The organism is Bifidobacterium favimelis, from assembly GCF_037963085.1.
GTDB lineage: Bacteria > Actinomycetota > Actinomycetes > Actinomycetales > Bifidobacteriaceae > Bombiscardovia > Bombiscardovia favimelis.
Map to the genome: position 1 here is coordinate 395,382 of NZ_JBANDZ010000001.1, position 57,671 is coordinate 453,052.

General features: G+C 65.2%; 52 protein-coding genes and 4 tRNA genes (1 of these 56 only partly in view). 47 read left to right on the forward strand and 9 right to left on the reverse strand.

The window, feature by feature from the left end:
- From V6584_RS01450 to V6584_RS01530, 17 genes are all read left to right on the forward strand, one after another.
- On the forward strand, positions 1-2,249 hold a 2,249-nt coding region (locus tag V6584_RS01450), incomplete at its 5' end, for a DUF2207 family protein (RefSeq protein WP_340486128.1).
- A 167-nt stretch (positions 2,250-2,416) separates the two neighbouring features.
- Positions 2,417-3,286, forward strand: a complete 870-nt coding sequence (locus V6584_RS01455) for an aldo/keto reductase (protein ID WP_340468671.1) — start codon at positions 2,417-2,419, stop codon at positions 3,284-3,286.
- Positions 3,283-4,236, forward strand: coding sequence for a purine nucleoside phosphorylase YfiH/LACC1 family protein (locus V6584_RS01460; protein WP_340468672.1), 954 nt, complete (start codon positions 3,283-3,285; stop codon positions 4,234-4,236). Before V6584_RS01455 ends, V6584_RS01460 begins: the two co-directional genes overlap by 4 nt.
- A gap of 166 nt (positions 4,237-4,402) precedes the next feature.
- Positions 4,403-5,194, forward strand: a complete 792-nt coding sequence (locus V6584_RS01465; RefSeq protein WP_340468673.1) for an IspD/TarI family cytidylyltransferase — start codon at positions 4,403-4,405, stop codon at positions 5,192-5,194.
- Between the two features lie 25 nt (positions 5,195-5,219).
- Positions 5,220-5,906 carry a pyroglutamyl-peptidase I gene (locus V6584_RS01470; protein ID WP_340468674.1) on the forward strand — a complete coding sequence of 229 codons (687 nt, stop codon included), beginning with the start codon at positions 5,220-5,222 and terminating at the stop codon, positions 5,904-5,906.
- Between the two features lie 285 nt (positions 5,907-6,191).
- Positions 6,192-8,099 (forward strand): DivIVA domain-containing protein, encoded by a 1,908-nt coding sequence (locus V6584_RS01475; RefSeq protein WP_340468675.1) that lies wholly within the window; start codon positions 6,192-6,194, stop codon positions 8,097-8,099.
- A 240-nt stretch (positions 8,100-8,339) separates the two neighbouring features.
- Positions 8,340-9,704: a C1 family peptidase gene (locus V6584_RS01480; protein WP_340468676.1), complete on the forward strand. Its 1,365-nt coding sequence runs from the start codon at positions 8,340-8,342 to the stop codon at positions 9,702-9,704.
- 147 nt (positions 9,705-9,851) lie between these two features.
- The gene (locus tag V6584_RS01485; RefSeq protein ID WP_340468677.1) at positions 9,852-11,099 is read left to right on the forward strand and encodes a 3-deoxy-7-phosphoheptulonate synthase; all 1,248 of its coding nucleotides are present in this window, start codon (positions 9,852-9,854) and stop codon (positions 11,097-11,099) included.
- Between the two features lie 125 nt (positions 11,100-11,224).
- Positions 11,225-11,974 (forward strand): 5'-methylthioadenosine/S-adenosylhomocysteine nucleosidase, encoded by a 750-nt coding sequence (gene mtnN / locus V6584_RS01490; protein ID WP_340468678.1) that lies wholly within the window; start codon positions 11,225-11,227, stop codon positions 11,972-11,974.
- Between the two features lie 76 nt (positions 11,975-12,050).
- Positions 12,051-14,993 (forward strand): alpha-L-rhamnosidase-related protein, encoded by a 2,943-nt coding sequence (locus tag V6584_RS01495; RefSeq protein WP_340468679.1) that lies wholly within the window; start codon positions 12,051-12,053, stop codon positions 14,991-14,993.
- Between the two features lie 190 nt (positions 14,994-15,183).
- On the forward strand, positions 15,184-15,705 hold the full coding sequence (gene rplJ, locus V6584_RS01500) for a 50S ribosomal protein L10 (protein ID WP_340468680.1): 522 nt from the start codon (positions 15,184-15,186) through the stop codon (positions 15,703-15,705).
- A gap of 96 nt (positions 15,706-15,801) precedes the next feature.
- On the forward strand, positions 15,802-16,179 hold the full coding sequence (gene rplL / locus V6584_RS01505; RefSeq protein WP_340468681.1) for a 50S ribosomal protein L7/L12: 378 nt from the start codon (positions 15,802-15,804) through the stop codon (positions 16,177-16,179).
- A gap of 287 nt (positions 16,180-16,466) precedes the next feature.
- Positions 16,467-18,008: a glycoside hydrolase family 30 protein gene (locus V6584_RS01510; protein WP_340468682.1), complete on the forward strand. Its 1,542-nt coding sequence runs from the start codon at positions 16,467-16,469 to the stop codon at positions 18,006-18,008.
- Positions 18,009-18,175: 167 nt separating this feature from the next.
- Complete coding sequence (locus V6584_RS01515; RefSeq protein WP_340468683.1) at positions 18,176-19,699, forward strand: glycoside hydrolase family 30 protein; 1,524 nt, start codon at positions 18,176-18,178, stop codon at positions 19,697-19,699.
- Positions 19,700-19,844: 145 nt separating this feature from the next.
- Positions 19,845-21,689 carry a variant leucine-rich repeat-containing protein gene (locus tag V6584_RS01520; RefSeq protein WP_340468684.1) on the forward strand — a complete coding sequence of 615 codons (1,845 nt, stop codon included), beginning with the start codon at positions 19,845-19,847 and terminating at the stop codon, positions 21,687-21,689.
- Positions 21,690-21,698: 9 nt separating this feature from the next.
- Positions 21,699-25,436, forward strand: a complete 3,738-nt coding sequence (locus V6584_RS01525; protein ID WP_340486130.1) for a helicase — start codon at positions 21,699-21,701, stop codon at positions 25,434-25,436.
- Positions 25,433-25,672 carry a hypothetical protein gene (locus tag V6584_RS01530; RefSeq protein ID WP_340468686.1) on the forward strand — a complete coding sequence of 80 codons (240 nt, stop codon included), beginning with the start codon at positions 25,433-25,435 and terminating at the stop codon, positions 25,670-25,672. Before V6584_RS01525 ends, V6584_RS01530 begins: the two co-directional genes overlap by 4 nt.
- Positions 25,673-25,830: 158 nt before the next feature.
- Here the strand turns inward: V6584_RS01530 and mscL are convergent, their stop codons facing one another.
- The 4 genes from mscL to V6584_RS01550 all read right to left on the reverse strand — a co-directional run bounded on the left by mscL (position 25,831) and on the right by V6584_RS01550 (position 28,602).
- The gene (gene mscL, locus V6584_RS01535) at positions 25,831-26,373 is read right to left on the reverse strand and encodes a large conductance mechanosensitive channel protein MscL (RefSeq protein ID WP_340468687.1); all 543 of its coding nucleotides are present in this window, start codon (positions 26,371-26,373) and stop codon (positions 25,831-25,833) included.
- A 145-nt stretch (positions 26,374-26,518) separates the two neighbouring features.
- Positions 26,519-27,280 carry an SAF domain-containing protein gene (locus tag V6584_RS01540; protein ID WP_340486131.1) on the reverse strand — a complete coding sequence of 254 codons (762 nt, stop codon included), beginning with the start codon at positions 27,278-27,280 and terminating at the stop codon, positions 26,519-26,521.
- A gap of 335 nt (positions 27,281-27,615) precedes the next feature.
- Positions 27,616-27,834 (reverse strand): FmdB family zinc ribbon protein, encoded by a 219-nt coding sequence (locus tag V6584_RS01545; protein WP_340468689.1) that lies wholly within the window; start codon positions 27,832-27,834, stop codon positions 27,616-27,618.
- Between the two features lie 114 nt (positions 27,835-27,948).
- Positions 27,949-28,602: a 5-formyltetrahydrofolate cyclo-ligase gene (locus V6584_RS01550; protein WP_340468690.1), complete on the reverse strand. Its 654-nt coding sequence runs from the start codon at positions 28,600-28,602 to the stop codon at positions 27,949-27,951.
- A 212-nt stretch (positions 28,603-28,814) separates the two neighbouring features.
- On the opposite strand from V6584_RS01550, the gene V6584_RS01555 reads away from it, so the two are divergent.
- From V6584_RS01555 to rpmG, 13 genes are all read left to right on the forward strand, one after another.
- On the forward strand, positions 28,815-29,477 hold the full coding sequence (locus V6584_RS01555; RefSeq protein ID WP_340468691.1) for a GNAT family N-acetyltransferase: 663 nt from the start codon (positions 28,815-28,817) through the stop codon (positions 29,475-29,477).
- Between the two features lie 183 nt (positions 29,478-29,660).
- Complete coding sequence (locus V6584_RS01560) at positions 29,661-30,971, forward strand: hypothetical protein (protein ID WP_340468692.1); 1,311 nt, start codon at positions 29,661-29,663, stop codon at positions 30,969-30,971.
- A 231-nt stretch (positions 30,972-31,202) separates the two neighbouring features.
- Positions 31,203-31,496, forward strand: coding sequence for a co-chaperone GroES (groES, locus tag V6584_RS01565; protein WP_340468693.1), 294 nt, complete (start codon positions 31,203-31,205; stop codon positions 31,494-31,496).
- Positions 31,497-31,666: 170 nt separating this feature from the next.
- Positions 31,667-32,737 carry a histidinol-phosphate transaminase gene (locus V6584_RS01570; protein WP_340468694.1) on the forward strand — a complete coding sequence of 357 codons (1,071 nt, stop codon included), beginning with the start codon at positions 31,667-31,669 and terminating at the stop codon, positions 32,735-32,737.
- A 171-nt stretch (positions 32,738-32,908) separates the two neighbouring features.
- Positions 32,909-33,484: a class Ib ribonucleoside-diphosphate reductase assembly flavoprotein NrdI gene (gene nrdI / locus V6584_RS01575; protein ID WP_404802581.1), complete on the forward strand. Its 576-nt coding sequence runs from the start codon at positions 32,909-32,911 to the stop codon at positions 33,482-33,484.
- 64 nt (positions 33,485-33,548) lie between these two features.
- Positions 33,549-34,544 (forward strand): class 1b ribonucleoside-diphosphate reductase subunit beta, encoded by a 996-nt coding sequence (gene nrdF / locus V6584_RS01580; protein ID WP_404802616.1) that lies wholly within the window; start codon positions 33,549-33,551, stop codon positions 34,542-34,544.
- 156 nt (positions 34,545-34,700) lie between these two features.
- Positions 34,701-35,243 (forward strand): class Ib ribonucleoside-diphosphate reductase assembly flavoprotein NrdI, encoded by a 543-nt coding sequence (gene nrdI, locus V6584_RS01585; RefSeq protein ID WP_340468695.1) that lies wholly within the window; start codon positions 34,701-34,703, stop codon positions 35,241-35,243.
- A 93-nt stretch (positions 35,244-35,336) separates the two neighbouring features.
- On the forward strand, positions 35,337-37,532 hold the full coding sequence (gene nrdE / locus V6584_RS01590; RefSeq protein WP_340468696.1) for a class 1b ribonucleoside-diphosphate reductase subunit alpha: 2,196 nt from the start codon (positions 35,337-35,339) through the stop codon (positions 37,530-37,532).
- 255 nt (positions 37,533-37,787) lie between these two features.
- Complete coding sequence (nrdF, locus tag V6584_RS01595) at positions 37,788-38,783, forward strand: class 1b ribonucleoside-diphosphate reductase subunit beta (protein ID WP_340468697.1); 996 nt, start codon at positions 37,788-37,790, stop codon at positions 38,781-38,783.
- A gap of 149 nt (positions 38,784-38,932) precedes the next feature.
- Positions 38,933-39,014, forward strand: a tRNA-Tyr gene (locus tag V6584_RS01600).
- Position 39,015: 1 nt separating this feature from the next.
- Positions 39,016-39,087, forward strand: a tRNA-Thr gene (locus V6584_RS01605).
- Positions 39,088-39,091: 4 nt separating this feature from the next.
- A tRNA-Met gene (locus tag V6584_RS01610) sits at positions 39,092-39,165 on the forward strand.
- A 45-nt stretch (positions 39,166-39,210) separates the two neighbouring features.
- A complete protein-coding gene (gene rpmG / locus V6584_RS01615; protein WP_340468698.1) occupies positions 39,211-39,378 on the forward strand; it encodes a 50S ribosomal protein L33 in 168 nt (55 codons plus the stop codon).
- Between the two features lie 134 nt (positions 39,379-39,512).
- Here the strand turns inward: rpmG and V6584_RS01620 are convergent, their stop codons facing one another.
- On the reverse strand, positions 39,513-40,883 hold the full coding sequence (locus tag V6584_RS01620; RefSeq protein WP_340468699.1) for an O-acetylhomoserine aminocarboxypropyltransferase/cysteine synthase family protein: 1,371 nt from the start codon (positions 40,881-40,883) through the stop codon (positions 39,513-39,515).
- Positions 40,884-41,042: 159 nt separating this feature from the next.
- On the opposite strand from V6584_RS01620, the gene V6584_RS01625 reads away from it, so the two are divergent.
- The 3 genes from V6584_RS01625 to fdxA all read left to right on the forward strand — a co-directional run bounded on the left by V6584_RS01625 (position 41,043) and on the right by fdxA (position 44,317).
- Positions 41,043-42,338: an FAD-binding protein gene (locus V6584_RS01625; protein WP_340469694.1), complete on the forward strand. Its 1,296-nt coding sequence runs from the start codon at positions 41,043-41,045 to the stop codon at positions 42,336-42,338.
- 81 nt (positions 42,339-42,419) lie between these two features.
- Positions 42,420-43,949, forward strand: a complete 1,530-nt coding sequence (locus V6584_RS01630; RefSeq protein ID WP_340468700.1) for an APC family permease — start codon at positions 42,420-42,422, stop codon at positions 43,947-43,949.
- Positions 43,950-43,999: 50 nt separating this feature from the next.
- Positions 44,000-44,317: a ferredoxin gene (fdxA, locus tag V6584_RS01635; RefSeq protein ID WP_340468701.1), complete on the forward strand. Its 318-nt coding sequence runs from the start codon at positions 44,000-44,002 to the stop codon at positions 44,315-44,317.
- 44 nt (positions 44,318-44,361) lie between these two features.
- Here the strand turns inward: fdxA and dinB are convergent, their stop codons facing one another.
- The gene (dinB, locus tag V6584_RS01640) at positions 44,362-45,633 is read right to left on the reverse strand and encodes a DNA polymerase IV (protein WP_340468702.1); all 1,272 of its coding nucleotides are present in this window, start codon (positions 45,631-45,633) and stop codon (positions 44,362-44,364) included.
- 267 nt (positions 45,634-45,900) lie between these two features.
- Here dinB and V6584_RS01645 point away from each other — a divergent pair.
- Positions 45,901-45,987, forward strand: a tRNA-Ser gene (locus tag V6584_RS01645).
- A gap of 95 nt (positions 45,988-46,082) precedes the next feature.
- Here V6584_RS01645 and V6584_RS01650 read toward each other — a convergent pair.
- The 3 genes from V6584_RS01650 to V6584_RS01660 all read right to left on the reverse strand — a co-directional run bounded on the left by V6584_RS01650 (position 46,083) and on the right by V6584_RS01660 (position 47,529).
- Positions 46,083-46,208, reverse strand: coding sequence for a hypothetical protein (locus tag V6584_RS01650; RefSeq protein WP_340468703.1), 126 nt, complete (start codon positions 46,206-46,208; stop codon positions 46,083-46,085).
- A gap of 66 nt (positions 46,209-46,274) precedes the next feature.
- Positions 46,275-46,577 (reverse strand): UDP-N-acetylglucosamine 2-epimerase, encoded by a 303-nt coding sequence (locus tag V6584_RS01655; protein WP_340469695.1) that lies wholly within the window; start codon positions 46,575-46,577, stop codon positions 46,275-46,277.
- Positions 46,578-46,896: 319 nt separating this feature from the next.
- The gene (locus V6584_RS01660) at positions 46,897-47,529 is read right to left on the reverse strand and encodes an IMPACT family protein (RefSeq protein ID WP_340468704.1); all 633 of its coding nucleotides are present in this window, start codon (positions 47,527-47,529) and stop codon (positions 46,897-46,899) included.
- Between the two features lie 155 nt (positions 47,530-47,684).
- Between V6584_RS01660 and V6584_RS01665 the strand changes: the two genes are divergently transcribed.
- The 13 genes from V6584_RS01665 to rplP form a co-directional block, all read left to right on the forward strand.
- On the forward strand, positions 47,685-48,389 hold the full coding sequence (locus V6584_RS01665; RefSeq protein ID WP_340468705.1) for an AbrB family transcriptional regulator: 705 nt from the start codon (positions 47,685-47,687) through the stop codon (positions 48,387-48,389).
- 283 nt (positions 48,390-48,672) lie between these two features.
- Positions 48,673-49,122, forward strand: a complete 450-nt coding sequence (gene rplM / locus V6584_RS01670) for a 50S ribosomal protein L13 (RefSeq protein WP_340468706.1) — start codon at positions 48,673-48,675, stop codon at positions 49,120-49,122.
- Positions 49,123-49,143: 21 nt separating this feature from the next.
- Positions 49,144-49,635, forward strand: coding sequence for a 30S ribosomal protein S9 (rpsI, locus tag V6584_RS01675; RefSeq protein WP_340468707.1), 492 nt, complete (start codon positions 49,144-49,146; stop codon positions 49,633-49,635).
- 417 nt (positions 49,636-50,052) lie between these two features.
- Positions 50,053-52,902, forward strand: coding sequence for a bifunctional acetaldehyde-CoA/alcohol dehydrogenase (gene adhE / locus V6584_RS01680; protein ID WP_340468708.1), 2,850 nt, complete (start codon positions 50,053-50,055; stop codon positions 52,900-52,902).
- 266 nt (positions 52,903-53,168) lie between these two features.
- Positions 53,169-53,477 (forward strand): 30S ribosomal protein S10, encoded by a 309-nt coding sequence (gene rpsJ, locus V6584_RS01685; protein WP_006295278.1) that lies wholly within the window; start codon positions 53,169-53,171, stop codon positions 53,475-53,477.
- A gap of 16 nt (positions 53,478-53,493) precedes the next feature.
- Positions 53,494-54,147 carry a 50S ribosomal protein L3 gene (gene rplC, locus V6584_RS01690; protein WP_340468709.1) on the forward strand — a complete coding sequence of 218 codons (654 nt, stop codon included), beginning with the start codon at positions 53,494-53,496 and terminating at the stop codon, positions 54,145-54,147.
- 4 nt (positions 54,148-54,151) lie between these two features.
- Positions 54,152-54,826 carry a 50S ribosomal protein L4 gene (gene rplD, locus V6584_RS01695; protein ID WP_340468710.1) on the forward strand — a complete coding sequence of 225 codons (675 nt, stop codon included), beginning with the start codon at positions 54,152-54,154 and terminating at the stop codon, positions 54,824-54,826.
- A 5-nt stretch (positions 54,827-54,831) separates the two neighbouring features.
- Positions 54,832-55,134 carry a 50S ribosomal protein L23 gene (rplW, locus tag V6584_RS01700; protein ID WP_340468711.1) on the forward strand — a complete coding sequence of 101 codons (303 nt, stop codon included), beginning with the start codon at positions 54,832-54,834 and terminating at the stop codon, positions 55,132-55,134.
- Between the two features lie 35 nt (positions 55,135-55,169).
- Positions 55,170-56,000, forward strand: coding sequence for a 50S ribosomal protein L2 (gene rplB, locus V6584_RS01705; protein ID WP_340468712.1), 831 nt, complete (start codon positions 55,170-55,172; stop codon positions 55,998-56,000).
- A 15-nt stretch (positions 56,001-56,015) separates the two neighbouring features.
- The gene (gene rpsS / locus V6584_RS01710; RefSeq protein ID WP_033490666.1) at positions 56,016-56,294 is read left to right on the forward strand and encodes a 30S ribosomal protein S19; all 279 of its coding nucleotides are present in this window, start codon (positions 56,016-56,018) and stop codon (positions 56,292-56,294) included.
- Between the two features lie 21 nt (positions 56,295-56,315).
- Complete coding sequence (gene rplV, locus V6584_RS01715) at positions 56,316-56,675, forward strand: 50S ribosomal protein L22 (protein WP_340468713.1); 360 nt, start codon at positions 56,316-56,318, stop codon at positions 56,673-56,675.
- On the forward strand, positions 56,675-57,526 hold the full coding sequence (gene rpsC, locus V6584_RS01720; RefSeq protein ID WP_340468714.1) for a 30S ribosomal protein S3: 852 nt from the start codon (positions 56,675-56,677) through the stop codon (positions 57,524-57,526). The genes rplV and rpsC overlap by 1 nt, the downstream gene beginning before the upstream one ends.
- Before the next feature lie 3 nt (positions 57,527-57,529).
- Positions 57,530-57,671, forward strand: partial view of a 50S ribosomal protein L16 gene (gene rplP / locus V6584_RS01725; RefSeq protein WP_340468715.1) — the start only. Its footprint extends 278 nt past the window's final position; the window shows 142 of its 420 coding nt (coding positions 1-142); the start codon lies at positions 57,530-57,532; its stop codon lies beyond the right edge, outside the window.

Here is a 57,671-nt window from a genome sequence, read left to right on the forward strand (position 1 = left end):
CGGGCGGGAAAGACCTCAACGATGCCGGTCAGGACGGGGCCGGCGGCAAGGGGAGTTGGAATTCCAAGCGTTTCCTCAAAAGCCTGCTTGTCGCCATCCTCTTCACCGCCGTGGTGGCCGTGGGCGCCCTGGTAATGTCTCGGGGGGAGAAGCCCGACCTCTCGTACAACACCCTCGACTATGACGTCACCGTCCAGGCCAACGGGGACATGAGAATCAAACAGCGCATCGACGTCAGGCTCCTTGCGCGCGAGAACCAGGATGGGGACGAGAAGCCCTGGCGGCAGCTCTTCCAGCGGTACACGCTCAACGAGGACAAACTGACAGGCATCAGCGACATCTCCGTGAAGGACGTGACCGCCGGCAGGGAGTACGGAGAAACCGGCCCGATCACGCCTTCGGATGTCAGCGACACCCCCAACTGGGACGGGCAGTGGGCCAATAAATGGTATCTGGCCCGTGTGAACGGCATCGACCTCCTGCCATACCATTACGAGCAGGGCAAGTCCGGTTGCGAGAAATTCGACTCGAACTGCCAGGTGGAGCTGGGTTGGAACATCCCCGAAGTCAAAGCCGATGAACACAGGGTATTCGAGGTCTCCATGACCTTCCATGGGGTGGTCACCGCCCACGCGGACGTCGCCTCCTTCCAGTGGGAGCCCTTCGGCCGAAGCAATGAGACCTCGATCGGACGAGTGAACGGAACCGTCCACCTGCCACAGGGGGTAACCGAGTCCAACTCCAAGGCCTGGCTCCACTTTTCAGGCACCTCCCAGACCTCGCGTGACAAGGACGGAACCCTGCACTTCACGGCTTTCGAGGTCGTGCCTTACCAGCATCTTGACGTGGTTTCCACCTTCGATGTGGACATGACCCACGATGTGGTCAGACGGGATCCCAATCCGGCGGGCAATGCCATCGCCACCTCGGAGGACTACCAGGAGGCCACCGCCCGCAAGGAGGCACAGGAGCACAGCCGGTCCCGGCTGGTCTACGCCACAACGGTCATTCTGATAGGGATCATCATCTCACTTGTGCTCATCCGTCTGGCCTTCTCCTCATACAAGGCCTCCCAATACCAGGGCGGGACCATCTACCGGCGTGATCCACCGGACCTCTCGCCTGCGGCGGCCGGAGCGATCAACGATGTGATCAGCGATGCCAGCAGCGGACGTTCCGGGCAGATGGCCGCCACCATGCTCTCTCTCGCCTCCAAGGGGGCCATATCGATATATCCCGGTCCCGTCAGTGATTATCAGGGGGACGGGGTCGTGGCCCAAACAGGCGGACTGGTCGCCAAGCTGGGCTCCATGATAGGCAAGAAGCAGGATGACAAGACGTCCACCGTCGCCATCAACCCGGTCTGCAGTCAGGCCCGCCCCTCCCTCAACCTCTCGCCTTCAGAGGATGCCGCCCTGTGCATTTTGGAGGCTGCGGCCGCCCAATTAGGTGACGGGGTCAACGTCTTCGACCTGAAGCAGATGAGCAAGGTCCTTCAGGAGGACCCCTCCAATTCCGAGAATCTCATGGTCCATTTCAACAACTCGGTCGACGCGGAGGTACAACCGCTCCATGCCACCAGGAACCGCGTCGGCAGGAACCTGCTTGCAGGAATCACCCTCCTCCTCTGCATCTTCTTTGTGATCATGCTGGCTGTGGTGGGAAAGAACCTGTACGGCTTGTACATGACCATCATCCCCATCATGAGCGCCGTCTTTTCCATCAGATACGGACGCACCCTTGTGCTGACCCCTCAGGGCCAACAATGGGCCGGTCAGGTGGAGGGTCTCAAGCGCTACATGCTGGACTTCAGCGAATTTGCCGATCGAGGGACCCAGGACCTGGTCCTTTGGGGGCGTTACCTGGTGTACGCGGCCGCTTTCGGCATCAGCGACAAGGTGATGCAGCAGCTCGCCCAGGCATACCCGCAGATCACCGACCGCGACTGGCTGGATTCCAACGCGAACGGCAGTCTGATCTACCAGGCATACCACTCGTCTTCTTCGCCGGGGGGTTGGAGCAGGAACGGGTTCGGTGACCAGGCGGGTCTCTCGCCGACATCCTCCATGCCCACCTCCTTCGCTTACGGCTTCGACGATCTGGGCAGCCAGCTGACGGCCAGTTTCGCAGACATCCAACACACGATTTCCGCGACCTACACTTCCGGCTCATCTGGCGGGTCCTTCAGCGGGGGAGGTTTCAGCGGTTCCTCCGGCGGTTCCGGAGGGGGCTCCTTCGGCGGGCGCTGAGCCGGCCTCCCGCCCGGGACCGGTGACCGGCCCCTGTCTCTTATGTATCTTTGGGCGCGTCACCCGCGCAGACCTTTATCGTCGCCGCTGTCTAGGATTTTCGTATCGATTCCGGCCCGTCCCCGTCGCGGGAACCAGCCGGAAGGGCAAGGACAAGAGGATGTGAAATGACTGTATTGATGAGGAAGATGGGCCCCTTTGAGACTTCTGCCGTGGGCTTGGGGTGCATGGGTCTGTCGATCGAGGGGAAGCCGGACGAGGCCACGGGAATCGAGACCATCCACCAGGCCCTGGATGCCGGCTGCCGCCAGCTGGACACAGCCTGGTCCTACTACGAGTCCGGCGGCCCGGAGCAGACCAACGAGCGCCTGGTCAGGACCGCCCTTGACTCCTGGAAGGGGCCCCGCAGTGAGGTTCTGGTGGCTACCAAGGTGGGCCATTACCGTGACTTCACCGACGGCAGGCCCACCTGGGCCGTTGACGGCAGGCCGGAAAGCCTGATCCGACATGCCAAGGAGTCCGCCCAGGCCCTGGGCGTCGACACGATCGACCTCCTCTACTTCCACAGGCCCGACCCCAAGGTCCCCTACCAGGAGTCCCTGGAGGCCATCAGGTCACTGGTGGAGGAGGGAGTGGCCCGCACGGCCGGAATCTCCAACGCGGACATCGCTCAGATCGACATGGCCCGTTCCATCCTGGGCGACGATCTGGTGGCCGTGCAGAACCAGTTCTCTCCCACCTTCACAAGCAGTTTCGAGGAGTTGAGGCATGTGGCCGATCTGGGTCTGGCCTTCGTCTGCTGGAGCCCCCTGGGTGGATTCCGCAAGGCTAAGGACGAGGCCAGGTATGACCCCTTCCGCCAGGTGGCCGGCAGGCTCGGCGTCAGTTACCAGCAGGTTGTCCTTGCCTGGGAGCTGGCCCAGGATGAGCACGTCTTCGTCATTCCCGGAGCCCACAGGCCCGGGACCATCCTGGACTCCCTGCAGGCCGGTGACCTGCAGATTGACCGGGAAGACATGGAAAGGTTGGGTCGATGACTTCAGGGGACTCGTACGTCGAGTGGTCTCAGGAGTACCGGCTGGTGGACCAGAGCCCGGTGGCCCCCCGGGGCCCCGAGGGGGTTCCGGTCCCCGTCACCATCCCCATAGACCTGGCCCCGGGGGTCAAGGTGGTCTACACCACCAGGTTGGGCGGGGTCTCGCAGGGGGACTATGCCGGACTGAACCTGGGAGGCAAGGGGGGTGACGACCCCCAGGCCGTCGCCGCCAACAGGGCGGCCCTGTCAGCCGAATTGGGTCTGCCCATCCGCCTGGTCGATCAGGTCCACTCCGCCAGGGCCCTGGACGTCGACCAGGAGGTCTCACCCTCGCAGGAGCAGGCTGATGCCATGGTCTCCACCGGGTCCGGCCGTGCCCTGGGCATCTTCGCCGCCGACTGCCTTCCGGTCCTCCTGGCCGACCCCGTCCACGGGGTCATAGGTGCCGCCCACTGCGGGCGCAGAGGACTGGAAGGGGGCGTGATCGCCTCCACCGTCGAACTCATGGTTTCCAAGGGGGCCCGACCCGCCGATACCGTGGCCACGCTCGGTCCCTGCATCTGTGGGGACTGCTACCAGGTGGGCGACGACGTGGCCCAGGCCTTCGAAGGCCGTTTCCCCGCCACCGGCCAACCCTGCCGGTTCGGAGGGAGGGCCATATCCATCGCACTGGCCGCCCTCATGGCCCTGGAGCAGGCCGGCGTCAGCCAGACGGTCGATTCCAGCCGAAGGATCTGTGCAGCCACCTCCTATCTGAAGGATGACGGGGAACTGGCCGACCTCTGCCTCAACGACGGGGAGGGGCCTGCCGACCTGGGGGAGCGCCTGGCCCAGGTGAAGCACGCCATGTGCACCCTGGAGAACCCCCTTTGGTACTCCCACCGGCGGGCGGCACGGGCAGGCAAGTCCCACGAGGGCAGGATGCTTGCCCTGATTTACAGGGAGGACTGAGCGCCCGGTCCCCGCCTGGCAGCCCTGATGTCGGCCTCCACGCCCGCCTTCGTCCGCTGTATGTGATGACCCGGGCGGGCCGATGGCGGTGTGCCCGGTGCAGATATTCAGTGCAGAAGGCGGGCCGGGGGCCGTCTTCCGGCCGCCGACCGCTACGGTGTTTGGTATGAGTGAGTTGAACAACCCCGCTTCGGTCGCGGGGATCGGGGGCTGCGGTGACCGGGAGGACGGGGTGCCCGTCGTGGCCGTCATCCTGGCCGCCGGACTGGGGGTCCGTTTTGACGTGGACAACCCCAAGCAGTTGGTGGCCGTGGGCGGACGTCCCATCGTGGCCTGGTCCATCGAGGCTTTCGAGTCCAATCCCAGGGTGACGGACATCGTGGTCGTGGTCAACCCCCGGGTCAGGCGTACCGTCGAGAAGATCATCATGGGTTCCGGCTATTCCAAGGTCCGGATGACGATCCAGGGAGGGGTGGAGCGTGTCGACAGCACGGGTGCCGCCCTCCAGGCCCTCTCCGACTCCGGTCTCCCCTCGGATGCCAAGGTCCTGATCCACGACGCGGTCCGCCCCTTCGTCGCCCAGTCCTCCATCGACGGCTGCATCGATGCCCTGGGCCAGTTCAACGCAGTCACCGTGGCGGTCCCGTCCACCGACACCATCCTCTTCGCCCGTGACCTGGGAGACCGCAAGGTGGTCCGTGACGTGCCGGACCGGGCCAACATGTTCCGGGCCCAGACGCCCCAGGCCTTCCGTTTCGGCACGATTCGCCGGGCCTATGCCAAGGCGGCCACCGACCCCGGGTTCCACCCGACCGACGACACCCGTGTGGTCGTGGACTACCTGCCCGAGGAACCCGTGGCCATCGTCGCCGGCAGTGAGACCAACCTGAAGATCACCACAACTTCCGACATCCCGATGGCGGAGTGGATAGCCCGGTATGAGGAGGCGGCCGGTTGAGGCCGACCTTGTGTAACATGGGTTTATGCAAGAACTGAAGGTCATCGTCACCGGATACGACCACTATGAGGGGGTGGATGTCAACCCCTCCTACGAGGTGCCCCGGGCCCTGGCCGAGGGGGGAGCGGGCAGGCCCGACCGGGGGCGGGCCGATGCCCAGGAGGTCCTCGACGGGGTGGACCTGGAAATCAAGGCCGTCTCCCTCCCGGTCAGCTTCGCCCGGGCCTGGCCCATCCTGCACGGGGTCATCGAAGATGTGAAGCCGGATATCGTCATCGCCACCGGCCTCAAGCACAAGGCCAGGGGAATCGCCATGGAGCGCTGCGCCGTCAACCTCAAGGAGGTCTCCGACGACCGGGATGAGGGGGACCTGGTGCGTGAACCCGTCAATCCGGGCGGCCCTGCGGCCTACTGGACCAGGCTCCCGCTCAGGGCCATCCTCCACGACTTCGCCCACTCCGGGATTCCGGCCACGCTGAGTTCGGATGCCGGGACCTACGTATGCAACGCCCTCTTCTACAGCCTCCTGGATTGGGCCTCCTCACACCCAACGGTCCTGGCCGGTTTCGTCAGCCTCCCCCTAGTCAACGAATCGGCCCAGGCCGGCTGCGGCCTCCCCCTGGCCCAGCAGGTCCGCGCCGGCCAGGAGGTCGTCCGCGAGACCGCCCGCTATTACCTCCAGCCCTCCTCCAGCCCCATCCTCCTGGCCTGACCAAAGGTCGGCACCCGCCCGGACAAGGCCGCTCAGGAGGACAATGACGGACCGTCGCCGGCCGCACCTGCGCAGGGTGCCTGTCCGGCGGAACCCCCGGCAGGCCGACAGGCCCTGACGGGACGGCCTTCATGCAGGTGGGCGGGGTATGTGGGGCGAGTGTGTCCAAGCGCGCCGCAGAGCCTGTTTCCGCCCCCTTGTGCGTTACTGTAGATACAGGAATATCCCGGGTTTGACCCCCTGCCCTGCGGGGGTGAACATGGTGGCGCAGAGGAGTGAGTGCATATGGTCGACGATCAGTTTCCAGTCGTCTTGCGTGGTTATGACAAGGAAAAGGTGGATGCGACCCTGGCCGGGGTCCGAGAGAACCTTGCCAGGCTGCGGGAGCAGATCAGGAGCGACGACAATCGGATCCTGAAACTGGAGGCGGAGCTCCAGGAGGAGAAGTCACGCAAGACGGAGCGCAGCAAGAACTCCTTCGCTTCCCTGGGTGCCAATGCCCAGCAGCTCCTTGCCTCGGCCGAGCAGACCAGCACGGAACTGCTCAACAGGGCCAAGCAGGATGCCGCCGTCACCCGGGCCTCAGCCCAGGAAAAGGCGGGGACCGTGGTCAACGAGGCCAAGATCGATGCCAAGAGGATTGTGGACGAGGCCAACGGAAAAGCCAAATCCATAGTCGATGCGGCCAACGACGAGGCCAGGACGGTCACGACCACGGCCAAGCAGCAGACCGACCAGCTCAAGGTCTCCGCCGCCAAGGCGACGGCTGAGCAACGCCAGGCCCTGGACCTCGAACTGCAGAACTCCCGCGAGGAGCACGAGAAGAGGCTGGCCGCGCAGAAGGCCACCCAGGAGCGCGAACTGTCCGAGACCAAGGCCGCCGCCGTCAAGGAGATAGCCGAGAAGAGGCAGAAGGCCGACGAGGAGGTCAACAAGCTCAAGCGCGAGGCGAACGACCAGATACAGCAGGCCCTGGCCGAGGCCAACAAGAAGCTGGCTGATGTGCGCGAACAGGTCTCCAAGACATTGAACGACGCCCGCCGTCAGGCCGGTGAGATTACCGATCAGGCCAACACCAAGGCCCAGAAGATCGTGGATGAGGCCAACGTGCAGAGCGCTGACATCCTGGCCAAGGTCAACGCCGAGGCCGAGAAGACCAGGGCTGACATCTCGGCCCAGCAGGAGGAGGCCACCACCAAGGTCAACGACCTCCTGAAGAGCCTGGAGGACCGCCGACAGAAGACCCAGCAGGAGACGGAAGAGCTGATGGCCCAGGCCAAGGCCGCCCGGAAGGACGCCGACGACTTCGCCGCCTTCAAGCGTGAGGAGTCGGAGCGCAAGGCCGCCGAGATTCTTGAAGAGGGCAAGAAGCAGGCCACCGCGGAGATCGAGGAGCGCCGGAAGGCCTCCCAGGCCGAGTTGGACGGCCTGCGTGACCACATAGCCAGGCTTCAGAAGCGAGAGGCCACCATCACCGCCCGTGTGGACGAGTTGCGTTCCATCTTCGCCAAGTCCTTCGGGGGCTTCGACGGTTATCCCGATGAGACCTCCTCCCAGGACCAGGAGGATCTGAGCCAAGGGGATGATGCCCAGGCCCCCGACGTGCCTGTCATCAATGCCGTCCCAGGACAGGCGGCCCAGGCCCAGGCCCAGGCTCCCGACCGCCCGGCCGGACTCCCCTCAGGTCCGTCCAAGCCGGAAGGGGCCGCCCCGGACGCCCAGGCAGACAGGACCGCCGCGGACTCACCGGATCCTGAGGCCAGGGACGGTCAGGCCGGGTCCGGCAGCCCGGTCGATACGGCCGAGGCCGTGGGATCGCAGCCGTCTGAAGATGAAGATTCCGACGGACAGGGCGAGGCCGGTAAGGGCGACCTGGCCGACACACAGGATTCCGGGGCGCACGGCCACGGCACCGACACCTCAGCCGGTGCCGTGCACGGGAACCCGGACAGGCCGGACCCGGCCGCCACGGTCAGCGCCGGAGATGACATGCCCGCCTCCATACCTCCCGAGCATCATCCGAACAGGGAGGGCCGGGGGGCCCAGCCGGCCATCAAGCAGGGCCGTCTGGCCGCGAGCGCCTCTGATGGCCAGGCCGACCGGTCCGCCGCCTCCGGCAACCCCGAGGAGACCAGGGTCATACAGCCCATCAAGGGGGCCGACGGCCCGGAGCAGGCGGCGGCTTCCCACTGAGGCCGACCACTTCCGACAGGTGGTGTTGAACGGGGTCGCCCAAGGCTGGCGGCCCCGTTCACACCTGCGGGGTCGGCCCTGTCTTCCGCATCGTGGACGTGGCGCCGTCTTGACACCGGCCCTCACTATGCTGGGTCGTACTCGTGGCCTTGGCAGCGAGACCGCACGATCAGACAGGAAACCGGGCCCCGCCTTCACATCTGGCGGGGCATGAAAGACATGAAAGGAAACAGAGCTCATATGGCACCATCATTGAAACCACTCGATGAGTCCACCCTGGAGGGATTGAGGTCCGGCTTTGAAAGCCGCGAAGCCAACCGCATCGCCATGAATGCGGTCACCCAGTCCGGCATCGAGGCCGTCGCCCACAACTACGACCGGGCCCGTCTCCTCCAGCACCGTTTCTCGGTCAGCCTGGACAATGGGAAGGCCACCTCACAGGCCCGTTCCGGCCGCTGCTGGCTCTTCAGCTCCCTGAATGTGGCCCGGTTCGTGGCCCGCAAGGCGCTGAACATCGATGCCTCCAGCCCTGCCAACCCCATGGGTGATTTCGAGCTCTCACAGAACTATGCCATGTACTACGACAAACTGGAGAGGGTCAACTACTTCCTCCAGGACGTCTCAGCCCTCGTGCGCGCGGGCGAGCCGGTCGATTCCGAACTCATGCGCTTCCTCATGGGCGATGTGATGGGTGACGGCGGCCAGTGGATCATGGCCATGAACATATACAAGAAGTACGGGGCCGTCCCCAAGCAGTACTTCCCTGAGACCGCCTCCTCGCAGAACACGGGCGAGATGGACAGCCAGCTGCGTTCCCTCCTCCATCAGGCCGTGGCCCACATGGTCGCGGAACCGGACAGGATCGACGACATCGTCAGGGAGACCACGGAGGCCGGCCACAGGATGCTGACCATCCATCTGGGCACCCCGCCGACCAGCTTCGACTGGGAGTGGACGGACAAGGACGGCGTCTTCCACAGGGATGGGGAGATCACCCCGCAGGAATTCTGGAAGAAGTATGTGGACGCAGGCCTGGAGGACTATGTCTGCCTGGTAGACGATCCCCGCCGTGAGCACCCCAAGGGCAGGAAGATCGGCATCGAGCACCTGGGCAACGTGGCCGGCGGCGACCCCACCGAATACCTGAACGTCCCCATCCAGTTCATGAAGGACTGCGCACGCAAGCTGATGAGCGAGGAGGGCATCCCCGTCTGGTTCGGGGCCGACTGCCACCCCATGATGGATCGGAAGACCGGTCAGTGGGCCACCGACCTCTTCGAGTATGGCCGCGTCTATGGTGTCGACTTCGACATGGACAAGGAGCAGAGGGTCCGTTTCGGCGATTCGGCCCAGAACCACGCCATGGCCTTCCTCGGGGTGGACGTGGCCGATGACGGTGTGACGACGGACCGCTGGAGGGTCGAGAACTCCTGGGGCACCGACATCGCCAACGAGGGCTACTTCACGATGAGCGACGACTGGTTCACCGAATACGTCTACGAGGTGGCCGTGCCCAAGTCCATGCTGCCGGAGGAGTACCGCCAGGCGGTCGACCAGCCGGCCATCATGCTGCCGGCCTGGGATCCCATGGGGGCTTTGGCCTGACATGTATCGCTGCCGACGGCCGGGCCGGACATGGGGACATGTCCTGTCCGGCCGTTTGCGCTTGCAGGCCTGGGTTCCTGCAGGCGGAGAGTCCGATGCAGCGGAGGCGACAGGCCGGTGTCTGGTCTTCAGGAAGGGTGGAGAATCATGACCAAGCATCACAGTGAAGGTGGGAGCGGCAGGCATGAGGAGGAGTGGTCCGGCCGCCGCCATGAGGGGCGTGAGGCCTACGATGTGGAACTCCTCCACAAGGCCCTGGCAGAGGGGAGGGACCCCTCCACCGCCTCGGATGTCCCCCGCTGGGAGGATGAAGTCGGCATAGGGAGGATCGTCAACAGGAGGATCTTCGAGCTCAACCCCCTGCCCACCCCCGCCCAGATCCTGACCGACTACCCCTTGGACGGCCAGGCCAGGGACCTGGTCATCACCTCCAGGAGGGAGGTGAGGGACTGCCTGTACGGGCGGGACGACCGTCTCCTGGTCATCGTGGGGCCCTGCTCGGTCCACGACCCCAAGGCCGCCGTCGATTACGCCCACCGCCTGGCAAGGGTCAAGGCCGACCTGGAGGACCGGTTGATCATCGTCATGAGGGTCTACTTCGAGAAACCCCGGACCACCGTGGGCTGGAAGGGTCTGATCAACGACCCCGACCTGGACGGCAGCCATGACATCCGCAAGGGGCTCATCCTGGCCCGCCGCACCCTCCTCGACGTCCTGGCGGCCGGGGTGCCCGCAGCCACCGAGTTCCTGGAGCCCACCTCCCCCCAGTACACGTCGGATGCAATCAGCTGGGGGGCCATCGGGGCCCGGAACACGGAGAGCCAGGTCCACCGACAGCTGGCCAGCGGCATGTCCATGCCCATCGGTTTCAAGAACGCGACGGACGGCAGCGTGGACGTGGCGGCCGACAGCTGTTTCACCGCAGCCCAGCGCCACACCTTCTTCGGCATCGACCACGAGGGCAGGGCCGCCGCAGTGGAGACCCTGGGCAATCCGGACTGCCATGTGGTCCTCAGGGGGTCTTCCAGCGGGCCCAACTACGACGCGGAATCGGTGGCGGCCGACCTGAAGATGATCCGGTCCAAGCTCCCTTCCGACTCGGCCGCCTCCCACGGCCTGGTCATCGATGCCTCCCATGGCAACTCCGGCAAGGACGAGCACAGGCAGATGGAGGTGGTCCATGAGTTGGCGGGCCGCATCGCCGGAGGTGAGAAGGGAATCACCGGTCTGATGATGGAGAGCTTCATCGAGGGCGGCAACCAGCCGGCCGCCCCCCTTGACCAGCTGGTCTATGGGAAGTCCGTGACGGACCGCTGCATCTCCTGGCCTGACACCGAGGTCCTCCTCAGGGAGCTGGCCGATGCCGTGACACAGGGGAGGGGGAGCGCCTCCTGACAGGGTTTCCCGCCCCGGCAGGTCTGTGACGGCCAGGTCCCGCTGGTAGGCTGGGGGCGGTGAATGACGGTCGGCGGCCACCCGGTCGTGACCGTCGCCGCAGACGGAATGTGCAGGAGGATGCAATGGGCGAGCAGACCATGCTGACAGGTGCCAAGGTGGCGGACAAAAACGGGGGGCTGGTAGCCGTCCTCGGGGCCATGGACGAGGAGGTGGCCCTCATCGCCGGGGGGCTGGAAGAGGCCAGGCACGACTCGGCCGGGGCCCGGGCCGGTCTGGACGTGGTCCACGGCAGGCTCCCCAAGAAGGACGGGGGTTCGATCGAAGTCGTCGCCACCGTGGGGGGCATGGGGACCGTCAACATCGCCTCGGCCACCCAGTACCTGATTGACGCATATGGTCCCGAGGCCGTCATCTTCTCGGGAATCGCCGGCAATCTCAACAAGGACCTCCATATCAACGACGTGGTCCTGGGCGGGACCTTGCGCTATCTGGATTCGGACATGAGGCTGATCGCCCAGTCGGCCCCCCGCACCGAGGACTTCCACTCGGACCCCCACCTGCTCCGCCTGGCCGAACAGGCCCTGACCGACATGGGCATCACCCACAAGACCGGGACCATTGCGACCGGCAACTACTTCGTCGACAGCCCCCAGGCCGTTGCCCGGGTCAAGGAGGAGACCGGGGCCGACGCGGTGGAGATGGAGGGGGCGGCGGTCTGCCATGTGGCAGCGCGCAACCAGGTGCCGGCCCTGGTCATACGGGCCCTGAGCGACAACGCCGACACGGACTACGAGGTCTTCAAGGCGTTCGACATCTCCGAGTACGCCGATACGGCTGCCCGCCTGGTCCTGGCCATAGCGGCCGGGGTCTGAGTGCAGCCGGCCCTGGCGGGACAGGGCCGAAGGAGGCCGCGGGGCCAGGGTGCCCGGGCGGGAGGAAGTGACGGCGATGGCTGCTGTTCCAAGGGTTGGGGTTTCCCACCGGTCCCCCATGCATGCCGGTGTGCAGATCCTGATAGAAGACCGTGTGGACCCGGTGGGCCTCGAACCCTTCGCAACCCCTGTCCTCCGCTGGCGCCTGGTCGGCGCCGAAGACCGTGGGGGGACGACCCTGCTCACGGGAGCTGATGGGTCTTCCTCCGGCGGCGCTCCTCCTGCCGCCTACAGGGTGACCGTGAGCGACCGTCCCCTCCCCTCCGTCCCTCGGCATGCCGGAGGACTTGGCAATCCGCCTGGAGGGGGTGGGGGTGACCGGGCCTTCACCTGGTCAAGTGGCCCCAGGAGGGCTGACGACCTGGAAGGTCTGCCGCTGGAGGGGGTCACGATGGATCCGGACAGGCGGTACTGGGCCCGGGTCGACCTCCTTGACGGGGAGGGCAGGCCCCTGCCGCCTGCGGGTCTGGCCACCTTTGGCACCGGTGCCGGCAGGAAGTGGAAGGCGGATGCAATCTGGTCCCCGGCCGGTGTCGGAGGGGGGGCGGAACCGCCCGACTGGGCATTCATGCGGGGCGCCTTTCATCTGCCGGACCGGCCGATCCTCTGGGCCACCCTGAGCGTCACCGCCTCCTCAACGGCCCCCTCCCGGCAGTATGTATACAGCCTCTGGCTCAACGGGAGCCATCTGGGGTGCGGTCCGGTCTTCCCCCTTGGCGACGAGGCCCGGTACGACGCCTATGATGTGACCGGACTCCTGGAACCCGGGTCGGTCAACGCCCTGGGGGTCCTGGCCCATACAGGGCGGGACAAGAGGTTCGCCGCAGCCCTGACGGTCTGTCTGAGGGGAGGCGGTCTCCTCCACTTCGGCAGCGGGAGCCTGTGGAAGGCCCTGGACGGGTCGGCCGCCTTCCCGCAGGCGGGCTCCATAGGGACGGCCTACTACCAGGCCCCGGTCGAGGACATACAGGCGGCCGCCTTCCCGGCCGGACTGTCATCGGCCTCCTTCGATGATTCCTCCTGGCCTGCGGCCTCGCTCAGGACCCCCTTTGAAGACCTTCACGCCAGCCCGGTCGACCCGCTGAGACCGGCAGCCGTCACGCCCTGCCGGATCATGACGAGGGGCCGGGACCATGTCATCCTCGACTTCGGCCGGGCCCTTCTCGGCGGAATCAGCCTGGACCTGACCCTGGCCGCCCCGGCCGACCTGGAGATTCGTTATGGGGAGGTCCTGGACGGGGACGGAGGGGTCCGTTACCACCTGGCGGCCGGCAACGTCTACCGGGACCGCTGGCAGCTGGCCGCAGGCCGCAACCGCCTGCAGACCTGGGGGATGAGGGTCTTCCGTTATGTGGAGCTGATCCCCTCACAGGGGTTCGGAACCCCGATCGGTCCCGGGCGGCATCCTGAGGGCGGCCGCCGGCCGGCTGCGGATGGGCGGGCGGTGGCCTTGAGGGACCTGGCTGCCGCCGTTCGGGGCGTCACCCTCCGGCCGGCGGTCAACGACCCGGCCGCCGCCTTCTCCTCCTCCGAACCCGTCCTGGACCGGGTCTGGGAACTTTGCCGGCAGACCGCACAGGGCCTGGATGCCAACATCTACGTGGATTCCTGGACCAGGGAGCGGGCCCCCTATGAGGCGGATGCGTGGATACAGCAGGAGGCCCACCTGGCCCTTGACGATGCCCCCTCCCTTGGGGCATACACGGCCCGCTACCTGGCGGCCCATCGGACCTGGCCCACCGAGTGGCCCCTCTACACCATCCTGATGGTCCATGACTCCTGGATGCAGACGGGATCGCCCGGCCTGGTCCGCTCCCTCTACCCGGCCCTGGTCGGCCTCCTGCCCGAAAAGTACGTGGACCCGACAACCGGTCTCGTCGTCAAGGACCCCGGCCTCGCCAGCAGGAAGGACGGGGACCTGGTGGACTGGCCCCCATGCGAGAGGGACGGCTTCGTCTTCGGCCGGGTCAACACCGTTGTCAATGCCCTGGCCAGTCAGGCATACGCGGACATGGCCGACCTGGCTTCCGCCGTCGGCAGGCGGGACCAGTCCAGCCTGTGGGCCAGCCGGGCCAGGGCGATCAGACGGTCCATCGACGGCCTCCTCTTCGACCCCGCAACAGGCAGCCTGTGCGACGGGCTGGATGCGGTTGCCCAGGGCGGTCCAATCAGTCACCATTCCCTGCACGCCTCGGCCTTCGCCCTGGCCTTCGCAGACCTGCCAGAGGACCATCTGGAGGCGGTCGGATCCTACCTGCGCGGCAGGGGGATGGCCTGCAGCGTCTATGCGGCGGCGGTCTACCTGGGAGGCCTCTACCGGGCCGGGATGGGGGCGGATGCCGATGCCCTCATGGTCCGTCGGGAGGGCATCCGCACCTGGGCCCACATGGTGGACCAGGCCGGAGGGGGGACCATGGAGGCATGGGACCCGGCGGTCAAACCCAACACCACCTACTCCCACCCCTGGGGCGCCAGCCCGGCCAGCCTCCTTCCCGGTGGCCTGATGGGGCTGGTCCCGCTCCGGCCGGGATTCTCCGCCTTCGCCTGCATACCCCAGCCCGGATCCATCCGGTCCGCCCGGTCGGTCATGCCCGTGCGGGCGGGCAGGATCGAGGCCACCTACCAGGTGCTGGGCGGACGCGACCTGCCGGACCCGGTAGGCGGCCGTACGCCGGTCCTGCCCGGCATCGAGGTCGACCTGGCCGTCCCCGCCAGGACCAGGGCCACGCTGGTCCTGCCGCCGCTGGCAGGCCTGGCCCCGGCCACCCCCTGGGAGGTCCGGGTGGATGGAGGGGCCCGGCTTATCAGGTCCGAGGCGGGCTTCTTCCGCCTGGGCGGGGTGCGCTGTCCGCCGGGCAGCCTGGTGGTGGAGGACCTGGGTCCCGGCCGCCACCGGGTCAGGTCCATGGGGGCCGCCCTGCCGAGGGCCGCTTGCCCAAGTCGTCATCATCATGTATAGTGTTCACCCGTACACCAAAGACCGTTGGTTGAGACCTCTTGGTCTCCGAAGTTCGGCTATGCCGGGCCAGCGCAGGTAGGCAAGGGAAACCCCGGTTTCCGCTTCTGTGGCTCTGCCTGTGTGCAGGGCTTTTTTCATGCCTGCAGCCCGGCATCGGATGGGTCCGGCGGTCGACTTAGGAAGGAACGCCATGAAAAGGCCCGAAAAGGAAGAGGCTGTAGCCAGGCTCACGGACAGATTCCGTGACGCCGATGCCATCATCCTCACCGAGTACCGCGGGCTCAGTGTTCCGCAGATCTCAGACCTGCGCAACAAACTAGGCCGCGATACCTCCTACGTCGTGGCGAAGAACACGCTTGCCCGCATCGCGGCAAAGGAGGCCGGCGTTGACGGCCTCGACGAGATGCTCGCCGGCCCCTGCGCCATCACCTTCGTGAAGGGTGATTACGTCGAAGCCGCCAAGACCCTGCGTGATTTCGCCAAGATCAACAAGCCTCTGATTCTCAAGGGCGGCTATATCGATGGTGCCGCCGTGGATGATGAGACCATCCAGAAGATCGCGGACCTCGAGTCCCGCGATGTTCTGCTCTCCCGCATGGCGGGCGCGCTCAAGGGCACCATGTCCAAGGCCGCCTATGCCTTCGTCGCCCTGCCCACCAAGGCCGTGCGTACGATCGACGCCCTGCGCGAGAAGCAGGAAAAGGCTGCGTGAGGCGCGGATTCGTCCGACTGCACGCTGCAAAACAATACAGTTGTTCGGCGTCCGGCATACCAAGGAACCGGCCGCCACAGATGAAAGGAAGCCATAATGGCCAAGCTCTCTGCTGACGAGCTCATCGATGCGTTCAAGGAAATGACCCTGGTCGAGCTGTCCGACTTCGTCAAGAAGTTCGAGGACGAGTTCGACGTCGAGGCTGCCGCCCCCGTGGCAGCCGTGGCCGCCGCTCCGGCCGCCGCCCCCGCCGAGGAGGAGAAGACCGAGTTCGACGTCGTCCTGTCCGCCGTCGGCGACAAGAAGATCCAGGTCATCAAGGCCGTCAAGGCCATCACCAACCTGGGCCTGGCCGAGGCCAAGGCCCTGGTTGACGGTGCCCCCAAGGCCGTCCTGGAAGGCGCCAAGAAGGAGGACGCCGACAAGGCGAAGTCCCAGCTGGAAGAGGCCGGCGCCACCGTCGAGCTCAAGTGATCCCGGGCTCTTCGGAGCCGGTCACAGCAACCCCGTGCCGCGGTTTGCGGTGCGGGGTTTCTTCTTGCCCGTAAGGGTCAGCGACCGTCCCGACAGGGACGGCCGTACCGGCGGCGACGGCGCCCTCCCGTTCTCGGCCGGTCCTGGATTGTGCCGTAAGGGGTCGGGCCTTGTATCCTAGGACCTGTATGCACCCGGTTGGTGTACGGATGCGCCGGTGACCGCCGGCCCCGCGCCTTCAGCCGATGCGATGGAGCAGGACCGGAAAAGGCCCCGGGAGGAGCGACATGGTGCACTTGTTCGAGAACCAGTATTGGACCGTCACCTCGGGTGACCTGAGCTGTAGGAGGGACCCCCTGGACCCTCCCGAGCCCGTCGACCGCCCGTCGCAGGGGGCGGTCCCCCTGGTCATCGACCCCACAGACCGCCGCCAGGCCTGGCTGGGTGCCGGGGCGGCGGTCACCGATGCCGCGGCCAGCCTGATCTGGGGGGTGCAGGACCAGGACCAGCGCCACGACCTGCTGGATGACATGTTCAACCCCTCCCGGGCCGGGTTCTCCATGATCCGCATACCCTTGGGCTCCTGTGAACCCTCCTCCCAGCCTTACTACACCTACGATGACATCCCCTACGGGGGGCATGACAGGGGTTTGGAGCACTTCTCCCTGGGGGAGGGGGAGCCTGGAGCCCCCGATGCGACCAGGGATCTGAAGTACATCGTCCCCGTGGTCCAGGAGATCCTGTCGATCAATCCCGGGGTCAAGGTCCTGGCCTCTCCCTGGACGGCCCCAGCCTGGATGAAGAACACAGGCAGGCTGTGCCAGGGCGGGCACCTGCGGTTCGGCGAGTGGACCGGCAACGGGTACGACCCCATCGAGGACTCCTTCGAGGGGGCCTACGCCCGTTACTTCGAGCGCTATATAGACGAGATGGCAGACTTGGGAATCCCGATCTGGGGGGTGACCGTGCAGAACGAGCCCTCCAACGCCGCCCCTTGGCCAGCCATGATGTGGACCCTGGACCAACAGGCCGACTTCGCTCATCGCTTCCTCCGTCCCGTCCTGGACAGGCGGCATCCCCAGGTCAGGATATTCATCAACGACGACTCCGCCCGCTGCATTCCGGACCCGATCGGGCCGGCCGTGGACGGCGGTCGGGCCGCATCCATCGACGGAGTGGCCATCCACACCTACGATGACTCCTACCGACGGATCGCACCGGTCGTCCGGGCGCACCCTGAGTGGGCATATGGGATGACCGAACGCCGTTGTCTCTTGGACGAGGAGCCAGAGGACGCCTCCCACATCATGTCCGGGGTGATAGGCAACTGGCTGGTCCGCCAGGGCGTCGGGTTCATCACCCTGTGGAACCTGGCCCTGGACGAGCGTGGCCTGCCCAATCAGATCGGAGCCGACGGACGGCGGGGCGTGGTCACCATCGACCACGAGAGCGGCCGGGTCAGGCGCAACCTGGAGTACTTCATGCTGAGGGCCTTCGGGCAGGACGTGGAACCTGGCTCCCTGGTCATCGGCTCCGGCAACCACACACCGGACGGATGGAGCGGGTCCTTGGGGTCCGTGGCCTTCCTGGCCCCCGATGGAGCCATCTCCGCCCATATCTACAACCCCACCGGCCACCCCCTGAAGGCGGCCGTGACCGTGAACGGGTGGGGGCCCAGGTGGCAGGAGGCGGTCGTGCCGGCCTGGGGGACGGTGACCATGCATTGCAGCCACAGGGAGATCAACCGTTCCCAGGTTCCGGCCGACGGTGATTTCGAATTGAAACCCATCGGCCGCCGTCTGACCGACGACAGGGCTCCGGGACGGTGAGGGCTTCCGGCCGGTGAGGATCTGCCGGGAACCATCGAACCGCGTACGGATGAAACCTCCGTCGTCGGCCGCCCGGTGGGCCCGCATCCGTATGGCGGCCCCTCCCGGTTGACAGCATGAGGCTGGGCCCAGAGGTCGGGATTCCATGAATGAAGGAGTGAGGGAAGATGGAAGAATTCTGGACCGTCACGTCGGCGGACCTGAGCATGAGACGGCACCGGCTTGATGTCCCGCCGGTGACGGCGGACCCGGGCCCTGCCCTGCCCGTGGTGGTCGACCCCACCCGGCAGTACCAGCTCTGGGAGGGGGCGGGGGCGGCCCTGACCGACTCCAGCGCCTACCTTTTCATGACCGCCATGGACCCCGCCTCCAGGCACCGGATCCTGCAGGAGCTCTTCGACCCCGCCCAGGGGGGCCTGTCCACCCTGCGCATCTCCATGGGGTCCTGCGACTTCTCCAGCCAGGCCTATTATTCCTATGACGATCTGCCGGAAGGGGTTGCGGCCGACGGGGGACTCCAGTTCTTCTCGGTTGGGGAGGGCCGACCCGGGGAGCCGGACGCCACCAGGGACCTCAAGTATGTGGTGCCCGTCCTCCAGGAGATCCTGTCGATCAATCCGGGGGTCAAGATCCTGGCCTCCCCCTGGAGCGCCCCCGCCTGGATGAAGACCAGCGGCCGTCTAACCGGTGCGGGCCGCCTCCGTCTCGGGGAGTATGTGGGCAACGGCTACCGTTACCAGGACACCGTGGACTTCGTCTACGCCCAGTACTTCGTCCGTTTCATCCAGGCCTACAGGGAACTGGGCATCCCCATCGCCGCCGTGACCATGCAGAACGAGCCTTCAAACGCCGCCGGCTGGCCCATGACCATCTGGACCCCGGAGGAGCTGACCAGGTGGGGTGTGGACTATCTCAGACCCGCCCTGGACCGGAGCTGCCCCGATGTTGAGATCTTCTTCGGGGACGACAGCCTGCGCTTCTTCAGCAGGCCCGTCAGCGACTACATGACCCAGGCCGAGTCGACCTGCTTCGCCGGGGCGGCCCTGCATACATATTCGGGTCGTCCCGGGTGGATCTTCAACGCCACCCGGCAGTTCCCGGCCTGGCGGTCGGTCATGACCGAGCGACGCTGCATGCTGGATGAGAGCGTGGATGAGGCCAGCCACGTCATGTTCGGCGAGATAGGTACCGGCCTGGTCAGGCAGGGTCTTGGCGCCATCACCCTGTGGAACCTGGCCCTTGATGAACGTGGCCTGCCCAGCTGGGCAGGGACGAGCGGCCGGCGGGGGGTGATCACCATCGATTCCGGGTCCGGCGGGGTCAGGCGGAACCTGGAGTATTTCATGTTGCGCAACTTCGGCCAGGATGTGCCGGTAGGGTCCAGACGGGTGGCCTCGACCTCATATACCGCCGATGGCAGGAGGGGAGGCCTGGGATCCGTAGCCTTCACGCGGGGTGAGGGGGAGTCAAGCGTCATCCTCTACAACCCGACCGGCAAGCCCACGCGTGCGGCCCTGACCTGGAACGGGATGGGCGCTCGCTGGCAGCAGGTGGAGGTTCCTGCTTATGGGACGGTGACCTGCCACAGGTCGCATGGGGCGATCAACACCTGCGCTGTCCCCGCCGACGACAGTTTCACCGTCTACATGACCTCCCACCCGGCGGATGATCACGATGAGACGTCTTACTGACCAGGGACCCGCCGGAAGCCTGTCCGTGTGTCGGCGAGGTGATATTTTATAGACCAATTGACCCTTACACCACATTTATCTCGGGGATTCATGACACAATGGCGTGGGTAGGGCAGGAATGTCTGTGACTTCGGGAGGTCGAACGGTGAGTGACGAGCAACGGCCGACACAGCAGTGGATGATCAAGGTCAACGGGGTGGAGGAGGTCCGCCTGGACCGGGGCGAGCGCATAGAAATAGGGCGCCGCCCCCTCAGGCCTCTGGCCGACGACGGCCTGCGTCGTCTGGATGTCCCGGACAAGACCAAATCGATGTCCAAACGGCACGCCATATTCACCTTCGCCCAGGATGGGAGCGCGACCCTGCGCGACGTGGGATCCACAAACGGCACCTACGTGGTCCAGGAGGGAGAAGGCCTCATTCGCCTTCCCGCCCAGAGCGACTTCCTCCTGCCCCGTTCGTCCGTCCGCTTCCAATTCGGCGACGTTCCGGTGGACTTCATCAAGATCGAGGTCGAGGCTCCGGAAGGGTCCGGGGACCAGCCCGCACGGCAGGTGCCCGATCTCTTCTCCTATGCGGATGGGGCAGCCGCACCCGTGGAGCCAGATGCCTCGGGGATGTCGGTGGACGACATCCTAGACATGAGGGCCGGGGAACCCACCGGCATTTTCCGCGCCGAGGGGGTGCGGAACCAGATCGGCAATCCTCAGACAGCCGGTTCCGCCGATGCCCCCGCCTCGGCCCCGACCATGGGCGGTGCCGTGACTCCCGGCCCCGGCCTTCAACAAGTCCCGGCCGCTTCACAACCCTCCTCTGCCGGCACCTCCCCATTCGCCGACGTGCCGGTCGCGCAGTCTTCGGTGATTCCACAGGGTCCGGCCGTCGCCCAGGGTCAGGCCGCAACACAGGATTCGTCCGCAACACAAGGTCCATCCGCAGCTCAAGGTCCGGCTTCAGTTCAGGGCACAGCTCCCGTCCAGGGGAGGGAGGGGCTTCAGGGCCGGGATGGCTCACAGGGACGGGCGGTTTCCCCGATTCCTGCGATGGGCCAGGATTCGCCCGCCTACCAAGGGTCCTCCCCTTCGCCGGCCCCCATTTCGGCACAAGGGCCGACGGCCGTACCGCAGGAACAGGGTCAGCCTGGTCCTGTCACCTTCGTGAACCCGTTGGCTTCCCCGGGGCAGGGGGAGACCTCATACCCGGGACAGGGTCCGGTGTCCGGACAGGGTCCCGCAGGCGGGGTGACCGGTCCGGGGGGGACCCCTGACGGACAGCCGCAAGCCCAGGCCAACCCCGTCCAGGTCCGGGATCTTTTCGCCGATGCCCTGGGTGGGGAGGAACCGACTGCTTCCCCCTTGCAAGCCGTTTCCCCGGCACCGACTGCTTCCCAAGCACCGGGCGTTTCCTCTGTGCCGGGCGTCTCGTCTGCACCGGTCGTCTCGTCTGTGCCGGGCGTCTCGTCTGCACCGGGCGTCTCGTCTGCACCGGTCGCCTCCTCTGCGACGACCGCCTCCCATGAACCGGCCGCTTCCTCCCCCCTCCCAGGCCTGTCAGCCGCCCCGGCCGCCGCTTCCTCCGCCCCTGCCTTCAGGTCCCTGGGGGCCGTCGAACTGGACAAGCAGCTCAAGGACCGTGAGGAACTGGCCAGGCAGGGCCGCCAGGCCTCTCAGGAGCAGGGTCGGCAGGCGGCCTATAAGCCGGCCTTTGAACCCGGCTCCGTCTTCGACCGCGTCTCCAGGGGGGAGTTCGAGGCCCATTCCGATGCCATCGAAGTGGAAGGTCTCAGTTCTGACGATGCCAAGAAGACCTCCGACTTCTCCCTGCAGTTCGAGATGGCCCGTCACCGTCCCCTCCTGCCCTTCCTGGCGATGAACCCCTCCCTCTATGATGACCTCTATGCCTGGCTGGCGGCCCAGGGGGACCAGGATATCGATGCAGCGCTTGACAAGAACCAGGGGTATCAGGAATATCTTGAAGCCATGCGGAAGTGAGTGTATGGAATGAACGAGACCGCGGATGATGCAAGCCGTCAGGACCAGGGGAAGGTGATGACCACGGATCAGGAACAGGCGGACGGCAGGACCGTCCAGGAAGCCCCCTCCACGGTCGATGGGGCCCAGGGAACCCATTCCCAGTCCCAGGTCTCCGTGCCCCCCCTGGACCGGATAAGGGCCTGGCGGCAGGAATACCAGACCCAGGCGGGGGTGACCCCCCTGGAGAACATGTCGCAGCTGGCCGCCCGGATGGACCTGACGCACGCCCACCCCTCGGGCATCGCCCAGCTTTTCGCCAGCGGGCAGGTGCACCTGGATGCCCTCTTCAGGGACAACGGGATGCTCAGGGCCGCCCACCGCAGGCTGGAGAGGGTCCTCGACGACCAGGCGGCCAAGCAGCGGACCAGCGGCTGTGCCCAGCTCTCCCTTGTGGTCGGGGTGGCCAGCTGGCACGGCAATTCCATGCCGGTCCTCCTCTACCCGATCCAGATCGACGAGGGGGAGGGGGGTGCCTTCCGCTCATCCATCCGCTTCACCGGCAAGGTGGAACTCAACTCGGCCTTCATCGCGGTCATGCGTGAGCGGGGGATCATGCTCGACCCCGAACAGCTCTTCAACGCCTCCCATTACGGCGGAGGGACCCCCGAGACCTCCACCCTCTTCAAGGACATCAGTGACATCATCACCCCCCACATAGGGGACTTCACCATCGAACGCAAGATCGTGGTCGGGTGCTTCGTCGAACCCTCCGCCCAGATATTGGCGGAGAGCCAGACCATCCTGGACAGGTTGGAACGGGGGTCGACAGGCAACGACTTGCTGGACGCCATGGCCGGTGACGACCAGGCCGCCGTCCGGCTGGCGGGTGGGCAGGTGCCCGAATACAGCCCATTCGACGCTGACCCCCACAGCGAGTTCGAAGTGGGAGATGTCAGCAATGAGGTCCGGTATGCGGCCCAATTGGCCGCTGCCGGTCATTCGGTCCTCATAGACGAGCAGGAGGGGTGCGACAGCGTGGGCGATGCCCTGGCCGTCGTCTCACGCTGCGTGGCGGCCGGCCGGACGGTCCTCTACGTTCCCGGTGTGGTGGAGCAGGAACGCCGCTTCCGTCACAGGCTCAAGGCCTGCGGGATGGACGGGATGTCGCTCGACCTGACCAAGGGAGGGTACGACCAGGAAATCGACGACAGGTTGATACACGCCGTTTCCTCCAAGCCCGGCAACGCCCGCGACCGGTTCAACCAGGTGGCCGACGAGCTGGTCGGGGTCCGTTCCCGGCTGACCAGGTACCTGGGTGACCTGCACGGGGTCGATGGCCAGTGGGGTGTGTCCGCCTATCAGACCATTCAGAACCTGGCTCAGATAGCCAACCTCCCGACCCATCCCGCCACCAGGGTCAGGCTGAGTGCGGCGACGGCCCACGCCCTCCAGGAGGGGATGGAGGGTTGGGGAGACAAGCTTGAGCAGGCGGCCCGTCTGGGTGAATTCAGCATCAGCCCGGGCGACACCCCCTGGTATGGCGCCAGCCTCTTCAGCGACAGCGAGGCCAGCGATGCATACAGCCGCGTGGTCCGCCTCCTTGAACGCCTCCTGCCGGCCACCCGGGAGCAGGTCAAGTCCACGGTCGAGACCTGCGGCTTCCCCGTCCCGGCCACGGCCAGGGACTGGGGCCGGCAGGTGGTCGTTTTGAAGAACCTGAGACGGGTCCTCGACGTCTTCCAACCCACCATCTTCGAGCGCGACATCCCCTCCATGATCGAGGCCACCAAGCCCAAGGCCGTACGCAAGGCGGAGGGGACATCCCTGGGGTTCTGGGAGCGCCGCCGCCTGGTCAAGGAGGCCAAGAGCCTGATCAGGGTGGGGGCCCAGGTGCCGGACCTGCACGATGCCCTGATCGTCGTCTCCAAGCAGGCCGAGCAGTGGAGGGCCTTCGTCCCCCATGGCGGTTGGCCCGTCCTGCCCAACAAGCTGGATGACATCATCGACACCCAGGAGGCCCTCATGCGTGACATGACCTCCCTGGACACGGTCCTGGCAACGACCCCCAGCGGGGGCGACCTCGAGGTCATGGATTTCAATGAGGTCGAGAAGCGGCTCAAGACCCTCTTCGACGACCGCACGGCCCTGGAGAGCCTCCCTGCCCGCTGCCGTCTCGAGCGTGAGTTCAAGGGGGTCGGCCTCCAGGAGTTCATCCAGGACCTCGGCAACAGGCATGTGGTCGAAAACGGGGTGAGAGGTGAGTTGAGCCTGGCCTGGTGGACCACCGTCTTCGACGACATCATGCACTCCTCGCGAATCATCTCCAACCAGGACGGTTCGGCCCTCTCCAGTGCCTCCGACCGCTTCTGCCAGGTGGATTCCCAACATGTGGAGACCGTCGGCCCCATGGTCGGGCAGGAAGTGGAGAAGCGACTGTCGGACCACCTTTTCGCCCACACGCAGGAGGCCAACCAGCTGCATACCTCCCTGGCCAGCCACACGATGACCTCCCTGAACGAGATTCGTCAGGCCCATCCCGGAATCATGGCGGCAGCCATTCCGATCCTGATGGCCACTCCGGCCACCCTGGCCTCCCGGACAGAGCCAGGCCTCCTGGCGGACACCGCCATCATCGATGCCGGAGCCCACATGCCCTCCATACAGATTCTCACCATTGCGGCCAGGGCCCGCCGGGCTGTGGTGATCGGCCATCGCAGGACCATGACCTCCGATGGTCTGATCAGGCTCTCCGACCTCCTGGTCCAGGTGAAGGCCCCTGCCAGGCCCCTGCGCAGGTCCAACCGACTGGCCGGTTTCCTCTCCGAGAACGGATACGGGTCGGTGCCCACCCGGGTGATCAACGAGAAGGCGGCCGGCAGCGTCACCTACACCAGGGTGGATGGGACAGGTGTGCCCGTCCTCTCGACCGGCCTGGTGGAATCCAGCCAGCAGGAGATCGAGGCCGTTGTCACCGTCATCCGCAAGCGGGCGGCCTCTTTCACGATCGTTCCGGCCTCCTACATGCTGACGGTGATCACCCTTTCCCCGATCCACCGGGCCCGTTTGGGAGCGGAACTGAAGTCGTGCGCCTCCAAGGACCGCAACTTCGGAGCCTTCCTGCGCCATGTGCGGATCATCGGCATCGACGAGGTCTGCGGGGCCCGGGCCACTGATGCCATCCTCACCCTAGGCTTCGCCAAGACGGCCCATGGCCGGCTCCTCCAACAGTTCGGAGAGCTGGAGGGCGAAGGCGGCCGTGGCATGCTCCTTGATGCCCTGGCCCTGCCGGAGCGGAACCTGGACATCATCTCGACCTTCGGCTCGGCCGACCTGGAGGACTCCCGCCTCCACCAGCCCGGTCCCCGCCTCCTCAAGGAGATGCTGGTGTGGGCCGAGCACGTTGGGGCCGAGGTGGTCACGCCCGGCCCCGGCAGCCATGCCAACGTCCTCTTCGACGACCTCGCCAACCGCCTGCGTGCGCGTGGCCTGGATGCGGCAGTGGATTACGGGTACGCCGAAGGCGACCGGATCCCCATGGTCGTCGGACTGCATGGCAAGCCCTATGCCCTGGCCATCCTGACCGACGACTCCCGCTTCATGCACACCCAGTCCACCCGCCTGCGCCACCGCTTCATAGCGGAGGACCTGCGGAACCTGGGCTGGTCGGTCATGACCGTCTGGAGCGTCTCCGCCTTCGTCAACCCGGACAAGGAGACCGATCGGATAGTCGCCCGCCTGGCCGACATGTACGGGCAGACGCGATGACGGCAGTGGAACCGGGCCAGAGCGAGGACAGGTCGGACCGTCCCCCTCGTCCTACTCGTCCCCGCCGTCACCGGCGGGTTGTCCGGCACGGCAGGGAACGGTTCGATGTTGATGGGGTCCTGGAAGATCCTGAAGACAGGACCACCCGGGAGGACCGTCTCAGTGAAGACGACCGCCGCATACTGGGGGAGTTGCCGCCCCATTGGGGCCTTTTCCCGGCTGAGCGCGACCGGTGAGACCGTTCTGTCCCCTCCCTCATACGACGGCCCTTCCGCATACCCAGCCGGTCCTTTCCCGGTAAGGGGTCCGTTTCTTATGCGACTGCCGCCAGGAGGGGCCGGTCCCCCTCAGCCATGCCGACGGACCCCTGCATACGGTCGTCTGCCGTTCCCGGTCAGCGGTTTTCGGATTGGGGGAGGCTGGCGTGCTCCGCTGTGGGTTCGGCGCTGCTGGCTTGGTGGATGTCGTCGGCAATGGACTTGAGCACCTGCAGGGTCTGCTCCTCGGTGGAGGGGCCGGCTGGGGGTTGGTCCTTGGCACCGGACATGGTCTTGCCCAGGTCGCGCAACTTGTTGATGGGCAGGATGACGCAGAAGTATATGGCCGCCGCCACCAGGATGAAGTTGATCAGGGCGGTGAGGATGGCGCCGAATGAGATGGTTGCGTTCCTGTAGGTGATCGTCATCAGGTTGGACAGGTCTGGCTTGCCGAAAAGCATGGCCACCAGGGGGCTGATCAGGTTCTTGACCAGTGAGTTGACCACGTCGCTCACCGCCGCGCCCATGACCACGCCGACTGCCATGTCGACCATGGACCCCCTGGCGATGAACTTCTTGAACCCGCCGAAGGGCCCCCTGTCGCTCGCCTGTGAAATCCTGTGCGCGGTCTGCAGCGCCTCGCTGGCTGCCTTGTCCTTGACTGAATTGACTGAAGCCATGTCGGCCCTCTTTTCTTTGCGATCCCCGTCGAAGGCGTGACCCTTGTAAAGGCTGTGGCCTTTTCCTCCATTATCGGGCACGTTCCCGCCCTGCCGGCGCTTTCCGGCCAGGGGGTGTCGGGGGAGGGGGAGGTGAGGGTGGGAGTCAGTCGGGCGCCGGCCCCGTAGCCGCCTCGACCTTGACTGCAATCACAGGTTGGGAGGAGCCTACGGATAGGGCCCGAAGGGCCTCGTCAGGGGAGAGGGCGAAACCGGTGACCTGGTCCTGATCGGGCGCACCCTCCCTGCCGGATGACTTCCGGCCGATGTCCGTTTGCTGCCTGGTCCCGTTTTCGGGCAGGGTGAGGGTCAGCGCTCGTTCGGCGATGGTGCACCGCCCACCCGGCTGTTCGGGTGGATCACGGCTGCTGTTCTGACGGGCTTGGCTGGCAGTGCCGCAATCCACCGGGGCCACCAGCTCCACCCTGTCTCCCGGTTCCAGGGCCTGCGGGTCGCTGGCCAGGATGAGGCCCACCTGCGTGGTCCCCTCGGGCAGGGCCGGCATCCGGGTGAGCATGGACAGGACCAGGGGGTCACCCTGACTGATGGGTACGCGGGCGATGCGTCCCGCCACCTGGGACTTGTCGGAAGCCAGACCCTTGAATTCAACGGAGGAGGGCAGGGAACGGACATGGACCATGTCGGCCGTGATGTATTGTCCGCGGCGAATGCCCCGTGACGCAACGACCACGTCCAGCCTGCCCCCCATCTGTCCAAGGGGTTGGAGGAGGAGGAAGATCGCCAGGGCCAGGAAGACCCCTGCCAGGATCCTCCGCAGGGAATGGGCGTTACGGCGGCGGGACAGACCCTTCTTCCCCGCGCCATGTGGCCGCGGGGCGCGGCCCTTCATCATATGGAAACCTGTCATGCCATCATGGTGGCCTCAAACCGGTTCTTCGGTCCCCGCGACCGGGTGATGTGGTCAAACATGGGAACGGCTCGCTGGCTGTGCAGAATGGGCCGGCAGCGGAGGGGGAAGGTGCGGCTATGGATGTGCCCGGGGACACCAGTCCTCCGGGCGCATGACTTGAGTCGTCTGTCGGTCCCGATCGACGAAGGACGACGAATCGGTGAAGGGGCTTCGGATATCCGCCCCGGGTTTGATGGGCGGGACTTATGTGCAGGACCTTATGAGCAGGACCTTATGGTCGGGAACTCAGCTGTGGAATCCGGTGACCGGGCGGTCCAGGGGCTGTGGTCCGTTCACTTGCCCGAGCCGGATGAAGACGAGGATGAAGACGAACCGGCACCATCGGTGCGGTAAAAACCATGCCCCTTGAATTCGATGGGTACGGCCGAATATACCTTGCGGACCTCTTCCTGCCCGCACCGTGGGCACACCGTGATGGGGGCGTCGTCAAACGACTGCTCCTGTGTGAAATCGTATCCGCAGTTCTTGCAACGATAGTGGTAGGTTGGCACCGTTCTCCTCTTCCCTCCGCGTGTCCGACTGGTCGACTTGGGTTAGGTCAACATTCTCATATCCTAGCGGCACTGAGGACCGCGCCTTGCCGGACGTACCCCCTGCCGACCCTATTATGACCCCACGTCGGTCCTTCGCGCCCTTCCTGCGGCTGTGAGCGTGAAGGAGGAGGGGGTGGCAATCGCGTCGACGGGCAGGTCGTGGGCCTCCCTGGGCAGGTTGCAGCTGACCGCCTCCTCCTCCCAGCAGATTCCGACGGCAAGGCTGTTCGGCCCGCGGTGCAGGAGGGCCCGGTCATACCAGCCGCCGCCCCTGCCCAGTCGGTACCCGCAGGGGTCGATGGCCAGGGCCGGGACCAGGATCAGCCCTGCGGATTCCAGGCTCTGCGCCCCAAGGGTAGGGCCGGCCGGCTCCTTCGGCCTCCATCCGCCAGGGCTGTGCATGTCGTTGAGGTCCTCCGGGGATTTCATCAATCCCCAACCGACCTGCCCGCCCGATCCCATTTTCGGGACCATGACCCTCCCTCCCCGGGAGAAGACGGAGGTCAGACAGGCCTGCATGGATATCTCACCAGGAAGGGAACAGAAGAGGGCCACGGTCGGCCCCTCACCGCCCCGGGCGCTGCCCCGGTCTTCAGGGGCCATCAGACACCGAAGGCGGTCGGCAAGGTCCCGTCCGGCCCGGGCGCACCGGGCGGGATCCATCATCGACCGCCTCTTCAAGGCGGCCGAGCGTAGCTCACCCTTCCTGCCCGTCTTGTCGCTCAAGGACTCTTCTTCCCCGCCTGCAAGGCCCATGACACACACCTGTCCCTCTTGGATTCCAGACCCCTGTTACCCTAGGGCAGTTCTACCAGAATCGCCCTCCATGCCTGAGGGCCGGCCTGTTCGCATGCTCTTTCCGGCCCGTCCCTGCCTCTTCCCAACAATCAGTGAGCCAATGGAGAACGAAGACGGTCTTTTGGTGAGAACATGAGGGTATGTCCGTATTGCACACCCTGAGAGAGGCCTGCCTGGGCCAGCTTCCCTCACGCAGCCACCCGCATGCCCTCAGGCTTCCGGCCCGGCTTTCACCGCCGGCAGGGCACGGTGATTTCGCCATCAGGCCCATCCGGGAGGATGACCAGGAGGAGTGGAACGAGGTCCGCTGGCGGAACAGGCAGTGGCTCTCCCCCTGGGATTCCGGTGACCCCATGCAGGGGCCGGGCATGACTTACTCCCAATGGATGGCAAGCCAGGAACGTGACCGTCAGGATGGGGCTTCAGCCGTCTTCCTGATGGAGTTCCAGTCCGCCATCGTGGGGCAGATCTCCCTGGGTGCCATCTGTTACGGGTCCATGAGGACGGCCACGGTCGGATACTGGGTCGACAGGGATCACATAGGCCACGACTTCGCCCCCCTGGCCCTCACCCTCCTGTCGGAGTGGGCCCTGAAGGATCCGAACGGACCCAGGCTCCACCGGATCGAGGTCGCCATCATCCCGGACAACCAACGCTCCCTGAGAGTGGCCGAAAAAGTGGGGATGAAGGCCGAAGGCCTCCGCCGGCGCTATATGTATGTCAACGGGGACTGGAGGGACCACCTGACCTTCTCACTTCTGGCCGAGGAGTTCGATCCGGCTGCGGTTTACCCCCGCCTGTGACGGGACCCCCGGCGTGGACGGCTGCCCCCAGGCGTGGACGGCCGCTTCCCGGCATGAGCCCAGGTTGCGGCAGGGGGAGGTCAAACGGATATAAGAGATTGGACGGTCCATGGTCTGTCAATCATCTGAGACACACCCGTGTGGCCTTCCCTTTCGGGCATGGCCTCATCTATCGTAGGCAGTATGGATTATGAGTCGCTGGGCAGCATCCTCGTGGTGGTGATCGCGGCGATTCTGATCGTGGCCTGGATGCCGGTGAAGACGCTGAAGGGCATGAGACGTGCCTCCGAGCACCGACAGGACCGCCTGTCCACCTCCCTCCACCTGGTGGGAAGGGAAGATGGGCGAAGGTTCGGCGATGCCGGGTCACCACTGGTGAAAGGGTTGGTCATGCAGCACAAGCAGCAGGACAGTGCCTCACGACGCGAAGCGGAGCGGGTCAGGCGGATCCGGCAGCTCCGTCGGCAGGCCGCCCGTCGGCGTAGTCTCTTGGTCCTCTCCCTCCTATTGGTGACTGCCCTTGTAGCCGGGCTCTCCTTCGTCTTCCGTTACAGTCTCCTTTATTGCCTCATCCCCCTGGCCCTGGCCGTGGTGGTCCTGGGATTCGGGGTGCACGCCTCGGCCCAGGCGAGGGCCTGGGAGGATCGTCTGGCCCGTCGGAGGTCGGCCAGGGAACCGGGCGGGCCAAGCCACGTCCACCAGGCCCACCCCGTGTCCGGCAAGGCCGGGCAGGGTCGGCCCGGCCCGGCAGCCGCCCCTTCGCCTCGTGACGTCCACAGGGAGCAGACATCGGATGAGTCGGCCACGGGGGTGATGGACGAGGGGGAGATCCGCAAGGCCCTCACCCGGTCCAAGACCGAGCAGATGGCCGCCCTCAAAGCCCGCCAGGCCCGCCAGGCCAAGGCCGTCCGGAAGGATGAAGCGGGTTCCGACAGGGACGGAAGGTCGCAGGGAGCGGCCGAGCGCACGCGGGCGGCGGCCGACCCGGCAGGCCTGGCTGCCGACCTGTCTGCCTCACAGTCGACTTCGTCGCAATCACAACCGGCGCAGACTTCCCCAATCGGGAAGGAGGAGGCTTCCGGGGCCGACCCCGTCGATGATGAGACCTACGAACTTGCCCGGATCAGCCCGTCTCCCGCCCTGGACGCCTTCGAGATGGCGGCCTCCCAGGACCTCATCTCCTTCTCCTTGGGCCCGGCCTCCGACAGGTCGTCCTCCCAGGCGGAGGGGCCGCAGAGCCGTGAGATCAAGTCCACCCGTCAGGTGGCCCAGGCCAGGCCCGTCGATGACGGGCGAGGGGAAGAGGGCCCTGCGGACACAGACGGGCAGGGGGACTCCGAGCGGGCCGGGAGCCCGGACGGGAAGGACCGACCGGCGGACTTCCACCGCAGGGAGGTCGAGGCCGAGGTCGAGGCCCCCGAAGGCAGCGACGACTCCCTGTCGATAGGGGTCGAGGCCATCCTGGCCCGTCGTGGTGCGACGGGCCGTCACTGACCCCAACCGGACCTGTCGCCAGTCCCCGCCGGCCTCGCAATCAGATACCTGTAGAGCCCTCGGGCAATGAGGCAGTTCACTCAAGGCGTTAGCACTCAAGTTGGCAGAGTGCTAATTCCGCGCTACCATATGTGATAGCGCGAAGGAATGCGTGGTGAGTGTTCGTCAGCCTCTCATCGACGTTCCGGCGTGGGTTCATTGGCTGTTCTCACAGATGTAGGGAGGTCCACAGTGTCGATTTCACTCACACCGTTGGAAGATAAGATCGTCATCAAGCAGGCTCCGGCGGAGACCAAGACCGCATCGGGCCTTGTCATTCCGGACACCGCCAAGGAGAAGCCGCAGCAGGGCGAGGTCCTGGCCGTGGGGCCGGGCCGTCGCGATGACAAGGGCGAGCGCATCCCCATGGATATCACCGTGGGCGACAAGGTTCTGTACTCCAAGTACGGCGGCACCGAGATCAACTACGAGGGCGAGGATTACCTGATCGTCTCCGCACGCGACGTGCTGGCCATCCTTAAGTAAGGGGTCGCCGCCTGCGACCAGGCGGACGGTCTGCCCGGGCCTGGTCCGGGCTGCCTGACCGGGTCCCTGTCGGTCTTCCTCGGGAAGACCGACAGGGATTTTCGTATGTCGGGGCCCATCCGGCGGAATATCAGCCCCGCCGCCCCCATCCCTGGCTTACTATGGGTGCCATGGCATACAGACACCGCGAGGGCATCGACTCCCTCCCCTCCTACAAGCAGGGCAAGCCCGCCCCGGCCGGCGCCCGGGTTCCCTCCTACAAGATATCCAGCAATGAGAATCCTTATCCACCTCTTGAAAGCGTCCGTTCCCGTGTGGCCGATCAGGCCCTGACCCGGATGAACCGTTACCCGGACATGAGGGGGACGCGGGTGGTGGAGCGTCTGGCCGCCCTTCACGGGGTGGAGCCGGACAACATACAGTTGGGCTGCGGGTCGACCGAGGTGATAACCCAGCTGGTCGACCTGGTTGCAGGTCCGGGGGACGAGGTGGTCTATCCCTGGAGGAGTTTCGAGGCCTATCCGATCATCGTCGCCTGTGCCGGCGCTGCCAGCGTGCAGGTGCCCCTGACCGGCGAGGGCCGGCATGACATCGATGCCATGACCGCAGCCGTCAATGACCGTACCCGCCTGGTCATCGTCAACAATCCCAACAACCCGACGGCCACCCCGGTCTCCCGGGGGGAGGCGGACCGCCTGGTCCGGGCCCTGCCTGCCGATGTCCTCATCCTTTTCGACGAGGCCTATGTGCAGTTCAACGACAGTCCTGACAGGGCCGAGGGCATGGACTTCTTCCCCGACCACCCCAATGTGGTCGTGGCCCGGACCTTCTCCAAGGCTTACGGTCTGGCTGGCCTGCGCATCGGTTACGCCGTCGCGGCGCCCGAAGTGGTCGAGGGCCTGGGCAAGGTGGCCCTCCCCTTCGGGGTGACGGATGTGGCCCAGGTCGCCGCCTTGGCCAGCCTGGATGCCCAGGAGGAGCTGGACGGCAGGGTGAAGGCCATTCTGGGGGAGAGGGCCAGGGTCCTCGATGCCCTCAGGGGGCAGGGGTGGCGATTGCCCGAATCCAGAGCCAACTTCTTCTGGCTCCCCCTCGGGGAGGGGACCCGGGCGGCGGCCGACCGCTTCGCCGCCTCCGGCCTGTCGGTCAGGGCCTTCCCCGGTGAGGGGATCAGGGTCACCATCGGCGAGGGTGAGGCCAACGACCGGGTGATCGAAATCTGCCGGGAACTGGCCCGGTAGCCCCATTCCCTCCAGGGTGCGGTGAAGCGGGGTTCCCCCTTTTCTCTGTCTGCATTCTCACACTGTCGGCGTGCCCTTTCCAAAACCCTTGTGCCCCGTTCCCGATTACTATATATTGTGGTCTGTCAATTATGAATCACAATATTTAGTAGTTCGGGAATTGAGGTAGGGATGTCCGCCAACCAAGAGTCAGCGTCGACGACCCCGGGTCCCGGGCAGGGGCGGACCTCGGCCAGATGCCTGCCGGTCGGGGAAGGCTGCGGGACCCCGAATGGGGCGGCCGCCTGCAGGGTGGTCTATTTTTCCAGCGTCTCGCAGAACACCAAACGTTTCGTGGACTCCCTGGGGTTCGATGCCATCCGTCTCCCCCTGTATGAGCGCAGGGAGCCCATGCCGGTCATGGACGGCCCCTACGTCCTGATCGTGCCCACCTACGGGGGCGGGTCCCCCAAGGGGGCGGTGCCCAAACAGGTGATTCACTTCCTGAACATACCGGACAACCGCAGCTGGATCAGGGGGGTCATCAGCTCGGGCAACAGGAATTTCGGCCAGGCCTTCTGCAAGGCGGGCCCGATCATCGCGGAGAAATGCGGGGTCCCCGAGCTGTACAGGTTCGAGCTCCTGGGAACCCGGGAGGACAGGGCCGCCGTGCGTGCGATTCTGACCCGAGAGGGTTGCCGGTCCGGTTATCAAGGCGATGCAGCAGGGGCCGGCGGTTTCACGCAGGCGCCAGAACAAGGAGATTGAGCATATGAGTGACATTGAGCAGGACGGGAGCAGCCGGGGTCCGGTGTATGCCGACGACGCGATGATGGAGGCCTCCATCACCCCTCCCCAGTACCGCGTCGACCCCGGTGGAAGGATCAGGCCGGTCAACTGGAACAGGATCGTCGACGAGAAGGACCTTGAGGTCTGGAACCGACTTGTGTCCAACTTCTGGCTGCCCGAGAAGGTCCCCCTTTCCAATGACATCCCCTCTTGGAACACATTGAGCGACCATGAGCGCCAGACCACCGTCCGGGTCTTCACCGGCCTTACCATGCTGGACACCACCCAGGCCACGATCGGCGAACTGGTCCAGATCGACCATGCCCGCACCGAGCAGGAGCAGGCCATCTACACGAACATAGCCTTCATGCAGTCGGTCCATGCCCGCTCCTACTCATCGGTCTTCTCGACCCTGTGCTCCAGTGAGGAGATCGACAAGGCCTATCGGTGGGCCGTGGCCAACGACGTCCTTCAGGAGAGGGTCCACACCGTCCTGCACGAGTATGTAAGCGAGGACCCCCTCAAACGCAAGGTGGCCTCCACCATGCTTTCCTCTCTCATGCTTTATGCGGGCTTCTACCTCCCCCTCTACTTCTCCAGCAGGGCCAAGCTCATGAACACGGCCGACATGATCCGCCTGATCCTGCGCGACAAGGCCATCCATGGCTATTACTCCGGCTATAAGTACCAGAAGGGGCTGGAGGACAGGACGGAAAGCGACAGGGCCATGTTGGAGAAGTTCACCGGCGACCTCCTCGACCGGCTCTATCAGCTGGAGATGGTCTACTCCGGCCAGATATATGAGGGCTTCCCCTTCGTGGACGATGTCTTCGCCTTCGTCCGTTACAATGCCAACAAGGCCCTGATGAACCTGGGATATCCGGCCCGTTTCTCCGCAGGGGAGACGGATGTCAGCTCGGAGATCCTCGCGGCCCTTTCCCCGGCCGCCAACGAAAACCACGACTTCTTCTCCGGATCGGGATCCTCCTATGTGATGGGGCATTCCGAGACCACGGACGACGACGACTGGGACTTCTGAGGCCGGGTGGGCCGCCGGCCCCCGGGTCCGGGATTCCCTGTGAGATTGAGCACATAAAACACTACATATGGTCACTGTTTTTTCCTTGAATGCCATATATAGTGGTTCAGGCTTTACCGGCAGGTCGCCGGATGGCGGCCTTGCAAGGAGGAAGAGATGGTTCAGAACCAGGAGGACCGACCGGTCCAAGAGGGCCTGGCCGAGGGCCAGGGGGAGGGGGCCAGCCGGCCCGAGTTCGCAGCCCAGGGCGAGCGGGTCGGGGCGGTGGTCTACTTCTCCTCCGCCTCCCGCAACACGGCCAGGTTCATGGCCAACTGCCGCCTTCAGGAGGAGGGGATCGACGTCTTCCGCATACCCCTGCGGCCCAAGGACCCCCCGCTCAACGTGCGGCAGCCGTACATCCTCATCGTCCCCACGTACGGTGGCGGGTCGGCCAAGAAGGCCGTCATGCCGCAGATCAAGAAGTTCCTCAACGACCCGGCCAACCGGGCCGGGATCAGGGGGGTCATCGCGTCGGGGAACACCAACTTCGGCGAGGCCTTCTGCATGGCGGGAGACATCATCTCGCGCAAGTGCGGGGTCCCCTTCCTCTACTACTTCGAACTCATGGGGACCAAGGAGGATGAAGAGAAGGTCAGGCAGGGGGTCCTGGACTTCTTCCGCAACCACCCCGAACCCGGGTCCGGCTCCGGTCGGTGAACCCGGAGCCCTTCCCGGACGGATCCGCACGGCGCCGTGCATGCAAGGGCAAAATCACCGAAACATCATCCAGGAATCATGAAAGGACACCAGATGGGCGCTTACGACGACACATCGCTCAGCCTCGACAGGACCGAATCGGAGGGGGGCCAGGCCTACGACCCGGCACATGACTACCATGCCCTCAACGCCATGCTCAACCTCTACGACGCGGAGGGCCGGATCCAGTTCGACAAGGACAAGGAGGCCGAGCGCCAGTACATGGAGCAGCACGTCAAGGCCAACACGATGACCTTCCCCACCACCGGGGAACGGATCGCCTACCTGCTGGACCACGATTACTACGACAGGAAGGTCTTCGACCAGTACAGCCCGGACTTCCTGGACAGGATATACGATCACGCAGCCAGGAGCGGGTTCGAGTTCGACACCTTCCTGGGCGCCTTCAAGTTCTACACCTCCTACGCCCTGAAGACCTTCGACGGCAAGGGGTACCTGGAGGACTTCCCCCAGCGTTGCGTGGCCGTGGCCCTGGAGCTGGCCGCAGGCGACGAGGACGCGGCCGTCAAGTACACGGACGAGATCATCTCCGGCCGTTTCCAGCCCGCCACCCCCACCTTCCTCAACCTGGGCAAGGCCCAACGGGGGGAGCCGGTCTCCTGCTTCCTGGTCCGCATCGAGGACAACATGGAGTCCATATCCCGTGGGATCAACGCCGCCCTCCAGCTCTCCAAGCGCGGCGGCGGCGTGGCCCTCCTCCTGAGCAACCTGCGTGAGATGGGAGCCCCCATCAAGCACATCGAGAACCAGTCCAGCGGTGTGGTCCCCGTCATGAAGCTCCTGGAGGACTCCTTCTCCTACGCCAACCAGCTGGGTGCCCGCCAGGGTGCCGGCGCGGTCTACCTGTCCGCCCACCACCCCGACATCATGCGCTTCCTCGACACCAAGCGGGAGAACGCCGACGAGAAGATCCGCATCAAGTCCCTGGCCCTGGGTGTCGTCATCCCCGACATCACCTTCGACCTGGCCAAGCAGAAGGCACCGATGGCCCTCTTCTCCCCATATGATGTGGAACGGGTCTACGGCAAGCCCTTCGCGGACATCTCCATCACCGAGCACTACGACGAGATGGTCAAGGACAAGCGGATACACAAGAAGTACATCGACGCCCGTGACTTCTTCATGACCCTGGCGGAGATCCAGTTCGAATCCGGCTACCCCTACATCCTCTTCGAGGACACCGTCAACAAGGCCAACCCCATCGACGGCAGGATCACCATGTCGAACCTCTGCTCCGAAATCCTTCAGGTGCAGGAGCCCAGCACCTACAAGGAAGACCTGGATTACGACCACGTAGGCCGCGACATATCCTGCAACCTCGGCTCCCTCAACATCGCCAAGGCGATGGACGGAGGCCTGGCCGACACGGTCGAGACCTCGGTGAGGGCCCTGACCGCGGTCTCCGACCAGACCGACATCGAGGCCGTCCCCTCCATCAAGCGGGGGAACGACGAGGGCCATGCCATAGGCCTGGGGCAGATGAACCTCCACGGCTTCCTGGCCCGCGAGCACATCCACTACGGGTCGGAGGAGGGGCTGGACTTCACCGATATGTACTTCATGACGGTGGCCTACCACGCCTACAAGGCCTCACATGCCCTGGCCGTCGAACGGGGGCGGGCCTTCGCCTCCTTCGGCCGTTCCGACTATGCCAAACCGGCCGGCCGAGGCAACTACTTCGACAAGTACACCGACGGTCGCCGCTCCCTGGAGCCAAGGACCCAAAGGGTCAGGGAGCTCTTCGACCGGTACCGGGTGCACATCCCCACCGTCGACGACTGGAAGGAACTCCAGGCGGCCATCCTCAAGGACGGCATCTACAACCAGAACCTCCAGGCCGTTCCCCCCACGGGGTCCATCTCATACATCAACCACTCCACCAGTTCCATCCACCCGATCGCCTCCAAGATCGAAATCCGCAAGGAGGGCAAGATCGGAAGGGTCTACTATCCGGCCCCTTACATGACCAACGACAACCTGGACTACTTCGAGGATGCCTACGAGATCGGCTGGCAGAAGATCGTGGACACCTACGCCGAGGCCACCCAGCATGTGGACCAAGGTCTCTCCTTGACCCTCTTCTTCCCCGACACGGCCACGACCCGCGACCTGAACAAGGCCCAGATATATGCCTGGCGGAAGGGGATCAAGACCCTCTACTACATCCGCATCCGTCAGCAGGCCCTGGAGGGGACGGAGGTCGAGGGCTGCGTCAGCTGCATGCTCTGATCCCTCCCTGTCCTGACTGCCGTACCACGGCGGCGGACCACGAGGGCGGCCGGTCCCAGTGCCCCGCGGACGGGGGCCGGCCGCCAACCCAAGGGTTTCTCGGCCTCAAGCCGGCTGGCCCCGTCCTCACGAACCGGCCCAGCCCCGTCCGGGGCATGGCATCGACCGGTTCCCCTTCCACCCCAACCCCCCACCCCTGCAAGAGCCATCCCGGACGGGGCAGGTCCCCGTCCCGCACCTATAAGGAGCATCATCATGGTCCCACCCATTTCCATTCCCCGTCAGCCGCTCAAGCTGATCGACCGGGTCTCCGCCATCAACTGGAACCGCCTGGAGGACGATAAGGACCTGGAGGTCTGGGATCGTCTGACCGGCAACTTCTGGCTGCCGGAGAAGGTCCCCGTCAGCAATGACCTGCCTTCATGGCAGGCCATGAGCGAGGAGGAGCACACGCTGACCATGCGGGTCTTCACCGGCCTGACCCTCCTGGACACCATCCAGGGGACCGTGGGGGCGGTCAGCCTGATCCCGGATGCCCTGACCCCCCACGAGGAGGCGGTATACACCAACATCGCCTTCATGGAGTCGGTCCATGCCAAGTCCTACTCCTCGATCTTCTCCACCCTGGCCTCGACCCCCCAGATCGACGCCGCCTTCGAGTGGAGCGAGCAGAACGAGTTCCTCCAGCGCAAGGCCCGGATCGTCCTGGACTACTACGAGGGCGACAACCCCCTGAAGCGGAAGGTGGCCTCGACCCTCCTGGAGTCCTTCCTCTTCTACTCGGGCTTCTACCTGCCCATGTACTTCTCCAGCCATGCCAAGCTGACCAACACGGCCGACCTGATCCGACTGATCATCCGTGACGAGGCCGTCCACGGCTACTACATCGGCTACAAGTACCAGAAGGGGCTGGCCAAGGTCTCCGACTCGGAGCGGCAGTTGATGAGCGACTACACCTATGAGCTCCTGGGCGACCTCTACGACAATGAGGTGGAGTACACCGAAAGCCTCTACTCGGGCGTGGGTCTGGTCGAGGACGTGGAGAAGTTCCTGCGGTACAACGGGAACAAGGCCCTGATGAACCTGGGCTATCCCGCACTCTTCCCCTCGGACACCACCGACGTGAACCCGGCCATCATCGCCTCCCTGAGCCCCAACGCCGACGAGAACCATGACTTCTTCTCCGGTTCGGGCTCCTCCTACGTCATGGGGAAGGCCGTGGAGACGGACGACGACGACTGGGATTTCTGACCGGTCCCGGACGTCGGCAAGGCGGAGGGGCCGGGTCGGAACCGGGCCTTCCGCCCGCTGCGACACGGTGACTTGCCGACTTGCGGAAAAGAAGAAAACATGTCATTATAGGCAAGTTGCCGTATGGAGCTCCGGCTCGTATGCGGCATGGCGGATTTCCCAAGCGGTCAAAGGGAGCTGACTGTAAATCAGCCGCGTAATGCTTCAGAGGTTCGAATCCTCTATCCGCCACGCCTCGGTAGCTCAGTGGCAGAGCACTTCCTTGGTAAGGAAGAGGTCGTGAGTCCGATTCTCACCCGAGGCTCTATGGCGGGGTAGCTCAGCTGGCTAGAGCGTACGACTCATAATCGTAAGGTCAAGAGTTCGAGTCTCTTCCTCGCTACGATCGCCGGCATAAGCCGGCGAGCAATGACTACAGAGGTGAACCATGGCAAAAGCCGCAGATATCCGTCCTGGCATTACGCTGGCGTGCACCGAGTGCAAGGAGCGCAACTACATCACGACGAAGAATCGTCGCAACACTCCTGACCGTCTTGAGCTCAAGAAGTTCTGCCCCCGTTGCGGCCGGCACACCCTGCACCGCGAGACCAGGTGATCAGGTAGTTCGCAGTTCGTGAGGGACCCGTGAGGACGGGCCCCTTTTTATATATCCGCATGGCGGGCAGGATCCGCTGTGATCGCGCAACCCTGCCGTCAGGCGGGACGGGCCCGTGTTAGGGTCGGGGGCCGTCAGGCGTAAGCGGCCGCGATGGCCTGGTCCAGGTCTGCGATCAGGTCGTCCGCCTCCTCGAGGCCTGCGGAAATCCTCAAAAGGTCGTCGTCCACGCCTGCGGCCCGCCTGTAGACGGCGGGGACCTCGCGGTGGGTTATCCTGGCCGGGTCCACGATCAGGGTCCTGCAGTCCCCGATGTTGGGCATGTAGGAGATCAGACGGACCCCGTCGACGATCCTCTTCACGCGCTCGTATCCCCCCTCGACCCTGAAGGAAAGGATGGGGCCGACCCCCTTGGGCAGGAGGGTGTTGACCAGGTGGGCCTGCCGGTCATCGGGGGCAGGGACCCCGCCTCCTTCTCCACCCTGTTCGTTCCCTGTTCCCCGCCCTGCCGGCACCTGGCCGGCCAGGAGGCCCGAGTAGTTCACCTGGGTCACCTGGGGGAGGGTGGACAGGTGGTCGGCCAGACGGCGGGCCGTGGCCACCTGGACGGGGACCCTCTGCGCCAGCGTCTCCAATCCGTTCAGTTGGAGGTAGGCGTTGAAGGGGCTCATGACGGCCCCGAAGGTGTGCAGGTACTTGGTGTGCACCCGGTGGAGGAAGGCCAGGTCGCCGAAGGCATCCAGGAAGCTGACCATCGATCCGTGGCGTTCGTCGCTGATCACCAGTTCGGGTTGGGTCATCTGCGGGTAGCGGCCGTTGCCCCAGTCGAAGCGGCCGCCGTCGACGATCACTCCCCCCATCGCGTTTCCATGTCCGTTTATCCCCTTGGTGGTGGAGTGGACCACGATGTCGGCCCCGAAGTCGATGGGGTTCAGCAGGTAGGGGGTCGGGACCGTGTTGTCGATGATCAGGGCCACCCCGTGTCGGTGGGCCAGGCGGGCCAGTCCCGGTATGTCGGTGACTGCGGTCGAGGGGTTGGCTACGGACTCGGCGAAGATGGCCCGGGTCCGGTCGTCGATCAGTGCCTCCACCGCATCCAAATCGTTGATATCATCCACAAAATCGGTATGGATGCCGAAGTTGGGGAAGAAGGTCTCCATGGCATCCACCGAGGTGCCGTACAGGCTGCTGGAGGAAATCAGCCGGCCGCCCTTTTCGGCGGCGCACATGAGGGCGAAGGAGACCGCCGCCATCCCCGAGGCCACGGCCACGGCCCCCCGCCCGTGTTCCAGGCTGGCCAGCCTGTCCTCCAGGACCTTGACCGTCGGGTTCGCCAGACGTGAGTATGAAAAACCATCCAGGGTGCCGGCGGCCAGGCCATCGCCCCGGTCCGCGTCCACCATGTCGAAGGCCGAGGTCTGATAGATGGGGACCGAGGCCGCATATCCGTTCTCCCTACAGTCATAGCCGTCGTGAACCGCCCTGGTCCCGAAACCCTCACCCATGTCCCTCTCCTCCTGTGCTTGTCCCTCGTGGACCCCGCCACCCTCCATCCAACCTGCCTGCGGTTCGTTTGGCAACGCTGGACCCATAGGTTTTGTTTATGGGTCCTTATCGGGGCCTGTGCGGAGGGGCGGAGAGGGGACGATGATACAGTGATTGTCATGTCTGTTGCCCTTTCACATGATTCGAAAGCCCTGACCTTCGCCGACCTGACCACCATGGGTGTAGGGGGGCGGATCGAGGCCTTCATCCGGCCCACCAGCCGGGTGGGACTGATCGAGGCGGTGGAGGAGGCGGACTCCAAGAGGCTCCCCCTGGCCGTGATCGGGGGAGGGGCCAACCTCATGCCCACCGATGTGGACTTTTCCGGAATCGTAGTCCGCGACACCCGTCAGGATATATCCCTGCCCGACGAGGCCACCCCGGTCAGCAGCGGGGCCGACCGCGTCCACGTCAACGCCACGGCCGGGACCAACTGGGACGACCTGGTCTCCTTCTGCGTCCGGATCGGATTGAGCGGGATCGAGGCCCTCTCCGGCATCCCCGGGACCGTGGGGGCCAGTGTGGTCCAGAACATCGGCGCTTACGGGTGTGAGGTGGGGCAGGTGGTGGACACCATCGAGGTCTGGGACCGCCAGCTCAAGGTGACAGACTACCTCCGGGCCGACCGGCTGGACTTCGGATACCGCACCTCCCTGCTGAAGAGGACCATGTACAGGTCTCCGGCCGTCCCTGACGGGACCTTCTTCCCCACCCCCCGCTACGTGGTCCTCTCTGTCACCCTGGCCCTGGTCCACCGCAGGTCCGCCCCGGTCGTGTCCGACCAGCTGGCAGGGGCCCTGGGCGCGCAACCGGGAGCGGTCATGGACATAGATGCCATACGCAGGGCGGTCCTGTCCATCCGCGCCGCCAAGTGCATGCTGGAAGACCCACGCCGCTACGCAAACCCCTGGATGGCCGGTTGCCGGAGGGCCAGCGAACTTTCCGAGGCCCTGGACGATGCGTCTGACCTCATGGCCACCCCGCCCGAGGATCAAGTCGAGCCGGCCGACCCGGCAGATCACACGGCCCGGGAGGACCTCCTGCTCAACCGGCACAGCTGCGGCAGCTTCTTCACCAACCCCCTGGTGGACAGGCAGACGGCGGCAGCCCTGCCGGACGAAGCCCCCAGATTCCCGGCTCCACGCGATCCCAGTGACCCCCAGGCAGGGGAGGGAAGAGTCAAGGTCTCCGCCGCCTGGCTGATCGACCATGCAGGCTTCCACAAGGGCTACCGGTTGGCCGCCGGGGCACCTGCCTCCCTGTCGACCGTCCACACCCTGGCCCTGACCAACAGGGGAGGGGCCACCGCCAGCGACCTGGCGGCCCTGGCCAGGACCATACAGTCGGGTGTGGAGTCCACCTTCGGCATCCACCTGGTCCCGGAGCCCGTCACCCCCGGCATCGACCTCTCCTGACCCCCTCTGCCGGCTTCATGGACCGCCCCATGCCTTATAGTGTTCGATTTGTAAGAATAATCACACGAGGCGGGAAACAGCATGGAGCTATTCAGGAAGAAATCGGTCGAGGAGACCCTGGCCGAGACCGGTGAGGAGGGCCGTTCGCTCAAACGGACCCTGACCACGTGGGACCTGGCGATCATGGGTGTGGCCGTGGCCGTCGGGGCCGGCATCTTCTCGGTCGGAGCCCAGGCCGCCGCCTTCCATGCGGGACCCGCCGTCATCATCAGCTTCATGCTGGCCGGTCTCATCTGCGCGGCTGCCGTCATGTGTTATGCGGAGTTCGCCTCCGCCATCCCCGTCTCGGGCTCGGCCTACACCTTCACCTACACCTCCCTGGGTGAGGTGGTGGCCTGGATCATCGGCTGGGACATGATCCTCGAGATGCTCATGGCGGCATCGGTCATCTCCAAGTACTGGGGGGTCTACCTGAACGACTTCGTCCACCTGATGGGTGGGACGGGGTTCACCACCTCCATACGGTTTGGCGGTTTCAAGGTGGATCTGGCCCCCCTGGTGGTCGTCAGCCTCTTCACCGCCCTCCTGGTCCTGGGCACCAAGATCTCGGCCCGCTTCGACGGGGCTCTGACCGTCCTCAAGATCGGCATCGTCCTCTTCGTCATCGTGGTCGGCTTCTTCTACATCAAGACGGACAACTACCACCCCTTCATCCCGCCCAGCGAGCCGGCGGCCGACGTGCCCGGGGCCACCGTCTCCGGCGTGATGGGCCAGCCCCTCTGGCAGTGGATTTCGGGGATGGAGCCCACCATCTACGGGGTGCCGGGCATCCTGTCCGGGGCCGCCCTTGTCTTCTTCGCCTTCGTGGGCTTCGACGTTGTCGCCACCACCTCGGAGGAGGCCAAGGAGCCCCACAAGACCATCCCCCGCGGCATCGGACTGGGCATGGCCATCGTGGTCGTCCTCTATGTCCTGGTCGCCATAGTCACCACCGGCATGGTCTCCTACAAGGACCTGGCCAAGGCCAAGAACCCCTCCCTGGCCACCGGCTTCGAGATGGTCGGGGCCTCCTGGGCGGCCAAGATCATCTCCTTCGGCATCGTCATAGGCCTGACCACCGTGGTCATGGTCCTCCTCCTGGGGCTGACCCGGACCATCTTCTCCATGAGCCGGGACGGCCTCCTGCCCCGCTCCCTGTCCAAGACCGGCAGACATGGCACGCCGGCCCGCATCCAGGTGATCGCCGGGATCATCGTGGCCCTGGTGGCCTGCTCCTTCGACATCGATGTCCTGTCCGACCTGGTCAACATCGGCACCCTGTCGGCCTTCTTCCTGGTCGCCATATCCGTCCCCGTCATGCGGCGCCGTCGGCCCGACCTCCCCCGCCCCTTCAAGATCCCCGGCAACCCCTGGGTCCCCGTCCTGATCGCCCTGGCCTGCCTCTGGCTCATGCTCAACCTGACGGTCCTCACCTGGATCCGGTTCGCCATCTGGCTGGCTGTCGGGTTCGCCATCTATTTCGGATACTCCTATGGACACTCCCGCCTGGGTCGTCACGAGTTGACGGAGGAGGTTTCCAGCGCCACCAGACAGGCTCTTGGAGACGAATGAGCGTCGCCCTCGGGGCATAGACTGTCTTCAGTCGACAGGAGGTTTCACCCATGACGTATGTCATCGCCCAGCCCTGCGTGGATGTCAAGGACAAGGCCTGCGTGGACGAATGTCCGGTGGACTGCATCTATGAGGGCAAGCGTTCCCTCTACATCAACCCCAACGAGTGCGTGGACTGCGGTGCCTGCGAGCCGGTTTGCCCGGTGGAGGCCATCTTCTACGAGGACGATCTTCCGGAGGAGTGGACCTGGTACAAGGATGCCGCAACCGACTTCTTCGCCGAGGTGGGTGATGCGGGCGGAGCAGCCGCCGTCGGGGCCTACGGCCACGACCCCGAGCAGGTGAGTGCCCTGCCAGCGCAGAAGTGAACAGGTCCTGAGGGGGGCCGGGCCCGGACCGGGGCCGGCCCCCCTCACATGCCCAGGGTCACCGATCCCTTGCCATAACGGTCCCGGATCGAGTCCAGGGTCCGTTCCGCATCCTCCATCCCCTTGCCGCCCTGCGGGCCCTGCGTGGAGGATTCCTTGAGAATGTCCTCCAGGGAGGGCTGTATCGGGGTGTCTTCCGCCTTGCTCAGCCCCGAGACGCTCACCCCGGCCAGCCTGATCTGGGTGGGCAGGATGGAATCCACGGGGGTGTCTTCCGGCAGGCCCAACATGGACCTCAAAAGGCGTGCCGCCTGGGGGTATATGCTGCTGGCCGAGTTGATGGGGGTCTCCAGGGTGTGCGCCTTGGTCATGTACCTCAAATCGCTGAAACGCAGCTTGACCGTGACTGTCCGGGCCATCAGGTCGTGGGCGCGCAGGGCCGTCGCCACCTCGTCGCTGCAGGTCCTCAGAAGGTTGGAGACCACCCGCATCTCGGTGGTGTCCTTGAGGAAGGTCCGCTCCGCCCCGATGGACTTCTCCGGCGGCCTGGGCCTGACCTTGCTCTCGTCCATCCCCCTGGCCGCCAGGTAGAGCATGTGGGCCGTGATCGCCGATCCGGTGGCCCTGACCAGGTCGTGTTCGCTGAGCTCGGCCAGTTCCCGCACGTTGCGTATGGCCCAGGCGTTCAGCCGCTTCTCCAGCGCCGGGCCGATGCCCGGGATCCCCCGCAGGGGCATGAGTTGCACGAAGTCGGCCTGGCTGCTCCTTGGTATGAGCAGCATCCCGTTGGGTTTTGCATTGGTGGAGGCCATCTTGGCCACCAGTTTGTCGGAGGCTATGCCCACGGAGCAGGTCAGGGCGAATCTGGTCGCCACCTCACGGCGGATCCAGGAGGCTATGGATGTTGGCATGCCCCACCTCATCAGGGCCCCGGAGACGTCCATGAAGCATTCGTCCACCGACACCTGTTCGATCTGGTCGGTCACCCGTGAGAACACCTGGTGGAAGATCTGGCGCGACACCTCCCGGTAGTAGGCCATATCCACGGGGAGAAAGACCCCCTGCGGGCAGAGGCGACGGGCCCGGGCCACGGGCATGGCCGAGTTGACCCCGTACGGTCGGGCCTCATAGCTGGCCGCGCTGACCACCGCGCGCTCGCCTGTGCCGATGATCACCGGACGTCCCTTGAGTTCTGGGTGGCGGGCGATCTCGCAGGAGGCATAGAAGGCATCCATGTCGATATGGAGCACCGTGCATCCCGTTTCGTCATGTCCCCAGTCGCGCTTCGCGGCTGCAAGTCTCGGTGCAGTGCTCATGTCGCCATAGTAATCGGTGACGTCCCGGCGGCCGGCTGCTTTGAGCTGAGAACGTGAAAGCCCGAGCCCTCCGGCTCCCGGGCCCGGTCGTGGAATCGGAGCCCTGCCCGAGGTGGACCGGGGTCCGATGGCCGGCGCCATCCACTTCGCCCCCCGCTGCCTCCCGTGGGTGACATGCTGAAACGGCGATTCGTACAGGGGCTGATGCTAAACTCGGTTCTTGTCATTCATGGGGTCCTTTGGACCCTCTGTTACCTGGATGATGCCGGAGACGTGCCTGAGTGGCCGAAAGGGGCACCCTGCTAAGGTGTTGACTGCGCAAGCGGTCCAGGAGTTCGAATCTCCTCGTCTCCGCCGGATATGACGGTGGTCGCGGAATCGTCCGCAGCCACCGTTTTCTTATGCCGCCCTCCCTGTGTCGCGGTGACCTGGCCCATTGCCCTTCCCGTTCACCCGCCGGTGTGGGCGGTCTTTGACCAGGAGGTGCGTCCCAGGGCAAGTCCGACCAGGGACACCGGTGCGACGGCCGGCCCCAGTACCAGGTTGACCGACTGGAAGGCCATGAAGTCTGCCATCAGCGTGGGGATGCCCCGCTCGGGCATGTAGCGCAGGTGCGGTGCTCCTTGAGCCAGTACGCAGGGTTACTGGTCGCCCGTCTTCAGGCCCGCCTCCATGTGGACCGCCGGATTCCCCTGTCGAAGGCGGACAGGGCTCCTGCCAGGGTGGTCGTGGCGTCTCCCCGGGGCCACCCAGTCCGGTCTTTCGCTGACCAGGACCTCGTCCATGCCCGTCATGGCGGCCGCCATGACAGGGTTCAGACTCTGGACGGGCCTCATGATGTGCATCGAGCGATCTGGTCTCAGGGAGAAGTTTCTCGGGGCATCGTTCGTCAGTTGGCCGTGCTGTCCGGTAGACAGCAGTGTCCGCCGGTATTCTCCCCCTATCCAGGTCCTTGACCCGGGGGGCCATCTTGATGGCTTCCGGTCTGGTGCCGACGATGCATAACACCCTGTTCATTCTTGTCCTTGCCGTTCACCGACCGCGGCGGAGTCGTCCATCGGGGGCGGTCTGCGGATGGGGCTCCGGTCCTCCCCGTTTCATGCCAGATGCCATCCGGCACATTCTGTTTTCGGAAGAAAATATGTGTTCCCCGAACTGATTATCGCTGTTCAATCAGTAAAAGCGGATTATTGACAGACCGATGATGGCTGACGGGGGGAACCGTTTTGATGCAGGCCGAGGGAGGGGAGGGACCAGGGTCGTTCAGGCGGACAGGATGGATGAGGGCCCCATATCCGTCTTCGCCGCCCTTCCCTGCACGAGGTCGGAGAGTCTGGATTCGAAGGCGTCGAGATTACTGAGAGGGAGGTCGTAGATCAGGGTCACATGGTCGGTGAAGGTCTCATCGGTGAGCCTTCCCTGGCAGGAGGCGAGGAGACGTCTGAAGGGTTGATGGTCGGCATATGGCAGTTCGATCCTGAACCTGCGGCAGTCGACCAGGTCGGCCGTGTGCGCCCTGTCCAGGGCCTGTGAGGCTGCGGTCGAGTATGCCCGGATCAGCCCTCCCGACCCAAGGAGTATCCCGCCGAAGTATCGAGTGACCGTCACCACGCAGTCCGTAAGACCACGCCGCCTGAGAACCTCCAGGATGGGCTTGCCCGCCGTCCCGGAGGGCTCGCCGTCGTCGGCCATCCTCTCGTTGAGCCTGCCCGGCAGACCCCAGACGGCGCAGTGGCACACGTGTCTGGCTTTGGGGTGTGTCAGTCGGACCCCCTCGACGAAGGCGGCCGCCTGGTCCGCCCCCTCGATGTGGCAGGCCTGGGCGATGAACTCCGACTTCTTCTCGGTGAAGGAGGACTCCGCCGGGCGGTCAGGCCCCTCTACGATCGTGCGCACGGCTCCTCCTTCCGTCCGGGATGCCCTGCGCGGACATTCCGGGTTCGACCGTATCAAAAGGCCGTATACAAAGGTGCACCGACCAGGTACAGGCCGCAGAGGGTCCACTGCACAGGATGGAGCGGAAATCAGAGTCTCGATTTATGCTGGCCTACATGAGACAGGAGCAGGTGGCTGACGGGAAGATCCAGGCGGATGGGAACGGAGGCGCCCGGGATGGGGCCCATTCCGGGCCCGATCGGGAGGATACGGCCCATTCCGCGCCCGGGGGAGAGGAAGGGCATGAGGCCCTGACGGTCTCTTACGAGCGCCTGCGTCATTCGACCGACGAGGAGGAGTTGCATGAGTTCGCCAGGCACCCCCTGCCGGACAGGTCCGACCAGGCCGCCTTCTCCAGGTTCACGGCCCTCCTGGAGGCTGTGGCCGGGAACGCCCACACCCCCGTCGACGACAGGGTCTTCCTTGCCGGGACCATGCCCTTCCCGAACATCCTGGTCAAACTCTCACAGGATGTGGAACCGGCCGTCCGCAGGGCCGTGGCCGCCAATACCGCCGACAAGAACTGGCTGGTCGGCCTGTTGACCAAGGACCCCGACCCCTCGGTCAGGGCGGCCGCCCTGGTCAACCCGATGACCTCCTGGAAGATGCGTCTGGAGGGGGCCGAAGACCCACGGACCGACAGGGTCACCCTGGCCTTCCTGTCCGAGTTGGGAGTGGATCGGGAACCGGACGCTCCAGCCGTGCTGGCCTCCATGGTCAGACGTGCCGTGGCTCTGAACCCCAACACGGACCCTGCCATCCTCGACCGGCTTCGGACGGATCCCAGCGGCGAGGTGGCCCGTGCCGCATCCGGCAGGTGAGGTCCTTCCCCTGGCACCCCGCCGGCCGCGCCGACCCCCCTGCGCGCGGCCGGAACCGTTGGTTCCGCGGCCTGTGTCGCCTCCGGTTTCCCCGGGAGTTTTGACGAAACGCCCAGAGGCGTTATAATCATGGATTGTTGTGTTTCCCTAAGGGGTCCTCAAAGCGCTTTTCCCACTCGCCGTCTAGGACTTTCAGGGAGCCCACGGAAAATAAGGCTCTTCGCCGCCCGTTGCAGACAGGCGCCGGGAAGTCTGAAACACAATGCAAGGAAAAGGTTGAATCGTGAAAACTTTCGCCCCGAAACCAGCCGATCTGACACATGACTGGTACATCGTCGATGCCAGCGACATGGTGCTGGGCCGTCTCGCCTCTCAGGTCGCAGACCTCCTGCGCGGCAAGAACAAGCCGACTTTCGCACCCCACGCCGACTCCGGCAACTATGTGGTAGTCATCAACGCGGCCAAGATCGCCCTGACCGGCGACAAGACCGACAAGGTGCTCTACACCCACTCCGGCCGTCCCGGCGGCCTGCGTCGTGATTCCTATGGCGAGCTGCTCAAGAACAATCCCGAGCGCATCATCTACACGGCCGTCAAGGGCATGCTCCCCAAGAACCGCCTGTCCAGGACCCAGCTGACCCGCCTGCGCGTATTCGCCGGCGAGGAGCACCCCCACACCCCACAGAAGCCCGTCCCCTTCGAGGTCGGACGGATTTCGCAGCAGGCCAAGTAGGACCGAAGGAGATAGAACATCATGGCTGAAAACAACAACAGCTCCGCAGTCCTCGAAGCCGAAGAGACTGCGGCTTCCTACACGTCGGAGACCAACTCCGGCGCCGGCACCGGGACCTCGGCAATCGAGCCCGGCTACGGCACCGGCCGCCGCAAGGAGGCCGTGGCCCGCGTCCGTCTGATTCCGGGCAGCGGCAAGTGGAGCATCAACGGTCACGACCTGAGCGAGTACTTCCCCAGCAGGCTGCACCAGCGCGAGGTCAACTCGCCCATCGTCCTGCTCAAGCTGGAGAACAAGTTCGACGTCGTCGTCCGCGTCGAGGGCGGCGGTGTGACCGGCCAGGCCGGCGCCATCCGCCTTGGCGTGGCCCGGGCCCTGAACGCCATCGACCGGGACGCCAACCGTCCGGCGCTGAAGAAGGCAGGCTTCCTGACCCGCGACGCCCGTGTCGTGGAGCGCAAGAAGGCCGGTCTGCACAAGGCCCGTCGCGCCCCGCAGTTCTCGAAGCGCTGACCCCTTATTTCATTCAAGGTCCCCGCCCTCCGGAAGGAGGACGGGGACCTTGTCGTTGAGGCCGTCCTTGCCCACCCATCTCTGGCCCCCTCCTGCGCCCCAGTGTGACTGACTTCTCAAGTGCACGCCGAATGTGACATGTCTGGGTTCCAAACGCACGTGGAAGGCACGCTTGTGCACATGACACGCCGGTTGACTGCACTTCCACCGTCGGCGTGGCGTTCAGGTACCTCCCTACCAGTACATTGTGATGTTGGTCACTTTCCCGGCAGTCCGCAGGGTGACCGCCCGCCAGATGTGCCCGGCCATCGCGCCGGTCCGGTCCGGGCCGGCAGCGCCGGTCGCGCGGCAGAGGGATCCCATCCCCTGGCAGGGCAATCGCGTATGTAATCCCACAGGAATGAAGCGGGGAGCAAGTTGAAGATCAAGAAGACAGCTGACAAGACCGTCGCACAGGACGAGACACCGGCCCAGGAGAAGGGGGAGGGCCCGGACAGGGGGCAGGCCCCTGCAGGAGGGGGGACTGCCGCCAAGGCCGGCCGGAAGGCCGATGCCGCAGAGGGTTCGCAGGCCCAGAAGGCCCCATCCCAGGCCGCCGAGGAGGTGGATCGTCTGGTGGCCAAGGCCCAGGTGGCCCTGGCCAGATTCGAGGAACTCGACCAGGAGCAGGTCGACCGCATCGTGGCCAAGGCCTCCATCGCAGCCCTCAACAAGCACCTGGTCCTGGCCAAGATGGCCGTCGAGGAGACCGGGCGCGGCCTGGTCGAGGACAAGGCGACCAAGAACATCTTCGCCTGCGAGCATGTGACCAACCACCTGGCCAAGCAACGCACCGTCGGCGTGATCCGTGAGGACGACGTGGACGGGATCGTCGAGGTGGCCGAGCCGGTGGGCGTCGTGGCCGGCGTCACCCCGGTGACCAACCCCACCTCCACGGCCATCTTCAAGTCCCTGATCGCCTTGAAGACCAGGTGCCCAATCGTCTTCGGCTTCCACCCCTTCGCCCAGGAGTGCTCGGTGGCCGCCGCAAAGATCGTGCGTGACGCCGCTATCGAGGCCGGTGCCCCACGCGACTGCATCCAGTGGATCGAGCATCCGTCAATCGAGGCCACGGGCCAGTTGATGAAGCACCCCGGCGTGGCCACCATCCTGGCCACGGGCGGCCCCGGCATGGTCAAGGCCGCCTATTCCTCCGGCAAGCCGGCCCTGGGCGTGGGGGCCGGCAACGCCCCGGCCTACGTGGACAAGCAGGTCAATGTAAAGAGGGCCGTCAACGACCTGATCCTCTCCAAGCACTTCGACTACGGCATGATCTGCGCCACCGAACAGGCCATCATCGCCCACAAGGACGTCTACGACAGGGTCGTCGCCGAGATGAAGCGGCGCAAGGCCTACTTCGTGAACGCCGACGAGAAGGCCAAGCTGGAGCGCTACATGTTCGGGGTCACGGCCTACGCGGGGCCTGAGGCTCCGGCACCCAAGCTCAACTCGGTGGTCCCCGGGAAGTCCCCACAGTTCATAGCCCATGAAGCCGGATTCGAAATCCCCGAGGATGCGACCATCCTGGCCGCAGAGTGTCGTGAGGTCGGTGAGATGGAGCCCCTCACCATGGAGAAGCTGGCCCCGGTCCAGGCGGTCCTCAAGGCGGAAGGGAAGGAGGAGGGCTTCCACATGTGCGAGCTCATGCTCAAGCACGGGGCCGGGCACACCGCCGCCATCCATACGGACGACCAAGACCTGGTGCGGGAGTACGGCCTGCGCATGCATGCCTGCCGGATCATCTGGAATCAGCCCAGCTCCCTGGGAGGTATCGGCGACATCTACAATTCCATCGCCCCCTCCCTCACCCTCGGTTGCGGCTCCTACGGGGGCAATTCGGTCTCCGGCAACGTTCAGGCCGTGAACCTGATCAACGTCAAGCGCATAGCCCGGAGGAACAACAACATGCAATGGTTCAAGGTGCCCCCCAAGACCTACTTCGAGCCCAATGCAGTGCGCTATCTGCGCGACATGTTCGGCATCCGCAGGGCCGTCATCGTCTGCGACAAGGTGATGGAACAACTTGGTGTGGTGGACAAGATCATCGACCAGCTGCGTTCCCGCCCCGAGCCCGTCACCTTCCGCATCATCGATTACGTGGAGCCCGAGCCCAGCGTGGAGACCGTGGAGAGGGGGGCCAGGATGATGCGGGACGAGTTCGGTCCCGACACCATCATCGCCGTGGGCGGGGGCAGCCCCATGGATGCCGCCAAGATCATGTGGCTCCTCTATGAGCACCCGGAGATCTCCTTTTCCGATGTGAGGGAGAAGTTCTTCGACATCCGCAAGCGAGCCTTCAAGATCCCCCCGCTGGGCACCAAGGCCAAGCTGGTCTGCATCCCGACCTCGTCGGGGACCGGGTCCGAAGTGACCCCCTTCGCGGTCATCACCGACCATCAGACCGGCTACAAGTACCCGATCACGGACTACGCCCTGACCCCCAGCGTGGCCATCGTCGACCCCGTCCTGGCCCGGACCCAGCCCCAGCGGCTGGCCTGCGACTCCGGCTTCGACGCCCTGACCCACTCAATGGAGGCCTTCGTCTCCGTGTACGCCAACGACTTCACGGATGCCATGGCCCTGAGGGCCGCCAAGCTCATCTGGGACAACCTCGAGATTTCGGTCAACGGACCGGCCGGCCGGTCCAGGACCCGTGCCCAGGAGAAGATGCACAACGCCGCCACCATGGCGGGCATGGCCTTCGGGTCGGCCTTCCTGGGCATGTGCCATGGGATGGCCCATACCATCGGAGCCCTCTGCCACATCGCCCATGGGCGGACCAACTCCATCCTCCTGCCCTATGTGATCCGCTACAACGGCCAGATTCCCCAGGAGCCCACCTCCTGGCCCAAGTACAGCGAGTACGTGGCGGCCGAGCGCTACCAGGAGCTGGCCCATGTACTGGGCATCGAGGCCTCCACCCCGGAAGAGGGGGTGGAGCTCCTGGCCGGTGCCGTGGAGGACTACCGTGACCGGAAGCTGGGCATGGATCCCTCCTTCCAGGCTGCCGGGGTGGACGAGGACTACTTCTGGAGCATCCTGGACGAAATCGGCATGAGGGCCTACGAGGACCAGTGCACCCCGGCCAACCCCCGGATTCCTCAGATAGAGGATATGAAGGACATAGCCATCGCGGCCTACTACGGGGTCCCTCAGGAGAGGGGTCACGCCCTGCGCGTAGAGCGCGAGGGGGAGAAGGCCACCGAGGAGGCCTCGCAGAGGGTCTGAGGCCGGCTCAGTGGGGCTGACCGACTGCGACACGCCCGGATTAATCCAGGGGGCGGTTCGTGGTTTAATAAGAAAGTTGCCTGTTTTGGGCTCGCACTTTGTAATTCAAAATAGCGGGCGCAGCACGGGACCCACCCCACTGGGGTCCCGGATGGCTGTGCATTGATGCGGTTCCGATCCGCGGATGACCTCCGCGGATTGCGCCGTCCAATGCCCTGCGGCAGGCTGGTAACCAGTTAACTCATCGCTAGAAAGGGCGGACGGCAATGGCGGGACAGAAAATCCGTATCAGGCTAAAGTCCTATGACCATGAGGTCATCGACCAATCGGCGAAGAAAATCGTCGAGACGGTGACGAACGCGGGCGCAACAGTGGTTGGCCCCGTTCCGCTGCCGACTGAGAAGAACGTGTATGTCGTCATCCGTTCTCCTCACAAGTACAAGGACTCCCGCGAGCACTTCGAGATGCGCACCCACAAGCGCCTCATCGACATCGTGGATCCCACGCCCAAGGCCGTGGACTCCCTGATGCACATCGATCTGCCGGCGGACGTCAACATCGAAATCAAGCTGTAAGGGAGGAGGAAACCGTATGGCTGAACAAGAGAGGACCCGCAAGGCTCTCCTGGGTCGCAAGCTGGGAATGTCCCAGGTCTGGGACGAGAGCGGCTTCTTCGTCCCGGTCACCCTGGTGGACGTGTCCACCAACGTGGTGACCGCAGTCAAGTCCGAAGAGAGCGACGGCTACAAGGCCATCCAGATCGGCTACGGCCAGATCGACCCCACCAAGGTGACCAAGCCTCTGGCCGGCCACTTCGCCAAGGCCGGTGTGACCCCCCGTCGCCACCTGGTCGAGGTCCGCACCTCTGATGCGACCGACTACCAGCCCGGCCAGGAGCTGGGCATCGACCTCCTGCCCGAGGGCAGCGCGGTCGACGTCACCGGCACCACCAAGGGCAAGGGCTTCGCCGGCACCATCAAGCGGTGGGGCTTCAAGTCCTACCGTCGTACGCACGGTTCTCACAAGAACGAGCGCCGCCCCGGTTCAGTGGGCGCATGCGCGACCCCCAGCCGCATCCTCAAGGGTAAGCGGATGGCCGGCCGCATGGGCCACGACACCTCCACGGTGGAGAACCTGACCATCGTGTCCGCTGACGCGGACAAGGGCATCATCGCCATCAAGGGGGCCCTGCCCGGGCCCAAAGGCGCCATCGTCCTGGTCCGTTCCGCAGTGAAGGGAGCCTGAAACCATGGCCAACATGACTCTGAACATCACGGATGCCAAGGGCGCCGCGGCCGGTTCGGTCGAAGCCCCCGAGGACATCTTCGGCATTGACGAGGAGAGCGTGAGGGCCCACGTCCCCATGATCCACCAGGTGGTCGTGGCCCAGCTGGCCGCGGCCCGTCAGGGAACGCATGCGGTCAAGACCCGCTCCACGATTTCCGGCGGCGGGCGCAAGCCTTGGAAGCAGAAGGGCACCGGCCGTGCACGTCAGGGCTCCATCCGCGCCCCGCAGTGGACCGGTGGCGCAGTCGTCCACGGGCCGGTCCCGCGTGACTACTCCCAGCGGACCCCCAAGAAGATGAAGGCCGCTGCACTGCGCTACGTCCTGTCCGACAGGGCCAACGCCGGACGCATCCACGTGATCGACTTCGGCATCGGCGACAAGCCTTCGACCAAGTCGGCCGGAGCAGCCCTCATGCCCGTGGTCGAGAACCGCTTCACCACGGTCGTGCTCTCCCGTGAGAACGTGAACGAGTGGCTGTCCGTGAGGAACCTGCCCACCGTGCATGTCCTCTTCGCGGATCAGCTCAACACTTACGACGTGGTCACGGCCGAGGATGTCGTCTTCAGCAAGGACGGCTTCGACGCCTTCCTGGCCGCCAAGACCGGCTCCGAATCCGAGACCGCGAAGGAGGCCTGATTCACATGGCAGCTATCAACAAGCCCGTGCACGACATCATTCTGAGGCCCGTGGTCTCCGAGAAGAGCTACGCCAACGCCGACCGCGGCCAGTACACCTTCGTGGTGGACCCGGGTGCCAACAAGGTGGCCATCAAGCAGGCCATCGAGAAGATATTCAAGGTGAGGGTCACATCGGTCAACACCCTGAACCGCCAGGGCAAGCGGACGCGCACGCGCTCGGGCTACGGCCAGCGCAGCAGCGAAAAGCGCGCCATCGTCACGGTGGCTGAGGGCCAGTCGATCGATGTCTTCGGTACCAATCACTGAAGGCTAGCCGAGAAAAGTTAAGGAAGAACTACATTATGGCTATCCGTACATACAAGCCGACGTCTGCGGGCCGCCGCAACGCCTCGGTTTCGGACTTCTCCGAAATCACGCGTTCCAAGCCCGAGAAGTCGCTGGTCCGCAAGCTCAGCAAGACAGGCGGCCGCAATTCATACGGCCGTGTGACCAGCCGCCACCGCGGCGGTGGCCACAAGCGCCAGTACCGCCTCATCGACTTCCGTCGGTGGGACAAGGACGGCGTGCCCGCCAAGGTCGCAGAGATCGAATACGATCCCAACCGTTCGGCCCGGATCGCCCTCCTGCACTTCGCGGACGGCGAGAAGCGCTATATCATCGCCCCCCAGGGAATCAAGCAGGGCGATGTGATCGAGACGGGCGCCCAGGCCGACATCAAGCCCGGCAACAACCTGCCCCTGCGCAACATCCCGACCGGCACCATCGTCCACGCCATCGAGCTCCGCCCGTTGGGCGGGGCCAAGATCGCCCGCTCCGCAGGTGCGGCCGTCCAGCTTGTCGCCAAGGACGGGGCTTACGCCCAGCTGCGCATGCCCTCAGGCGAAATCAGGAACGTCGATGCCCGTTGCCGCGCGACCGTGGGTGAGGTCGGCAACTCCGACCACGCCAACATCGAGCTGGGCAAGGCAGGACGTGCCCGCTGGCTGGGTCGAAGGCCCATCACCCGTGGTGAGTCCATGAACCCGGTCGACCACCCGCATGGCGGCCGTACTCGTGGCGGCAAGCCGCCCGTGTCGCCGTGGGGCAAGGGAGAGGTCCGCACCCGCCGTCCGAAGAAGGCTTCGAACAAGATGATCGTGCGTCGCCGTCCAAATGGTAAGAACCGCAAGTAAGGGAGTGCCGAAAAGATGACTCGTAGCATCAAGAAGGGCCCATTCGTCGACGCCCACTTGCAGAAGAAAGTCGACGAGCAGAACGAGAAGGGCACGAAGAACGTCATCAAGACCTGGTCGCGCCGTTCGATGATCACCCCTGACTTCATAGGTCACACCTTCGCCGTCCATGACGGCCGCAAGCATGTGCCCGTGTTCGTCACCGAAGCCATGGTCGGTCACAAGCTCGGTGAGTTCGCCCCCACGCGCACCTTCAAGGGCCACGTGAAGGACGACAAGAAAGCACGCCGCTGAGGCGAGGAAGAGTAGAGACACATGGAAGCTAAGGCAATTGCACGTCACGTCCGCGTGACGCCACGCAAGGCTCGCCGCGTCGTCAACCTCATCCGAGGCAAGCAGGCGACCGAGGCCGTGACCATTCTGAAGTTCGCCCCCCAGGACGCGGCCATCCCGGTCCGCAAGGTCCTGGAGAGCGCCATCGCCAACGCGCGCGTCAAGGCGGACAAGGCCAATGAGCCTTTCCGCGAGAACGACCTCGTGGTTCGTGAGACCTACGTGGACGAGGGAGTCACCCTCAAGCGTTTCCGCGCTCGTGCCCAGGGGCGGGCTGCCCGCATCAACAAGCGGACCAGCCACATCACCGTCGTGGTGGCCGACAAGGAAGGAGCCCGATAATGGGGCAGAAGATCAACCCGTTTGGGTACCGACTCGGCATCACCGAGGAGCACCGCAGCAAGTGGTACTCCGACTCCAACAAGCCGGGGGAGCGTTACCGCGACTTCGTGCTTGAGGACGACAAGATCCGCAAGGAGATGAACAAGGATCTGGAACGCGCAGGCGTGTCCAAGATCGTGATCGAGCGCACCCGCGACCGCGTCCGCGTCGACATCCACACCGCCCGGCCGGGCATCGTCATCGGCCGCCGCGGGGCCGAGGCCGAGCGTGTGCGCGCAAAGCTGGAGAAGATCACCGGCAAGCAGGTCCAGCTGAACATCTTCGAGGTCAAGAACGCAGCCATCGACGCCCAGCTGGTGGCCCAGGGCATAGCGGAGCAGCTGACCAACCGCGTCACCTTCCGCCGTGCCATGCGCAAGGCCCAGCAGGATGCCATGCGTGCAGGCGCCAAGGGCATCAGGATCAAGCTCTCCGGCCGCCTGGGTGGGGCCGAGATGAGCCGGTCCGAGTTCTACCGTGAAGGCCGTGTCCCCCTGCAGACCCTGCGCGCCCTGATAGATTATGGCTTCTTCGAGGCCAGGACCACTTACGGCCGCATCGGCGTGAAGGTCTGGATCTACAAGGGTGACATGACCGAGCGCGAGTTCGACGAGCAGCAGGCCCAGCAGGGCAGCAACCGGCCAGGCCGCCGTGGCGACCGTGACCGCCGCCCCCGCCGTGGCGCCCGCCCCTCCGAGGGTCGTCCCGCCCAGCGCGACCAGGCCCCGCAGGAGGCCGGTGTGAGCACCCCTCCGGCGCAGGTGGAGGAGCAGACCGAGGCTGCGCCGATCGCAACGGAAGCAAAGGAGTGAGCTGTGCTTATCCCAAAGAGGACTAAATACCGCAAGCAGCATCGTCCGGGACGTTCGGGCATGTCCAAGGGCGGCAACGAGATCGCTTTCGGCGATTACGGCATCCAGGCCCTTGCTCCCGCCTACCTGACCAACCGTCAGATCG

Excerpts from the sequence above, each read along its gene's own strand:
- rplJ (WP_340468680.1), top strand. The coding sequence starts at position 15,184 with ATGAAAAGGCCCGAAAAGGAAGAGGCTGTAGCCAGGCTCACGGACAGA.
- rplB (WP_340468712.1), top strand. The coding sequence starts at position 55,170 with ATGGCTATCCGTACATACAAGCCGACGTCTGCGGGCCGCCGCAACGCC.
- V6584_RS01485 (WP_340468677.1), top strand. The coding sequence starts at position 9,852 with ATGACCAAGCATCACAGTGAAGGTGGGAGCGGCAGGCATGAGGAGGAG.
- mtnN (WP_340468678.1), top strand. The coding sequence starts at position 11,225 with ATGGGCGAGCAGACCATGCTGACAGGTGCCAAGGTGGCGGACAAAAAC.
- V6584_RS01560 (WP_340468692.1), top strand. The coding sequence starts at position 29,661 with ATGGATTATGAGTCGCTGGGCAGCATCCTCGTGGTGGTGATCGCGGCG.
- rplW (WP_340468711.1), top strand. The coding sequence starts at position 54,832 with ATGGCAGCTATCAACAAGCCCGTGCACGACATCATTCTGAGGCCCGTG.
- V6584_RS01630 (WP_340468700.1), top strand. The coding sequence starts at position 42,420 with ATGGAGCTATTCAGGAAGAAATCGGTCGAGGAGACCCTGGCCGAGACC.
- V6584_RS01570 (WP_340468694.1), top strand. The coding sequence starts at position 31,667 with ATGGCATACAGACACCGCGAGGGCATCGACTCCCTCCCCTCCTACAAG.
- rplC (WP_340468709.1), top strand. The coding sequence starts at position 53,494 with ATGGCTGAACAAGAGAGGACCCGCAAGGCTCTCCTGGGTCGCAAGCTG.
- V6584_RS01650 (WP_340468703.1), bottom strand. The coding sequence starts at position 46,208 with ATGGCAGACTTCATGGCCTTCCAGTCGGTCAACCTGGTACTGGGGCCG.
- rpmG (WP_340468698.1), top strand. The coding sequence starts at position 39,211 with ATGGCAAAAGCCGCAGATATCCGTCCTGGCATTACGCTGGCGTGCACC.
- nrdF (WP_404802616.1), top strand. The coding sequence starts at position 33,549 with ATGGAGGCCTCCATCACCCCTCCCCAGTACCGCGTCGACCCCGGTGGA.
- rpsJ (WP_006295278.1), top strand. The coding sequence starts at position 53,169 with ATGGCGGGACAGAAAATCCGTATCAGGCTAAAGTCCTATGACCATGAG.
- rplD (WP_340468710.1), top strand. The coding sequence starts at position 54,152 with ATGGCCAACATGACTCTGAACATCACGGATGCCAAGGGCGCCGCGGCC.
- V6584_RS01465 (WP_340468673.1), top strand. The coding sequence starts at position 4,403 with ATGAGTGAGTTGAACAACCCCGCTTCGGTCGCGGGGATCGGGGGCTGC.
- V6584_RS01475 (WP_340468675.1), top strand. The coding sequence starts at position 6,192 with ATGGTCGACGATCAGTTTCCAGTCGTCTTGCGTGGTTATGACAAGGAA.
- rplV (WP_340468713.1), top strand. The coding sequence starts at position 56,316 with ATGGAAGCTAAGGCAATTGCACGTCACGTCCGCGTGACGCCACGCAAG.
- fdxA (WP_340468701.1), top strand. The coding sequence starts at position 44,000 with ATGACGTATGTCATCGCCCAGCCCTGCGTGGATGTCAAGGACAAGGCC.
- V6584_RS01620 (WP_340468699.1), bottom strand. The coding sequence starts at position 40,883 with ATGGGTGAGGGTTTCGGGACCAGGGCGGTTCACGACGGCTATGACTGT.
- nrdF (WP_340468697.1), top strand. The coding sequence starts at position 37,788 with ATGGTCCCACCCATTTCCATTCCCCGTCAGCCGCTCAAGCTGATCGAC.
- rpsC (WP_340468714.1), top strand. The coding sequence starts at position 56,675 with ATGGGGCAGAAGATCAACCCGTTTGGGTACCGACTCGGCATCACCGAG.
- V6584_RS01455 (WP_340468671.1), top strand. The coding sequence starts at position 2,417 with ATGACTGTATTGATGAGGAAGATGGGCCCCTTTGAGACTTCTGCCGTG.
- V6584_RS01540 (WP_340486131.1), bottom strand. The coding sequence starts at position 27,280 with ATGACAGGTTTCCATATGATGAAGGGCCGCGCCCCGCGGCCACATGGC.
- V6584_RS01665 (WP_340468705.1), top strand. The coding sequence starts at position 47,685 with ATGAGACAGGAGCAGGTGGCTGACGGGAAGATCCAGGCGGATGGGAAC.
- nrdE (WP_340468696.1), top strand. The coding sequence starts at position 35,337 with ATGGGCGCTTACGACGACACATCGCTCAGCCTCGACAGGACCGAATCG.
- V6584_RS01525 (WP_340486130.1), top strand. The coding sequence starts at position 21,699 with ATGAACGAGACCGCGGATGATGCAAGCCGTCAGGACCAGGGGAAGGTG.
- nrdI (WP_340468695.1), top strand. The coding sequence starts at position 34,701 with ATGGTTCAGAACCAGGAGGACCGACCGGTCCAAGAGGGCCTGGCCGAG.
- V6584_RS01515 (WP_340468683.1), top strand. The coding sequence starts at position 18,176 with ATGGAAGAATTCTGGACCGTCACGTCGGCGGACCTGAGCATGAGACGG.
- rplL (WP_340468681.1), top strand. The coding sequence starts at position 15,802 with ATGGCCAAGCTCTCTGCTGACGAGCTCATCGATGCGTTCAAGGAAATG.
- V6584_RS01530 (WP_340468686.1), top strand. The coding sequence starts at position 25,433 with ATGACGGCAGTGGAACCGGGCCAGAGCGAGGACAGGTCGGACCGTCCC.
- rpsI (WP_340468707.1), top strand. The coding sequence starts at position 49,144 with ATGGCTGAAAACAACAACAGCTCCGCAGTCCTCGAAGCCGAAGAGACT.
- V6584_RS01470 (WP_340468674.1), top strand. The coding sequence starts at position 5,220 with ATGCAAGAACTGAAGGTCATCGTCACCGGATACGACCACTATGAGGGG.
- V6584_RS01460 (WP_340468672.1), top strand. The coding sequence starts at position 3,283 with ATGACTTCAGGGGACTCGTACGTCGAGTGGTCTCAGGAGTACCGGCTG.
- V6584_RS01510 (WP_340468682.1), top strand. The coding sequence starts at position 16,467 with ATGGTGCACTTGTTCGAGAACCAGTATTGGACCGTCACCTCGGGTGAC.
- V6584_RS01625 (WP_340469694.1), top strand. The coding sequence starts at position 41,043 with ATGTCTGTTGCCCTTTCACATGATTCGAAAGCCCTGACCTTCGCCGAC.
- nrdI (WP_404802581.1), top strand. The coding sequence starts at position 32,909 with ATGTCCGCCAACCAAGAGTCAGCGTCGACGACCCCGGGTCCCGGGCAG.
- mscL (WP_340468687.1), bottom strand. The coding sequence starts at position 26,373 with ATGGCTTCAGTCAATTCAGTCAAGGACAAGGCAGCCAGCGAGGCGCTG.
- rpsS (WP_033490666.1), top strand. The coding sequence starts at position 56,016 with ATGACTCGTAGCATCAAGAAGGGCCCATTCGTCGACGCCCACTTGCAG.
- V6584_RS01480 (WP_340468676.1), top strand. The coding sequence starts at position 8,340 with ATGGCACCATCATTGAAACCACTCGATGAGTCCACCCTGGAGGGATTG.
- V6584_RS01495 (WP_340468679.1), top strand. The coding sequence starts at position 12,051 with ATGGCTGCTGTTCCAAGGGTTGGGGTTTCCCACCGGTCCCCCATGCAT.
- V6584_RS01555 (WP_340468691.1), top strand. The coding sequence starts at position 28,815 with ATGTCCGTATTGCACACCCTGAGAGAGGCCTGCCTGGGCCAGCTTCCC.
- dinB (WP_340468702.1), bottom strand. The coding sequence starts at position 45,633 with ATGAGCACTGCACCGAGACTTGCAGCCGCGAAGCGCGACTGGGGACAT.